The sequence below is a fragment of the Rhodococcus coprophilus NBRC 100603 genome, from assembly GCF_001895045.1.
GTDB lineage: Bacteria > Actinomycetota > Actinomycetes > Mycobacteriales > Mycobacteriaceae > Rhodococcus > Rhodococcus coprophilus.
The window spans coordinates 57672-114064 of sequence record NZ_BDAM01000001.1 but is presented as its reverse complement, the minus strand read 5'-3'; the positions used below and the strand labels follow the sequence as shown (position 1 = coordinate 114064).

58 protein-coding genes, 1 pseudogene and 1 riboswitch (2 of these 60 cut by a window edge) are annotated in these 56393 nt (G+C 67.3%); of the genes and pseudogenes, 29 read left to right on the top strand and 30 right to left on the bottom strand.

Annotated features, from left to right (window positions below):
* Both RDCOP1_RS00545 and RDCOP1_RS00540 read left to right on the top strand, forming a co-directional pair.
* A protein-coding gene (locus RDCOP1_RS00545; RefSeq protein ID WP_072698783.1) for an MBL fold metallo-hydrolase crosses the window boundary here: on the top strand, positions 1–238 show its end. It extends 704 nt beyond the left edge of the window; only the last 238 of its 942 coding nucleotides appear in the window; its start codon lies off the left edge, out of view; the stop codon is at positions 236–238.
* A gap of 23 nt (positions 239–261) precedes the next feature.
* The gene (locus RDCOP1_RS00540) at positions 262–1992 is read left to right on the top strand and encodes a CocE/NonD family hydrolase (RefSeq protein WP_072698144.1); all 1731 of its coding nucleotides are present in this window, start codon (positions 262–264) and stop codon (positions 1990–1992) included.
* A gap of 87 nt (positions 1993–2079) precedes the next feature.
* Here the strand turns inward: RDCOP1_RS00540 and RDCOP1_RS00535 are convergent, their stop codons facing one another.
* On the bottom strand, positions 2080–2412 hold the full coding sequence (locus RDCOP1_RS00535; RefSeq protein WP_072698782.1) for a VOC family protein: 333 nt from the start codon (positions 2410–2412) through the stop codon (positions 2080–2082).
* Between the two features lie 1258 nt (positions 2413–3670).
* On the opposite strand from RDCOP1_RS00535, the gene RDCOP1_RS00530 reads away from it, so the two are divergent.
* The 5 genes from RDCOP1_RS00530 to RDCOP1_RS00510 all read left to right on the top strand — a co-directional run bounded on the left by RDCOP1_RS00530 (position 3671) and on the right by RDCOP1_RS00510 (position 9190).
* The gene (locus RDCOP1_RS00530) at positions 3671–4312 is read left to right on the top strand and encodes a dihydrofolate reductase family protein (protein WP_072698143.1); all 642 of its coding nucleotides are present in this window, start codon (positions 3671–3673) and stop codon (positions 4310–4312) included.
* A 148-nt stretch (positions 4313–4460) separates the two neighbouring features.
* On the top strand, positions 4461–4910 hold the full coding sequence (soxR, locus tag RDCOP1_RS00525) for a redox-sensitive transcriptional activator SoxR (RefSeq protein WP_072698142.1): 450 nt from the start codon (positions 4461–4463) through the stop codon (positions 4908–4910).
* A gap of 189 nt (positions 4911–5099) precedes the next feature.
* Entirely contained in the window at positions 5100–6443 is a 1344-nt protein-coding gene (locus tag RDCOP1_RS00520) for a glycosyltransferase 87 family protein (RefSeq protein WP_072698141.1), read from the top strand.
* Between the two features lie 193 nt (positions 6444–6636).
* The gene (locus RDCOP1_RS00515) at positions 6637–7680 is read left to right on the top strand and encodes a tyrosine-type recombinase/integrase (protein WP_072698140.1); all 1044 of its coding nucleotides are present in this window, start codon (positions 6637–6639) and stop codon (positions 7678–7680) included.
* Between the two features lie 136 nt (positions 7681–7816).
* A complete protein-coding gene (locus tag RDCOP1_RS00510; protein ID WP_072698139.1) occupies positions 7817–9190 on the top strand; it encodes an NAD(P)/FAD-dependent oxidoreductase in 1374 nt (457 codons plus the stop codon).
* 42 nt (positions 9191–9232) lie between these two features.
* Here the strand turns inward: RDCOP1_RS00510 and RDCOP1_RS00505 are convergent, their stop codons facing one another.
* A complete protein-coding gene (locus tag RDCOP1_RS00505) occupies positions 9233–9922 on the bottom strand; it encodes a response regulator (RefSeq protein WP_072698138.1) in 690 nt (229 codons plus the stop codon).
* Complete coding sequence (locus tag RDCOP1_RS00500) at positions 9919–11187, bottom strand: sensor histidine kinase (protein WP_072698781.1); 1269 nt, start codon at positions 11185–11187, stop codon at positions 9919–9921. The genes RDCOP1_RS00505 and RDCOP1_RS00500 overlap by 4 nt, the downstream gene beginning before the upstream one ends.
* A gap of 259 nt (positions 11188–11446) precedes the next feature.
* Between RDCOP1_RS00500 and RDCOP1_RS00495 the strand changes: the two genes are divergently transcribed.
* Positions 11447–11857, top strand: a complete 411-nt coding sequence (locus RDCOP1_RS00495) for a DUF6223 family protein (RefSeq protein WP_072698137.1) — start codon at positions 11447–11449, stop codon at positions 11855–11857.
* A gap of 95 nt (positions 11858–11952) precedes the next feature.
* On the opposite strand, the gene RDCOP1_RS00490 is transcribed toward RDCOP1_RS00495, so the two are convergent.
* From RDCOP1_RS00490 to RDCOP1_RS00475, 4 genes are all read right to left on the bottom strand, one after another.
* Positions 11953–13629 carry an ABC transporter permease gene (locus RDCOP1_RS00490; protein WP_072698136.1) on the bottom strand — a complete coding sequence of 559 codons (1677 nt, stop codon included), beginning with the start codon at positions 13627–13629 and terminating at the stop codon, positions 11953–11955.
* A complete protein-coding gene (locus tag RDCOP1_RS00485) occupies positions 13626–14561 on the bottom strand; it encodes an ABC transporter ATP-binding protein (protein WP_072698780.1) in 936 nt (311 codons plus the stop codon). The genes RDCOP1_RS00490 and RDCOP1_RS00485 overlap by 4 nt, the downstream gene beginning before the upstream one ends.
* A gap of 78 nt (positions 14562–14639) precedes the next feature.
* A complete protein-coding gene (locus tag RDCOP1_RS00480; protein ID WP_072698779.1) occupies positions 14640–15092 on the bottom strand; it encodes a PaaI family thioesterase in 453 nt (150 codons plus the stop codon).
* A 283-nt stretch (positions 15093–15375) separates the two neighbouring features.
* Positions 15376–16083 carry a hypothetical protein gene (locus RDCOP1_RS00475; RefSeq protein WP_072698135.1) on the bottom strand — a complete coding sequence of 236 codons (708 nt, stop codon included), beginning with the start codon at positions 16081–16083 and terminating at the stop codon, positions 15376–15378.
* A 183-nt stretch (positions 16084–16266) separates the two neighbouring features.
* On the opposite strand from RDCOP1_RS00475, the gene RDCOP1_RS00470 reads away from it, so the two are divergent.
* The 7 genes from RDCOP1_RS00470 (at position 16267) to RDCOP1_RS00440 (ending at position 23604) form a co-directional block, all read left to right on the top strand.
* Positions 16267–17694 carry a FecCD family ABC transporter permease gene (locus RDCOP1_RS00470; RefSeq protein WP_072698134.1) on the top strand — a complete coding sequence of 476 codons (1428 nt, stop codon included), beginning with the start codon at positions 16267–16269 and terminating at the stop codon, positions 17692–17694.
* Positions 17695–17840: 146 nt separating this feature from the next.
* A complete protein-coding gene (locus RDCOP1_RS00465; protein WP_169848810.1) occupies positions 17841–18836 on the top strand; it encodes a FecCD family ABC transporter permease in 996 nt (331 codons plus the stop codon).
* A complete protein-coding gene (locus tag RDCOP1_RS00460; protein WP_072698133.1) occupies positions 18833–19738 on the top strand; it encodes an ABC transporter ATP-binding protein in 906 nt (301 codons plus the stop codon). The genes RDCOP1_RS00465 and RDCOP1_RS00460 overlap by 4 nt, the downstream gene beginning before the upstream one ends.
* 70 nt (positions 19739–19808) lie before the next feature.
* Positions 19809–20228 carry a BlaI/MecI/CopY family transcriptional regulator gene (locus RDCOP1_RS00455; protein ID WP_072698132.1) on the top strand — a complete coding sequence of 140 codons (420 nt, stop codon included), beginning with the start codon at positions 19809–19811 and terminating at the stop codon, positions 20226–20228.
* Positions 20229–20241: 13 nt separating this feature from the next.
* Complete coding sequence (locus tag RDCOP1_RS00450; protein WP_072698131.1) at positions 20242–21192, top strand: M56 family metallopeptidase; 951 nt, start codon at positions 20242–20244, stop codon at positions 21190–21192.
* Positions 21193–21239: 47 nt separating this feature from the next.
* Complete coding sequence (gene gnd, locus RDCOP1_RS00445; RefSeq protein ID WP_072698130.1) at positions 21240–22691, top strand: NADP-dependent phosphogluconate dehydrogenase; 1452 nt, start codon at positions 21240–21242, stop codon at positions 22689–22691.
* 7 nt (positions 22692–22698) lie between these two features.
* Positions 22699–23604 (top strand): DMT family transporter, encoded by a 906-nt coding sequence (locus tag RDCOP1_RS00440; RefSeq protein WP_072698129.1) that lies wholly within the window; start codon positions 22699–22701, stop codon positions 23602–23604.
* Here RDCOP1_RS00440 and RDCOP1_RS00435 read toward each other — a convergent pair.
* On the bottom strand, positions 23555–24184 hold the full coding sequence (locus RDCOP1_RS00435) for a class I SAM-dependent methyltransferase (protein WP_072698128.1): 630 nt from the start codon (positions 24182–24184) through the stop codon (positions 23555–23557). The genes RDCOP1_RS00440 and RDCOP1_RS00435 overlap by 50 nt on opposite strands.
* Positions 24185–24536: 352 nt before the next feature.
* Here RDCOP1_RS00435 and RDCOP1_RS00430 point away from each other — a divergent pair, with 352 nt between their 5' ends.
* The 6 genes from RDCOP1_RS00430 to RDCOP1_RS00405 all read left to right on the top strand — a co-directional run bounded on the left by RDCOP1_RS00430 (position 24537) and on the right by RDCOP1_RS00405 (position 33352).
* Positions 24537–25964 (top strand): hemolysin family protein, encoded by a 1428-nt coding sequence (locus RDCOP1_RS00430; protein WP_072698127.1) that lies wholly within the window; start codon positions 24537–24539, stop codon positions 25962–25964.
* Complete coding sequence (locus tag RDCOP1_RS00425; protein ID WP_072698126.1) at positions 25961–27052, top strand: hemolysin family protein; 1092 nt, start codon at positions 25961–25963, stop codon at positions 27050–27052. The genes RDCOP1_RS00430 and RDCOP1_RS00425 overlap by 4 nt, the downstream gene beginning before the upstream one ends.
* Positions 27049–28002, top strand: a complete 954-nt coding sequence (locus tag RDCOP1_RS00420; protein ID WP_072698125.1) for a 3-methyladenine DNA glycosylase — start codon at positions 27049–27051, stop codon at positions 28000–28002. The genes RDCOP1_RS00425 and RDCOP1_RS00420 overlap by 4 nt, the downstream gene beginning before the upstream one ends.
* 75 nt (positions 28003–28077) lie before the next feature.
* Complete coding sequence (locus RDCOP1_RS00415; protein ID WP_072698124.1) at positions 28078–30261, top strand: malate synthase G; 2184 nt, start codon at positions 28078–28080, stop codon at positions 30259–30261.
* Between the two features lie 188 nt (positions 30262–30449).
* Positions 30450–32186: a substrate-binding domain-containing protein gene (locus tag RDCOP1_RS00410; RefSeq protein WP_231922939.1), complete on the top strand. Its 1737-nt coding sequence runs from the start codon at positions 30450–30452 to the stop codon at positions 32184–32186.
* Between the two features lie 2 nt (positions 32187–32188).
* The gene (locus RDCOP1_RS00405; protein ID WP_072698123.1) at positions 32189–33352 is read left to right on the top strand and encodes a metallophosphoesterase; all 1164 of its coding nucleotides are present in this window, start codon (positions 32189–32191) and stop codon (positions 33350–33352) included.
* Positions 33353–33494: 142 nt separating this feature from the next.
* Here the strand turns inward: RDCOP1_RS00405 and gcvP are convergent, their stop codons facing one another.
* From gcvP to RDCOP1_RS00350, 11 genes are all read right to left on the bottom strand, one after another.
* Positions 33495–36350, bottom strand: a complete 2856-nt coding sequence (gene gcvP, locus RDCOP1_RS00400) for an aminomethyl-transferring glycine dehydrogenase (protein WP_072698122.1) — start codon at positions 36348–36350, stop codon at positions 33495–33497.
* Between the two features lie 166 nt (positions 36351–36516).
* A riboswitch (glycine riboswitch) is annotated at positions 36517–36611 on the bottom strand.
* Positions 36612–36686: 75 nt separating this feature from the next.
* Positions 36687–37310 carry a MerR family transcriptional regulator gene (locus tag RDCOP1_RS00395; protein WP_072698121.1) on the bottom strand — a complete coding sequence of 208 codons (624 nt, stop codon included), beginning with the start codon at positions 37308–37310 and terminating at the stop codon, positions 36687–36689.
* 251 nt (positions 37311–37561) lie between these two features.
* Positions 37562–38035: a bifunctional nuclease family protein gene (locus tag RDCOP1_RS00390; protein WP_072698776.1), complete on the bottom strand. Its 474-nt coding sequence runs from the start codon at positions 38033–38035 to the stop codon at positions 37562–37564.
* Between the two features lie 114 nt (positions 38036–38149).
* The gene (gene ftsR, locus RDCOP1_RS00385; RefSeq protein WP_072698120.1) at positions 38150–38887 is read right to left on the bottom strand and encodes a transcriptional regulator FtsR; all 738 of its coding nucleotides are present in this window, start codon (positions 38885–38887) and stop codon (positions 38150–38152) included.
* Positions 38887–39354, bottom strand: a complete 468-nt coding sequence (garA, locus tag RDCOP1_RS00380; RefSeq protein WP_072698119.1) for a glycogen accumulation regulator GarA — start codon at positions 39352–39354, stop codon at positions 38887–38889. The genes ftsR and garA overlap by 1 nt, the downstream gene beginning before the upstream one ends.
* Before the next feature lie 154 nt (positions 39355–39508).
* Positions 39509–39913 (bottom strand): glycine cleavage system protein GcvH, encoded by a 405-nt coding sequence (gene gcvH / locus RDCOP1_RS00375; RefSeq protein WP_072698118.1) that lies wholly within the window; start codon positions 39911–39913, stop codon positions 39509–39511.
* Between the two features lie 45 nt (positions 39914–39958).
* A complete protein-coding gene (locus RDCOP1_RS00370; protein ID WP_084722251.1) occupies positions 39959–40777 on the bottom strand; it encodes a DUF881 domain-containing protein in 819 nt (272 codons plus the stop codon).
* Positions 40778–40780: 3 nt separating this feature from the next.
* A complete protein-coding gene (locus RDCOP1_RS00365) occupies positions 40781–41140 on the bottom strand; it encodes a small basic family protein (RefSeq protein WP_072698117.1) in 360 nt (119 codons plus the stop codon).
* Positions 41137–42003, bottom strand: a complete 867-nt coding sequence (locus RDCOP1_RS00360) for a DUF881 domain-containing protein (protein WP_072698116.1) — start codon at positions 42001–42003, stop codon at positions 41137–41139. Before RDCOP1_RS00360 ends, RDCOP1_RS00365 begins: the two co-directional genes overlap by 4 nt.
* On the bottom strand, positions 42000–42611 hold the full coding sequence (locus RDCOP1_RS00355; RefSeq protein ID WP_072698115.1) for a CDP-alcohol phosphatidyltransferase family protein: 612 nt from the start codon (positions 42609–42611) through the stop codon (positions 42000–42002). The genes RDCOP1_RS00360 and RDCOP1_RS00355 overlap by 4 nt, the downstream gene beginning before the upstream one ends.
* Before the next feature lie 93 nt (positions 42612–42704).
* Positions 42705–43322: an NUDIX hydrolase gene (locus tag RDCOP1_RS00350; protein ID WP_072698114.1), complete on the bottom strand. Its 618-nt coding sequence runs from the start codon at positions 43320–43322 to the stop codon at positions 42705–42707.
* A 246-nt stretch (positions 43323–43568) separates the two neighbouring features.
* Between RDCOP1_RS00350 and RDCOP1_RS00345 the strand changes: the two genes are divergently transcribed.
* The 6 genes from RDCOP1_RS00345 to RDCOP1_RS00325 all read left to right on the top strand — a co-directional run bounded on the left by RDCOP1_RS00345 (position 43569) and on the right by RDCOP1_RS00325 (position 45507).
* Complete coding sequence (locus RDCOP1_RS00345) at positions 43569–43895, top strand: hypothetical protein (RefSeq protein ID WP_143152172.1); 327 nt, start codon at positions 43569–43571, stop codon at positions 43893–43895.
* Positions 43896–43930: 35 nt separating this feature from the next.
* On the top strand, positions 43931–44116 hold the full coding sequence (locus RDCOP1_RS21415) for a hypothetical protein (RefSeq protein ID WP_072698112.1): 186 nt from the start codon (positions 43931–43933) through the stop codon (positions 44114–44116).
* On the top strand, positions 44113–44370 hold the full coding sequence (locus RDCOP1_RS00335; RefSeq protein ID WP_072698111.1) for a DNA cytosine methyltransferase: 258 nt from the start codon (positions 44113–44115) through the stop codon (positions 44368–44370). Before RDCOP1_RS21415 ends, RDCOP1_RS00335 begins: the two co-directional genes overlap by 4 nt.
* Before the next feature lie 11 nt (positions 44371–44381).
* Positions 44382–44678 (top strand): hypothetical protein, encoded by a 297-nt coding sequence (locus tag RDCOP1_RS00330; RefSeq protein WP_072698110.1) that lies wholly within the window; start codon positions 44382–44384, stop codon positions 44676–44678.
* Positions 44678–44833 carry a helix-turn-helix domain-containing protein gene (locus RDCOP1_RS21410; protein ID WP_169848790.1) on the top strand — a complete coding sequence of 52 codons (156 nt, stop codon included), beginning with the start codon at positions 44678–44680 and terminating at the stop codon, positions 44831–44833. Before RDCOP1_RS00330 ends, RDCOP1_RS21410 begins: the two co-directional genes overlap by 1 nt.
* Before the next feature lie 413 nt (positions 44834–45246).
* Complete coding sequence (locus tag RDCOP1_RS00325; protein ID WP_072698109.1) at positions 45247–45507, top strand: hypothetical protein; 261 nt, start codon at positions 45247–45249, stop codon at positions 45505–45507.
* 199 nt (positions 45508–45706) lie between these two features.
* Here the strand turns inward: RDCOP1_RS00325 and RDCOP1_RS00320 are convergent, their stop codons facing one another.
* Positions 45707–46054 carry a hypothetical protein gene (locus tag RDCOP1_RS00320; RefSeq protein ID WP_143152171.1) on the bottom strand — a complete coding sequence of 116 codons (348 nt, stop codon included), beginning with the start codon at positions 46052–46054 and terminating at the stop codon, positions 45707–45709.
* Positions 46055–46368: 314 nt separating this feature from the next.
* On the opposite strand from RDCOP1_RS00320, the pseudogene RDCOP1_RS21970 reads away from it, so the two are divergent.
* Positions 46369–46536 (top strand): annotated as a pseudogene (locus RDCOP1_RS21970) (pentapeptide repeat-containing protein); the annotation flags it as partial.
* Positions 46537–47237: 701 nt separating this feature from the next.
* Here the strand turns inward: RDCOP1_RS21970 and RDCOP1_RS00300 are convergent.
* Positions 47238–47789 (bottom strand): recombinase family protein, encoded by a 552-nt coding sequence (locus RDCOP1_RS00300; RefSeq protein ID WP_072698774.1) that lies wholly within the window; start codon positions 47787–47789, stop codon positions 47238–47240.
* Between the two features lie 275 nt (positions 47790–48064).
* Between RDCOP1_RS00300 and RDCOP1_RS00295 the strand changes: the two genes are divergently transcribed.
* Entirely contained in the window at positions 48065–48331 is a 267-nt protein-coding gene (locus RDCOP1_RS00295; protein ID WP_072698105.1) for a hypothetical protein, read from the top strand.
* Between the two features lie 89 nt (positions 48332–48420).
* Here RDCOP1_RS00295 and RDCOP1_RS00290 read toward each other — a convergent pair whose 3' ends face one another.
* The 9 genes in view from RDCOP1_RS00290 to RDCOP1_RS00250 are tightly spaced (at most 56 nt apart) and all read right to left on the bottom strand, a layout consistent with a single transcriptional unit that may run on beyond the window.
* Positions 48421–48672: a hypothetical protein gene (locus RDCOP1_RS00290; protein WP_255311405.1), complete on the bottom strand. Its 252-nt coding sequence runs from the start codon at positions 48670–48672 to the stop codon at positions 48421–48423.
* Between the two features lie 56 nt (positions 48673–48728).
* Entirely contained in the window at positions 48729–49055 is a 327-nt protein-coding gene (locus tag RDCOP1_RS00285; protein ID WP_072698104.1) for an AzlD domain-containing protein, read from the bottom strand.
* Positions 49048–49755: an AzlC family ABC transporter permease gene (locus tag RDCOP1_RS00280; protein WP_072698103.1), complete on the bottom strand. Its 708-nt coding sequence runs from the start codon at positions 49753–49755 to the stop codon at positions 49048–49050. The genes RDCOP1_RS00285 and RDCOP1_RS00280 overlap by 8 nt, the downstream gene beginning before the upstream one ends.
* Before the next feature lie 20 nt (positions 49756–49775).
* Positions 49776–50309 carry a MaoC family dehydratase gene (locus RDCOP1_RS00275; RefSeq protein WP_169848788.1) on the bottom strand — a complete coding sequence of 178 codons (534 nt, stop codon included), beginning with the start codon at positions 50307–50309 and terminating at the stop codon, positions 49776–49778.
* Positions 50302–51138, bottom strand: coding sequence for a fumarylacetoacetate hydrolase family protein (locus RDCOP1_RS00270; RefSeq protein WP_072698101.1), 837 nt, complete (start codon positions 51136–51138; stop codon positions 50302–50304). Before RDCOP1_RS00270 ends, RDCOP1_RS00275 begins: the two co-directional genes overlap by 8 nt.
* Positions 51135–52853 (bottom strand): aminotransferase class IV, encoded by a 1719-nt coding sequence (locus RDCOP1_RS00265; protein WP_072698100.1) that lies wholly within the window; start codon positions 52851–52853, stop codon positions 51135–51137. Before RDCOP1_RS00265 ends, RDCOP1_RS00270 begins: the two co-directional genes overlap by 4 nt.
* Positions 52850–54217 carry an FAD-binding oxidoreductase gene (locus RDCOP1_RS00260; RefSeq protein WP_072698772.1) on the bottom strand — a complete coding sequence of 456 codons (1368 nt, stop codon included), beginning with the start codon at positions 54215–54217 and terminating at the stop codon, positions 52850–52852. The genes RDCOP1_RS00265 and RDCOP1_RS00260 overlap by 4 nt, the downstream gene beginning before the upstream one ends.
* A gap of 10 nt (positions 54218–54227) precedes the next feature.
* Complete coding sequence (locus RDCOP1_RS00255; protein WP_072698099.1) at positions 54228–54923, bottom strand: SDR family oxidoreductase; 696 nt, start codon at positions 54921–54923, stop codon at positions 54228–54230.
* Positions 54920–56393: the 3' portion of an acyl-CoA dehydrogenase family protein gene (locus RDCOP1_RS00250; protein WP_072698098.1), read on the bottom strand. 317 nt of this gene lie beyond the right edge of the window; only the last 1474 of its 1791 coding nucleotides appear in the window; its start codon lies beyond the right edge, outside the window; it ends in the stop codon at positions 54920–54922. Before RDCOP1_RS00250 ends, RDCOP1_RS00255 begins: the two co-directional genes overlap by 4 nt.

Sequence of the window (56393 nt, the reverse complement as noted above, 5' to 3'; positions counted from 1 at the left end):
CGAACTCGACCGTGATCAAGCCGCCGAAGCACTGCGCGAAAGCACCGACATCGAAAGCAGCGTCCACCACGCCGCGCACCGGTGCCTGTGTCAGGGGCTGGGGGAGACCGACTCGGTGTACTCGCCCTTCGCGTCCGTCGCCGATGAACTCGGCTACGACGCCGACCCCACCCTCGAACCGTCCCCGTTCTTCACGACGCTGCACGGCTACCGCACCCAGTTCACCCAGAAACCCTGACAGAGAAGAGGAGTCGTAGCCTCATGGCCGAATTCGAAACGTTCGACGCAGGTGGCCGCACCATCCACATCCGCAAGGATCTGCGGGTCCCGATGCGCGACGGCATCGAGTTGGCCGCCGACGCCTACCAGGGCGTCGACGACAAGCCCCGCCCGGCGCTCGTCGCGCTCAGCCCCTACGGCAAGGAACTGCAGGCTCTCGCCCTCACCACTCCGCCGCAGCGCCGGCCCAGCCCCATGTGGGACGGCTGCATCGAAGCCGGCGACATCGCCCGAGTCGTCGCCGAAGACTACGTCCACGTCATCGGCGACCTCCGCGGCTCGGGTGCCTCCGGGGGAGAGCACATCGGCAACTACAACGCCGGCGGGGTCTCGCTCGGACAGGACGCATACGACTTCATCGAGTGGGTCGCCGCCCAGCCGTGGTGCGACGGCAACGTCGGCATGATCGGCATCTCCTACTTCGGGTCGATGCAGGTCCTCGCCGCCGCGGAACGGCCCCCGCACCTCAAGGCGATCTTCGTCAGCGGCGGACACTACGACTTCTACGAGACCACCTATCACGGCGGCATCATGTGGTTCATGCCGCGCGCCGCCCGCGAAGGCCGCGGCGGCGACTCCGGGTGGGCCTTCACCGACGGCGTCAAATCCCGGATGCTCGAGACCTACTCTCCTGAGGAAATCGCCGAACGCGTCGCGCAGCGCCTGAAAGACCCCGATGTCGCCGCATGGCCGAACCTGGTCCACGTGCTGAACTACCCCAAGCACCACGAAGCCTGGTTCGACATCGTCATGAACGAACTCGACGGACAGTGGTACGAGGAACGCAACCCCATCACGCTCGCTCCGAACATCGACATCCCCGTCTACCTGCAGATCGACCAGGGGCGCGGATGGACGATGGACGGCACGATCGAACTGTTCGACGCGCTCCGCGGACCGAAGAAACTCGACATCGGCCCGTACCCGCCCATGCAGTCGCGGCCCTTCATCGAAGAGCACGACAAGATGTTCCGGTGGTACGACTACTGGATCAAGGGCATCGACAACGGCATCATGGACGAACCCGCGGTGCAGGTCTTCGTCGAGGGCTCCCGCGAACGGGTCGACGGTGATCAATGGCCCCCGAAGGACGTCGAGTACCGGTCGCTGTACCTGCGTCCACGCGGCAAGCTGTCCACCGAACCCGAGCCGATGGGCGTGCAGTACGCCGCACCGGACGGTTTCTACCAGGCACCGCTGACGGTCACCGACAAGGTCGAGATCCTGAAATGGGAAACCCCGGTATTCGAGGAACCCACGGAGATGATCGGTACCGGCGCGGCGCACATCTTCGCCGAACTCGACCAGCCGGACTCCAATTTCATTGTGCGACTGTGGGATTACGCTCCGAACGGCAAGCGTCAGCTGATCACCACGGGGTATCTGAAGGCGTCGCACCGGGAACTGGACGAGGAGCGCACCACGGAAGGCAACCCGTACCATCCGCACACGCGGGCGGTGCCGGTCGAGCCCGGCGCGATCGAGGAATACGTGCTGCGTCTGTATCCCTTCGCGAACACGTTCCTGCCGGGACACAAGCTGACGGTGGAACTGTCGAACGGGGAACCGCTCGCCGACGAGCACAACGCGCTGCTCCCGCCTGACGCCTTCCACCTTCCGGTCGGCCGCCCGGTGACCCACAAGATCTACCGGGATGCCGCGCACCACTCCCGGCTGGTGCTGCCGTTCACGGCACGCACGGCAGGGGAGTAGGAGCGGGAAGGAACCGCTGCGGCCGGGTGCTGCGAGGAGAACCCTCGAAGCACCCGGCCGTATCCCCCCCGGCGGGTCAACCCTTGATCAACGATTCAACGGGCTGTAGAAAACCAAGCCGTTGCCCTTGTTGTCGTACACCACCGCGCGCCGCTCGTGCGCGTCGTCGTACGGACCCTGCACGATGCCGCCGCCGGCTTCTTCTGTTGCGCGCGCCGCGGCGTCCACGTCGTCGGTCTTGATGCCTACGACGACCTGGCCGTGGATCGGATGATCAACCGAGGTTGCGAGTGCGAGCGTGATTGCACCACCGTCGAGCGCGGCAAAATGCGTGCCGTCACGGAACTTCAGTCCCATGCCCAGACCCTCGCTGTAGAACTTGATCGACTCGTCGAGATCATCTGTCGACAGAACGATCATCTTCACTTCGTGGCTCACAGATTCTCCTTGGATGATTGTTTCCTCAGCTTATGGCCGTCGCTCCGGGCACAAGGAGGGCCGATTGTCACTCGCTGCGCCGATAACTTCCCCTTTCCGAAGTTCGTCACATGACGCTTCTGCGGGTCGCCTAGGTGCGAACCGCCGGAGCCACGACGAGGGCATCCGGACGCAACCTACCGATCGGGCCACGGCGAGTCCGCGAAATCGACCACCAGGTGACGGAATCGAGACACCGGGAGGGCGGCCGCAAACCGTCACTGTGACGTTTTGGCAGGGTGCGGGCGGGCCTGAAGCGGGGAGGGATGCCCGAGTCCCAGTCGCGCACATACGCGACTCGGACCACGGCAGACGACGTCGAGAGGTCGGGGCCGGGACGGATCGTCAGAGTGATCCGATCCGCCGGGACGGTCGGCGATCTGCCGGGTCGGCAACCGTGGATGGCAGCGCACAAACGCGCCGAGGGCACTGCGACGGCACGAAAGCCGTGGCGCGATGCGCGTAGCGATACCCAACGCATGACCACCGACAGGACTTGCCGGAATCGGACCGTTTCCGCAGGTCGCAGATTTGCCGATAATCTACATTATGTCAAGTAGCGTCGATCTGGCCCGCCCCCGAGAGCGAACAGGCGGCCGGATCGACCATCTCCGGACCGCACACACTGCCTCGTAGCGGCCGGGCCCAGCGGGAACCGATCACCCTCCGCGGCCTCCTACCTCCGATCCGGGCCACTGCCACCTTGATTCACGGCGAGTACTCGCGGTGGCGACAGTCCGGCGTCGCACCTCGGATGCCGGCGCCACATCCGGTCCACACACCGTCGGCGCGGCGGCAATCGTTCACGGCGCCGACGAGGCGCCGGTCGCGCGCGCACACGGCACCCCTTCCCCCGCGAGCCGAGGTCGCCCCCGCCCGCTCGCACTACTGGTTCCATTTGATGGATAATCACCGTTATCCATTAATTGTACTGCCCCGCAGCATCTTTCATTCCGGGATGCACAAGCTCACCCCGGAGCATCTGCCTGATTCTCTGGGGCTGCCCTCGCACCTGAGACTGCGAATTCGCGGCCGGCCCGCCGCCGGCACCTTCCGCGACTCACGACTGCCCCCAGTCCCTGTCGTGTCCACTCCCCTCGCCCACCAGGGTCGGACCCAACGGGCATGTCCCCCCGATGAGTTCTGGCGCTCATCCCGGTCTGTACATCGAATCCGTCCGCCATGACGCAAGGAGAACGACGTGACCCAGCTACTCCGGGTACAGAACTTCACGGTCTCGAACGACGGGATCGCCGCGGGAGAGAATCAGACCCTCGACAATCCTTTCGGTCTCGACCACAGTGGCATGTTCGAGTGGGCCGTCGGCACCGCGGGTTGGCCCAATCGCACCGATCCCGGTGGCAGTCGCGGCATCGACGACTACTTCACCCGCGACTTCTCCCACAACATCGGCGCAGAGATCATGGGTCGTCACAAGTTCGCACCCAAGGGCGGTCCGTGGCCCAACGACGAATGGCAGGGATGGTGGGGCGACGAGCCTCCCTTCCACACCCCGGTGTTCGTTCTGACCCACCACCCCCGCCCCTCCCTCACACTGTCCGACACCACCTTTCACTTCCTCGGTGGCGAACCGGCCGACGTACTCGACCGCGCGCGCGACGCCGCGGACGGCAAGGACGTGCGCCTCGGCGGCGGGGTCACCACCATCCGGCAGTTCCTCGACGCCGACCTGGTCGACACCCTGCACATCGCGGTGACGCCGTTCGACTTCGGGTCCGGCCTGCACCTCTGGGAATCACCGGACGAACTGAACGACAGGTTCCATCACGACGTCGTTCCCAGCCCGAGCGGGGTAACCCACCACCTGTTCTGGCGTAAGTAGCCCCGCACGATCGCATCCCCCGCTCACCCGGACAGTCGGTACGGGTGAGCCGTCGTCGTATCTCCTGCGCGCTGCCGTCACACCTCGCATTTGGGTACTGTGCACCCAGATCGACGCGTGCAATCCCGATCGTCGGAAGGCTCTCACGATGTCTCCTGCCGTGTGGTTGACCCCCGGGGAGTTGGCCGCTCGGTCGGGTGTGGCCGTGTCGGCGCTGCACTACTACGAGTCGCGAGGGCTCATCGACAGTCGCCGGACGACCGGAAATCAGCGTCGGTACCGCCGCGACACGCTGCGGCGGGTGGCATTCATCCGGATCGCGCAGGGTGTCGGAGTGTCGCTCGACGAGATCAAGGCGGCCTTGGATTCGTTGCCGGACAGCCGGGTGCCGACCGCCGAGGACTGGGCACGGATGTCAGCGCTGTGGCACGGCGAACTGACCCGCCGCATCGACGCGTTGACCGAACTCCGGGACGATTTCGCAGGGTGCATCGGGTGTGGATGCCTGAGCCTGAAGATCTGTCCGCTGGCCAACCCTGGCGATGTGCTGGCCAGGGAAGGTCCGGGCCCACGGCGGTTGCCGGTCCGCGGCGACTGACCCATCGCCTGCACGTCGGAGACGGAACGGCCGAGAAGCCCCTACCCGGCCTCGGTGTCGCTGCGCCGCCGAGCGTGCCGCAAACTTCGGCTTCGCGCTGTGTCGGTGCGGCACCTGCACGTCTCCTCCCCCTAGGTTCGATCCATGGGGAGCCGAGACAGGAGTCGGATACACAAAGCAGGATCGAGAGTGCCGAGGTGGTGGCCGGTCGCGGCGGTGATCGGTGCCGGCGTCGCGTTCGTCGCCCACGACCGGCTGCTGGGGTTCACCGACTACTACGGCCTGTTCGGCAACGGGGTCGACGCGCTGGTGTACCGGCACGGCGGCCTGACCGCGCGTACCTCCGATCCGCTGTATTCCTTTTTCCTGTTCGAGACCTTGCCGTTCACGTATCCGCCGTTCGCTGCGCTGATGTTCGTGCCCTTGTCGCTGCTTTCCGTGGCGGGCACCGCCATCGCGGTGAACCTGGTGAATCTGGTGCTGTTGTACCTGGCGGTCCGGCTGAGCTGGCGAGCGCTCGGCTACGAGGATTCGGTCCGGATGCGGGTCGTGAGTGTCGCGTCGGCGGTGGCGCTCACCTGGATCGAACCGGTGCGGATGACCCTGTGGCTGGGGCAGATCAACCTGGTGTTGCTCGTCTTGGTGCTCTGGGATCTGTCCCGCCCGGAGCAGAGCCGCCTGCGTGGGATCGGCGTCGGCCTGGCCGCAGGCCTGAAACTGACCCCGGCGTTCTTCATCGCGTATCTCGTGGTGGTGCGACAGTGGCGCGCGGCTATGGTCGCGACCCTGACGTTTGCCGCGACGATCGCGGCGGGGTTCGTGATGATCTTCACCGATGCATGGCAGTTCTGGACTTCGGCGATCATTCGCTCCGACCGCATCGGGCTGATTTCCTCACCGGCGAACCAATCGGTGCGGGGCATCCTCGCGCGGGCGCTCCGCACGGAGGAACCTCCGATGTGGCTGTGGTTGCTGTGCGCCGGTGTAGTCGCTGTCGCCGGGCTGTGGGCCGCGCAGCTCGCCCACCGGCACGGCCGCCATCTGTTGAGCCTGACCGTGTGTGGGTTGACCGCGCCGATGGTCTCGCCGTTCTCGTGGGGTCATCACTGGGTGTGGGTGGTGCCGCTGCTGGTGCTGTGTCTGGACCAGGCGGTGCGGTGGGGCCGATGGTGGGGTTATCTGCTTCCCGTTGCTGCGGCGGTGCCGTTGTGCGCGTGGTACCGCTCCTACCCGGACGGTGTCGTCGCGATCGGAATCTTCATGACCCCGGGTGAGCCACTGGTGCGCACCCTGGTCCAATCCGCCTACCCCATCGTGTTCGCGGTGCTGGTCGCCGTCGTCCTGGTTGCCTACGGTCGTCGCACGCCGACACGCGCTGCCGTGCCCGACGCACAACAGGTACCGGACGCCGACCGGAGGCCGACGATGGTGATGGCGCCCGTGGTGATCACGCCATCCGTCGTCGACGACGAAATGACCACGGGCGGCACTGTTCGTGACGAAAGCAAGGATTCCCTCGCTCCGCGAGTGTGAGGCCTTCGAGTGTCGGTCGGAAAGTCCTGGCCGAGGCGTCGCAGCGCGGACGGAAGCCGGTCACGTCGGGGGTCTTCGGTCCCGCACCCCCAGGTGTGGTCCAGCGACACCACGTGCCCTTCGAGTCACGTCACACCCTCCTGCCACACTGGAATCGCACATGCGTACGACTGGCAGCAGGGAGGGTGCGGGAATGACGAGCCGGGACGAGCCGGGTCTGCTCGAGTGGGTCTCGTCGTATCTGGAGACACTGCAGACCGCGAAACGGTCCCCTCACACCCTCAAGGCGTATCGCCTGGACCTGCACGGGGTGTGCGCGCACCTCGCCGACGTGCATACACACCCCGTCGACGCATTGGCAGTCGGCGACATTTCGATCCGGGCGATGCGCTCGGCGTTCGCCGCGTTCGCGGCCGAGCGGCAACCCGCGTCGGTGCGGCGGGCTTGGTCGGTGTGGAACAACTTCTGCAATTTCCTGGTGTCCGAGGGGGTGTCGGAGGGCAACCCGATGGCGTCGATCACCCAACCGAAGAAACCGCAACACACCCCGAAGTCCTTCTCCCCCAATGCCATCAACCAACTCGTCGAAACCGTCACCGTCGAGGCGCAACGTCCGGCAGAGTCGGCGCGGGACTGGCCGCAGCGCGACCTGGCGCTGATCGCGACGTTGCTGCTCACCGGCATCCGGTCGGACGAGTTGATCCGGCTCGACGTCGGCAGCATCCTCGGCGGAGTCGAATCCCCGGTGCTGCGCGTGCTGGGCAAGGGCGCGATCGAGAGGGAGATCCCCCTCGAGGACAGCTGGACGGCGATCGTCTCGAGTTATCTCGAGGAACGCTATGCGCGGTTCCCGGCGCCGCGGCGGCAGGTGCGCGGCGAGCGCGACGATCCGGCCGTGTGGGAGCGGTATCCGGGTGCCGATCCGTTGTTCGTCGGCAGCGACGGGCTGCGCATCACGCGCGGCACCCTGCAGTACCGGGTGCGGCGTCTCTACCGGCGTGCCGGCATCGAATCCGAACGCAAACGTGGCGCGCTCGCGCATGCCCTGCGGCACACGTTCGCGACGAGTCTCGCCGACAGCGGCGCAACCATGGTGGAGTTGCAGCAGTTGCTCGGGCATCGGTCGTTGCAGACGGTGCAGATCTACACGTCGGCGACCGGGGATGCGGTCCGGCACGCGGCCCAGCACAACCCGGTGTACGGCCTGCTCGGCGACGCAGCGACCGGACCGCACTGACCCGCCGGGTCCGGGACGCGATCGTCCTGTGCTGCCGCGCGGCAACTGCGAGACTGGATGCTGTCCCACCCGCGTCGGCGGCCTGCCGTGGGGGTACCCACCACACTGGCCCTGCCGAAACAGTGAAGGAGCATGCATGAGTGTCCAGTCGGGTGAGTCTCGTCATCGTGTCGTCGTCATCGGATCCGGGTTCGGTGGGTTGTTCAGCACCCAGGCCCTCAAGAACGCCGACGTCGATGTCACGTTGATCGGACGAACCACCCATCATCTGTTCCAGCCGCTGCTCTACCAGGTGGCCACGGGCATCCTGTCAGTGGGCGACATCGCGCCGGCGACCCGGATGGTGTTGCGGAAGCAGAAGAACGCGCGGGTCCTGCTCGGTGAAGTCGAAACCATCGACCTCGAGAACAAGACGGTGACCTCGAATCTCCTCGAGCGGCGCACCGTGACCCCGTTCGACAGCCTCATCGTGGCGGCGGGTGCCGGCCAGTCGTACTTCGGCAACGACCATTTCGCCGAGTTCGCTCCGGGTATGAAGACGATCGACGACGCGCTCGAATTGCGGGGCAGGATCCTCGGGGCGTTCGAGCAGGCCGAATTGTCCGACGACCCGGACGAACGGACCCGGTTGCTCACGTTCGTGGTGGTCGGCGCGGGACCGACCGGGGTGGAACTGGCCGGGCAGATCGCCGAACTGTCGCGGCGCACCCTCCGGGACGCCTTCCGGCACATCGACTCCACCGAAGCGCGGGTCGTGTTGCTCGACGGCGCCCCGGACGTGCTTCCGGTGTACGGCGGCAAACTCAGCCGCAAGACCCGCCAGACTCTCGAACGCCTGGGCGTGCAGATCCAGCTCAACGCGATGGTGACCGATGTCGACGCGGATGGGTTGACCGTCAAGGAGAAGGACGGCACCGAGCGGCGCATCGAGTCGCAGTGCAAGGTGTGGTCGGCGGGTGTCGCCGCGAGTCCTCTGGGCAAGCAGCTCGCCGAGCAGTCCGGGGCGGAGATCGACCGGGCGGGCCGGGTGGAGGTGCTGCCCGACCTCACGTTGCCCGGTTATCCGAATGTGTTCGTCATCGGCGACATGATGTCGCTCGACAAGCTGCCCGGCTTGGCGCAGGTGGCGATGCAAGGCGGCAAGTATGCGGCGAAGCAGGTCATCGCCTCGGTGGAGGGGCAGGATCCGGCGCAGCGTCCGCCGTTCCGGTACTTCGACAAGGGCAGCATGGCGACCATCTCGCGGTTCAGTGCAGTCGCGAAGGTCGGCAAACTCGAGATCACCGGGTTCCTCGGCTGGATCGCGTGGTTGTTCGTGCATCTGCTGTATCTGGTCGGGTTCTCATCGAAGGTGTCGACACTGCTGTCGTGGGCGCAGGCGTTCTTCTCGACCGGCCGCAATCAGATGGCGGCGACCGAACAGCAAGTGTTCGCGCGGATCGCGCTCGAACGGGTACGCGCCGCCGAAGCCGAGCAGCCGCAGCCGCAGCCGCAGCGAGAAGTGGGATGACCGAGGCAGTCGCATCGACAGCCTCCGCCGTGACACCGGTTCCTACGGAGTGACGAGTCCCGTCCGGTAGGCGAGCACGACCAGTTGGGCGCGGTCGCGGGCACCGAGCTTGGTCATGGCGTGGCTGACGTGGGTGCGAGCGGTGGCCGGGCTCAGGAACAGCGACGCCCCGATCTCGTGGTTGCTCATGCCCTGCCCGACCAGCGCGAGAACTTCACGCTCGCGGTCGGTGAGCGCGTCGAGCTGATCCGCAGCTGCCCTGTCGGCCGGTCGGCGGGTGGTGAACTGCCCGATGAGGCGGCGGGTGATGCGCGGCGCGAGCAGCGCGTCCCCCGCCGCGATCACGCGAATGGCGTGCAGGAGCTCGGCCGGGCCGGCGTCCTTGAGCAAAAACCCGCTCGCGCCCGCCTCCAGGGCCTCGAAGACGTAGGTGTCGGTATCGTAGGTGGTCAGGATGAGGACCCGCACATCGGTGAGGCCGGGCGTGCCGGCGATCTGCCGGGTGGCCTCGATTCCGTCCAGGTGCGGCATCCGGATGTCCATCAGGACGACGTCCGGGCGCAGGGCGCGGGTTTTCGTCACCGCGTCGGAACCGGTGGCGGCCTCCCCGACCACGGTGATGCCGTCCTCGGTGTCGAGCAGCAGCCGGAACCCGGATCGGACGAGTTGTTCGTCGTCGGCGAGCAGCACCTTGATCTCGGCGCCGTCCGGTGTCTCCGTCTCCCCGCTCATACCGTCGTCGCTTCGGTCGGGGTGACGGGGAGCCGGGCGGTGACTGCGAAGCCGCCGTGTGGGAGCGGGCCGGCATCGAGGCGACCGCCGAGCAGTCGGCAGCGCTCCCGCATCCCCGTGAGACCGTGACCTGGTCCCTTCGGCTGTTCTTGCCGCTCGGTCCGCGGATCGGTGGTGAGTGTCGGCCGTCCCTCGTCGGAGACCCGCACCTCGACGGTGTCGGGGCTGTACTGCAACGAGATCGTCACGCGGGTCGTTCCGACGTGGCGGATCACGTTGGTGATCGCCTCCTGCACGATGCGGTACACCGCGCTGCCGACCGCGGCGGGTAGCGGCTGCGGAGGTGGGGGCGCGTCGATGGTCACCTCGAGGCCCGCCTCGCGTGCCCTCGCGGTGAGGTCGTCGAGTTGCGCCACTCCGGCGCGCGGAGCACGTGGCTCGAGGTCGTCTGCTCCCCCGCCGTCCGTCACGTCGTCGCTCGAACTCTCGGCCCGCAGCACGTCGAGGATCGCTCGCATCTCGGCGAGGGCGCGCGCACTGGTCTGTTCGATCACTTCGAGGCTTTCCCGGACGCGTTCGGGCCGTTTGTCGAGAACGTGTGCGGTGACACCGGATTGGATGTTGATGACGGCAATGGCATGTGCCACGGTGTCGTGCACTTCCCGGGCGATCCTGAGCCGTTCCGCGTCGACCCGGGCGCGAGCTTCCTCGTCCCGGGCGCGTTCGGCGAGCGCGGCCCGCTCGAGCGCCTGCGTTGCCAGGTGTTTCCTCGCCCGCACGCTCTCTCCGAGCGCGGCGCTCATCACGGAAGCGCCGATGCGGAAGTAGACCCAGCCGACCGCGGCCGGGGGCTCGACGTCGGCGGCGGCGATCAGCCACACCACAGCCAGGGCGACGATGCCCCCGCCGGCCAGTTGCAGCGTGCGGTGCCCGTCGCCGTACGCGGTGAAGGTGTAGAGCGCGACGAACAGCGCGAGCCATCCGGGTCCGTCGGGGAAATCGAGACCGTAGTAGACGACGCTGGTCAGCGCGGTCACGGCGAACACTGCGGCCGGATGACGGCGGCGCACCGCCAAGGCGGCACCGGAGACGATCAGCAGCAGATAACCGAGATTGCCGAGATCGGACAGGGGACGCAGCACGACGTCGGGTTGGCCGCTGTTGCGCACCACCGTGCCCTGGACCTGCATCACCGTGACGAACAGCGCCAACAGCAGGTCCTGGATACGGGCAGGCAAGCGGAACGACGCAACGCGATCCTGCATGCAGTGATCATAGGATTCCCACGCCCGGTACACGTGGGGTCGGCAGCGTAAAGCGGCTACGTCGACGGTTGCGGATCGGTGCGCGTGGTGTACGGCGGAGGTCGTAGTGGTCGGCGCGCGCCGGCCGATGACGCGCCGGGTCCCCGGGCGCGACGATCGAAGGTGTCCGATCAGCACGGATACCGGAATGCATAGGACAGGAACGGAACAGTTCCTGCGGACTGCGCGCCGGTGGCCGTCATCGACCGAAAGGATCGTCATGTCTGTCTTCGAGGTCTCCGCCCCACTGCTCGAGCCCACGTTCCTGCTCGAGCCCACGTCCGTCGCTGCCGGGTACGAACTCGGTGTCGGCCGGACGGTACCCAGCGCCGCGGCAGTGCTCGCGCTGCTCGGCGTCGTCGCCGGCGCAGTGGCTCTGAGGCGTACCCGCCGCTCCGGTACGCACCCCAACCTCTCGTGGATCGTCGCGGCGTTGGCGACCGGAGCGATCGGTGTGATTGTCGGCGGGATGCACGGCGCGAACGCCGCCGGCGGTCCCAACACCGGCAACGGAGTCGTCGGCGCCCTGTTCGCCGTGGTGCTGGGAGCGGTCGCCGTGGTCCTCGGCGGCCTGAGTCTGGCTCGTTACCGCCGCACCGAGCGCGTCACCGGAGCGCTGTCCGACTCGTGACGATGCGGGGACGTTCAGAGCGCCGCTCGGCGGCACATCCGGGTCCCTTTCGCGAAACACTCACCGTCCGGAAAGTCTCACATCCCCAAAGGTTTTCACGACATGGTGAGGTCCCGGCGCCGGAACGCCATCACCCCGGCCGCACACAACGCCACCGCGATCACCGCGAGGACGACCAGCGGCCCGGCCGTGATCGCAGCGGCCGGGACGGCGGGGATGTGGGTGAACGGTGAGACGTTGCGGACCGTCTCGGGAATCCCGAGCAGCGGTCCGAACAGCCCGATGACCAAGCAGATTGCCAGCACACCCCAGGACAGTGCGATCGACCATGCAGGCAGCGCTCCGATGAAGAGCACCACCGCGCCCGCGACGACCAGGATCGCGGGCGCGAACACCAGGGCGGCGCCGGTCAGGCGTCCGACGTGGCCCGGCGCATCACCGACGATCAGCCCGTGCCCCAGACCCATCGCCGCGCCGGTGAGCGCCTGCAGCGCCACGATGCCGACGGTGACCAAACCGACGTGAGCGAGCATCCACCGGGGCCGGCTCAGGGCGGTGGCGAGGACCGGTTCGAGCCGGCCGGCGGTTTCTTCCCCGCGCATCCGTAACAGCGCCTGCACCGCGTATCCCGCAACCGCGACCGCCATCATTGCGAAGATTGCCGCGAAGTAGGCGTCGATCAGGTCGGAGACGCCGCCCCCACCGAGGTCGGCGAGAAGTTCGTCGCCTTGGTCCCCGTCGCCGAGGAAGTCGTCGATCTGATCGGCCACCGCCCCGTATACCAGCGCCAGCACGACGATCCCGAACGCCCACCAGAACCAGATCGTGCGCTGGATCCGCCACGCCGACCCGGTCGCGGTGGCCAGTCCGCGGGGTGCACGGGCGGGTCCGGGCCGGGTCGGGACGAGTCCGGACCCGATGTCGCGGCGGCCGGTGAGTACAACGGCGACGGCCCCAGCAGCCACGGAGAACACCAACGGCAGCAGCAGAACCCACCAGGCGTTGTCGTCGTAGGGCCGTATCTGTTCGGCCCACCCGATCGGAGAGAGCCAGCTGAGCCATCCGGCCACCACCCGGGTGCCGTCACCGGTGACCGTCCCGGTCATGTCGCCGACCGCCCGCAACAGAAACGCCACACCGAGTGCGGCGCCGGCGAGACCGTTCGCGGTGCGGGCACCGTCGGTGATCTGGGCAGCGACCGCGGCCACCGCCGCGAACGCGAGACCGGCGCCCGCGACCGCCGCGCCCAGCGCCACCGATCCGCTCACCGGAAATCCCTGCACCACCAGCACGAAGCCACCGACGGCGCCGAGAATCACGTTGGTGGCAACGGCGACGGTCAACGCGGCGGTGAGCAGCGCCTGCCGGCCGACGACCGCGGAACCGATCAGTTCGGCGGAGCCCGTTTCTTCGTTCTGGCGGGTGTGCCGGACCACCAGCAGGATGGTCATCAACCCTGCGGCGAGCGCCAGCGGCATGACGATCTGACTGGCCAGCACCGCACCGGTGGTGTAGCCGGACACCAGGCCGTTGGTGGCCAGCGCCACCGGAGACGCCGCCGACGCGACCGCGACCGTGCGCAGTTCGGCGGCGGTGGGGTACAACCCGGCCACACTCGAGGCGGAGAAGGCGAGGATCGCGGTGAGGGCGACCAGCCACACCGGGAGCCGGATCCGGTCGCGGCGCACCGCGAGCCGCACCAGTCGGCCGGTGCCGGCGAAGCGTTCGGCACGCATGGTTGCCGGTGGTGCCGGGGCGGCTGCGGTGGTCATCGCGGGGCCGCACCGGATTCGGCGCGGCGGTGGCGGTCGGTTTCCCGCACCCGTTCGTCGCCGTAGTGGCGCAGGAACAGTTCTTCGAGGGTCGGCGGGGTGGACGTCAGCGAGACGATTCCGAAGGTCAGCAGGTGTCGCAGCACCGTGTCGAGTGCGGTGGTGTCGGCCTCGCAGCGGGTGTGCACACCGTCGAGGCGGACATCGTGCACTCCGTCCAGTTCGGTCAGTCCGGTGACGGGACGGGCAGTTTCGACGGTGATCGAAGTGCGGGTGAGGTGCCGTAGCTGGGTGAGCGTGCCGGTCTCGACGGTGCGACCCTCCCGGATGATGCTGACCCGATCGCAGACCGCTTCGACCTCTGCGAGCAGGTGGCTCGACAACAGCACCGTCTTCCCGGCGGCGGACATCTCACCGAGGCAGTCCTGGAATACCGACTCCATCAGCGGGTCGAGTCCGGAGGTGGGCTCGTCGAGGATGTAGAACTCGACGTCCGACGCGAACGCGGCCACGAGCGCGACCTTCTGACGGTTGCCCTTCGAGTAGGTGCGGGCTTTCTTCGTCGGGTCGAGTTCGAAGCGGTCGAGAAGGTCGGCGCGGCGGGTTTCGTCCAGCCCGCCCCGCAACCCGGCGAGCAGATCGATCGCCTCTCCGCCGGTGAGGGTGGGCCACAAGTTCACGTCGCCGGGCACGTAGGCGAGGCGCCGGTGCAGCGACACCGAGTCACGCCACGGATCACCGCCCAGCAACCGGACCTGTCCCGAATCGGCGCGCAACAGACCGAGCAGCACGCGAATGGCCGTCGATTTACCGGAACCGTTGGGGCCGAGAAATCCGTGAATCTCGCCCGCTTCGACGGTCAGGTCGAGGCCGTCGAGGGCACGCGTCGGACCGAACGTCTTGACCAAGTGCTCGACCGCGACCACCGTCATGGTCGGCATGCTACGCCCGTCGGGGTGCCGCGGCGCACCTTCGGCGCCACCCGGTGGGACTGCCGGACGGCGGACCGGTCAGTTGCCGAGATGCGCGGCGTCGGCGATGTTCGCGAGTCGCACCTGGCCCTGGGCGACGAGGCGGTCCTGCTCGTCGGTGATGGTCACCTTCCAGAGCTGCTGGGTGCGGCCGCGATGCACGGGGGTGCCGATCGCGGTGAGGACGCCCTCACGGGTGGCACGGAGAAAATCGGTGTTGTTGTTGACCCCGACGACGGTGCCGCGGTCGGCGAACCACGCGGAGCCACCCACACTCGCGAGCGTCTCGATCACCGCGCAGTACACGCCACCGTGCACAATTCCGAACGGCTGGTGCTGGTTCGGGGTCACCGTCCAGCGCGCCCCCACTCGATCAGGTCCGATCTCGAGGAACTCGAGACCGAGGGCGGTGCCGAACCCGTTGGCGTTGAGCGCCGTGGCGGCAGCCGGGTCGTGCAGCGACGTGGGGTCGAGCCGGGGCTGATCGGTCATGCGGTCTCTCCGTTGCGTGCGGGGCCGCGTCCGGTGGATCCGGGCGCCGGTGGCCACCGAACGATGGTAGGGCATCGCGGTTTTCGGTCACGTCGCGTGCTTCGGTTGCGCGGTGTGTTCACCGGCACCCGCTCCCGATAGACACAGGCGGGATACGCAGACGGCGGGTCCCACGATTTGTCGTGGAACCCGCCGTCCGGATGGACCCGGGAATCACTGCAGCCCTCAGGACTCCGGCGCGGTCCGTTATTCGCGAACATCCCCACTATAGGGAAGGCTGCCCTTATTTCACAAGGCCTCGGACCGGAAACCCTGCTGCGAGCAGCGCGTCGAGAAGAATCTGCCCGCGGCGCGCGGCTACCCGCCGGGATCCGCCGCCGAGGATCGGAAGTTGTGCCGCACCGGTCACCACAGACCGCCCCACCATGGCCCAGAATCGCGGGCCGTCGAGGGGTGCGCAGCGATCGACGCCGGCGTGGACCTCGGTCAGCGCGGTGACGGCGCGGTGCGCGGTCCACACCGCCATCGCCTCCTCGCACGGCAGCACCACCACCTCGCGGGCACCGGCGGCGCGGTCGTCGGGCAGCACGCGCAGGGTGTCGTCGGCGACACCCGCCCAGTCGATGCACCCGTCGCTGTCCTGGTGCAGCCACAGGTTGTCCAGCCCGGGATCCCACACCCTGCCCTCGAGGACGTAGGGGGCGAGCACCCGCCCGATCACCGCGTGGACGAGCGCGGCAGCGACCTGCTCCGCGGCGATCCGGGGATCGTCGACGTCGGCGAGTGCACGCGCACAGAGCAATTGGATGCGGTGGGTGCGTTCCGGACCGCCGAGGTGCCACCAGCGCCGGCGCGGTTCCTCCTCGACACACGCCACCGCATACACACGCGGCGCTCCCACGGTGAGTGCTTCCAGCCGCCGGCGCGTGTCGTCGAACGCGCGGACGGGGGTGGGAGCGGCCGTGGGTGACGGCAGCAGCAGAGTCGTCATCCGACCTCCTGATCGACTGGCCCATTAATTAGGTAAGCCTAACCATTTCACTCCGGGGCTGAAGCGCGCAACCCCGACGTTCCCGTTCCCGGGCGCCCCTCCCGCCGTCACATAGGATTCCGTAACCTAACTCCTAGATCCGCAGTCCCACTCGCGATCACTCCCGAGGAGCACCCCGCGCACGTGACCACCACCCCCCACCGCGACGCCGCACCACCGGCGCCCACCCCGACCGCCCCACCCACCACTGGGCGTCGCGTCGCCGCCGAACTCCTCGACCTCGCACTGGCCGCCCTCCCCCTCGCCATCGGCGCCCTGGTGGTCGACACCCTCGGCGACGCACGCGGCGGCGGGCAAGCCGACCGCATCGTCTTCGGCACCGCCGCCGTCCTCGTCGCCGCAGCAGTGCTGTGGTGGAATCGCGGACTCCGCGAAGGCCGCACCGGACAGAGCTTCGGCAAACAGTGGCTGGGTCTGGTCACCCGCGACACCGTCACCACCGCACCGGTCGGCGCCCGGGCCGCACTCCTGCGGCGCGGCACCGAAACCGTCACCGTCAAGGCCGCCGTCCACGACGGCTTCGCGCCCCGACCGGCCGACACCAGCCTCTCCGCGATGCGCCGCCGACGGCTCCTCGGTCTCGCCGTCCTGGCGGTCCTCCTCGTGCTCGTGCTGCTCGCCAGCATCGCCGTCGGCGCCCGGCCGATGTCCTTCGCCGAGGTCTACCACGCGCTGGCCGTCAACGACGGCGCCGAAACCGACCTGATCGTGCACTCGCTGCGCATCCCCCGCACCCTGCTCGCCCTGGTCGTCGGGATCGCGCTCGGCGTCGCCGGTGCCCTCATCCAGGGCCACACCCGCAATCCCCTCGCCGACGCCGGACTGCTCGGCATCAACGCCGGCGCCGCCTTCATGGTCGTGCTCGCCATCTATCTGTTCGGCGTGACCACCCCCGCCCAATACCTGTGGTTCGCCTTCGCCGGCGCGATGCTCTCGAGCGTCGTCGTGTTCGGGTTCGCCTCGATCGGCAACGGCCGCTCGAGCCCCCTGAGCCTGGCCCTTGCCGGTGCCGCCGTCGCCTTCTTCCTGCAGGCGATGATCCAGACCATCGTGCTGCTCGACCAGACCAGCCTCGACGGCTACCGGTTCTGGGTGGTCGGGTCGGTCGCCGGCCGCGGCATGGACGTGTTCTGGCAGGTTCTGCCGTTCCTGATCTTCGGGCTCGTCGTCGCCATCGCGGGGACACCGTCGCTCAATGTGCTCAGCCTCGGCGACGACGTCGCCCGCTCCCTCGGCACCAACGTCGTCCTCACCCGTGTCGTGGGCATCGCCGCCATCACCATCCTCACGGGCGCCGCCACCGCGGCCTGCGGACCGATCGCCTTCGTCGGGCTGATCGTCCCGCACATCGCCCGCGCGATCACCGGCCCCGACTACCGCTGGCTGCTGCCCTACGCCGGGTTGCTCGGAGGCGTCCTGCTCGTACTCGCCGACGTGATCGGGCGCATCGTGGTGCGCCCCGGCGAACTGCAGGTCGGGATCGTGCTCGCACTCGTCGGCGCCCCGTTCTTCATCGCCCTGGTGCGACGCCGGAAGCTGGTGGCACTGTGACCACCACCCCCGGCACCGAAACCCCCGCACCCCCCGCACCCCCGGCCGACGGCGCGCGGCGCCGCTCCCCGATCCATATCTCCACCGCCGTCCCCGGGCGGCACGCCTTCCGCATCGGACCGTTCTCCGTGGTCTGGCGCGGCCGCATGGTGCTGGTGTGCGCGCTGATCGCCGCCGCCACCTTCCTGCTCACCTGCGTCTCCCTCGGGCGCGGCGACTACCCGATGTCGGTACCCCAGGTCATCGAGGTGCTCTTCGGCGGCGGTGGCCGCCTCGACCGGTTCATCGTCTTCGACCTGAGACTCCCCCGAGCGGTCGGCGCGATCGTCGTCGGCGCCGCGCTCGCCGTCGCCGGTGCGATCACCCAGTCGCTGTCCCGCAACGCGCTGGCCAGCCCCGACATCCTCGGTATCACCGCCGGTGCCGGCGCCGCCGCGGTCGCCCTGATCGTCCTCACCGGTGGCGGCTCCGTCGTCGGCATCCTCGCCGCGCTCGGTTTGCCGCTCGCGGCACTGGCCGGGGCCCTGCTCACCGCCGCAATCATCTACCTGCTCGCCTGGCGCAACGGTGTCGAAGGATTCCGGCTCGTCCTCATCGGCATCGGCATCAACGCGATGCTGCTCGCCCTCACCAACTGGATGCTGGTCTCCGCCGACATCAACGACGTCTCCCGCGCCCAGGTGTGGCTCACCGGATCCCTCAACGGCATCTCCTGGAACCAGGTCGTGCCGGCCGCCCTCGTCCTGCTCGTCCTCGGCGCGTGGGCCACGGTCTCCTCGTTCACCGTCGGGGCGTTGCGCCTCGGCGACGACACCGCCCGCTCCCTCGGGGTGCCGCTGCAAACACAGCAGGCCTTGCTGCTGGTCATCGCCTGCACCCTCGCCGCAGTCGCCACCGCCGCAGCCGGACCCGTCGGCTTCGTCGCCCTCGCCGCCCCCCAGATCGCGGTGCGGCTGGTCAAATCCGCGGGACCTCCGATCATCGCGTCCGCACTGACCGGCGCACTGCTCGTCGTCGGGGCCGATCTGATCGCCCGTACGATCCTGCCGGTGCCCCTGCCCGTCGGTCTCGTCACCTCTGCGCTCGGCGGCCCGTTCCTGCTGTACTTGCTCGTGCGCTCCAACCGGAAGGTCTCCGCGTGACCGACACCCACACCCCCGCCGCCCCGGACACCGAACACCCCGGGGCCACCCCGGCGACCCGCCTGGTCGCCGAACACCTCGCGCTCGGCTACGGGGATCGGCTGATCATCGACGACCTCGACCTGGAGATCCCCACCGGCGTCATCACCACCATCATCGGACCCAACGGCTGCGGCAAATCGACTCTGCTGCGGTCGCTGAGCCGGCTGCTCAAACCTCGCACCGGGCAGATCCTGCTCGACGGCCGCAGCATCACCACGATGCGCACCCGCGACGTCGCCCGCGTCCTCGGGATGCTGCCGCAAGCGCCCCTCGCACCCGAAGGACTGACCGTCGCCGACCTCGTCGCCCGCGGCCGGCACCCCCACCAATCGTGGCTGCGGCAATGGTCCTCCGACGACGAAGGGGAAGTCGCCACCGCCCTCGCCCGCACCGGCATCGCCGACCTCGCCGACCGGCCCGTCGACGAACTGTCCGGCGGTCAGCGCCAACGCGCCTGGATCTCCATGGCGCTGGCCCAGGGCACCGACATCCTGCTACTCGACGAACCGACCACCTATCTCGACCTCGCACATTCGGTGGAAGTGCTCGACCTCGTCGACCGGTTGCACAGCGAACTCGGCCGCACCGTCGTGATGGTCCTGCACGACCTCAACCTCGCCATCCGCTACAGCGACCACCTGGTGGTGATGAAGGACGGCCGCATCGTGCGCTCCGGTCCGCCCTCGGAGGTGATCTCCGCCGAACTGCTCGCGGAGGTGTTCGACCTCGACGCGTCGGTGATCGAGGATCCGGTGTCCGGCCGGCCACTGATCGTCCCCATCGGCACCCGGCACGTCTACGGCGCAGTCGGGGGTCCTGTGGCCCCGGGCCACACCCCCGGAGCAGCGGAAACTCCCTGATCACAGCCCTGCCGAGGCTACGACCCGGGGTAGTACGCACAGACGTCGGAGCAATCCGTAGAATCGGATCATGGCAGCACTAGGCGAACTCGAACGAGCAGTGATGGACCACCTGTGGTCCGCCACCGAACCCCAGACGGTCCGGCAGGTCCACGAGGCCCTGGCCACCCGCCGCAGCCTGGCGTACACCACCGTCATGACCGTGCTGCAACGCCTCGCGAAGAAGAACCTGGTCGTCCAGCAGCGCGACGACCGCGCTCACCGCTACGTGCCCGTCCACGGCCGCGACGAACTCGTCGCGAGCCTCATGGTCGACGCCCTCGACCAGGCCGACGAAACCGCCGGCCGTGCCGCCGCCCTCGTCCACTTCGTCGGCCGGGTCGGCGCCGACGAAGCCGAAGCCCTGCGCGCCGCGCTCGCCGAACTCGAATCCCAGCAGGCGGGAAACGGCTCCACCCTGGGCGAACACGGCGCCGGACGCGCGAGCTGACACACTCGGTGTCGTGAACGCCCTTACCGCGCTGTTCTTCGGAATACTCGCGCTCCTCCTCGCGGGCCCGGTGCCCGGGCTGCTCTCCCGCGCCGCCTGGCCGCACCGCAACCCGCGGGCGGCGCTCGTGCTGTGGCAGGCGATCGCGCTGGCCGCCGTCCTGTCCGCGTTCAGCTCCGGTCTGGCCATCGCCAGCCGGCTGCTCGTCCCCGGAGTCGACGGCCGGCCCACCACCGAGCCGCTCCGCGAAATCGAAGCCCTCGGCTTGCCGCTGTGGCTGACCTACGTCGTGGTGCTGGCCCTGACCCTGCTCATCGGCGCGCGGCTGATCTACTCGATACTGCGTGTCGCGGTTCGCACCCGCCGTCGCCGGTCCCGGCACCGGATGCTCGTCGACCTCCTCGACAACCGCGACACCCGCGACGTCGTCCGCCGCCACCCGCACGTGCGGATCCTCGCGTCCGCCGACCCGATCGCGTACTGCCTGCCCGGACTGCGTCACCGGGTGGTGCTCAGCGACGGCACGCTCGACAACCTCAGCGACACCGAACTGCGCGCCGTCCTCTGCCACGAACACTCCCACCTGCGGGCCCGCCACGACCTCGTCCTCGAGGCGTTCACCGCCGTGTACGAGGCGTTCCCCCGCTGGGTGCGATCCGGCTCAGCCCTCGGATCCGTGCAGACACTCGTGGAAATGCTCGCCGACGACTCCGCCGTCCGGGTCACCGGCCCGACCCCCCTCGCGCGGGCCCTGGTGGCCTGCGCCGGCACCACCACCCCCAAGGGAGCTCTCGCCGCGGGGGGACCGAGCACCGTGCTCAGGGTGCGGCGTCTCGCCGATCCGGGACCCGACCTGCGCATCTCCGCCGCCGCGTACATCGCCGCCGCCGCGATCCTCGTGGTCCCCACCGTCGCGGTCGCCGTGCCGTGGCTGACCGAGCTGAACCGGCTCTTCGCCCACTGACCTCCCTCCGATTTCGATCCCACCCCGTTTCGGGGGAAGCTGTAACCATGACCGTCGAACACACCGCGACAGCCCAAGCCCAGATCGGCGTGACCGGCCTGGCCGTCATGGGGTCGAACATCGCCCGCAACTTCGCCCGCCACGGGTACACCGTCGCCCTGCACAACCGCAGCATCGGCAAGACCGACGCGCTGCTCGCCGAGCACGGCACGGACGGCAACTTCGTGCGCACCGAAACCATCGAAGAATTCGTCGCCGCCCTCGAAAAGCCTCGCCGCGTCCTGATCATGGTCAAGGCCGGCGACGCCACCGACGCGGTCATCGAAGAACTCGCCTCCGCGATGGAACCGGGCGACATCATCATCGACGGCGGCAACGCCCTCTACACCGACACCATCCGCCGCGAAGCCGCCCTCCGCGACCGCGGTCTGCACTTCATCGGCGCCGGCATCTCCGGTGGTGAAGAAGGCGCCCTCAACGGCCCGTCGATCATGCCCGGCGGCCCCGCCGAGTCCTACAGCGCCGTCGGCCCGCTCCTCGAAACCGTCGCCGCCCACGTCGACGGCACCCCCTGCTGCACCCACATCGGCCCCGACGGCGCCGGCCACTTCGTGAAGATGGTGCACAACGGCATCGAATACGCCGACATGCAGCTCATCGGCGAGGCCTACCAGCTGCTGCGCGACGCGCTCGGCCACGACGCCGCCGCGATCGCCGACGTGTTCTCCGAGTGGAACACCGGCACCCTCGAGTCGTACCTCATCGAGATCACCGCCGAGGTGCTGCGCCAAACCGACGCCGAGACCGGCAAGCCGCTCGTCGACGTCATCGTCGACGCCGCCGAGCAGAAGGGCACCGGCCGCTGGACCGTCAAGTCCGCCCTCGACCTCGGCGTCCCCGTCACCGGCATCGCCGAAGCAGTCTTCGCGCGGGCACTGTCCGGCTCCCGCGACCAGCGCGCCGCCGCCCGCGGCCTGACCGGCGGCACCCTCGGCGCCGCCCCCACCGACGCCGCCCAGTTCACCGAGGACATCCGCGCGGCGCTGTACGCGTCGAAGATCGTCGCCTACGCGCAGGGATTCGACCAGATCGCGGCGGGCAGCGCCGAATACGGCTGGAACGTCGACCGCGCCGCGCTCGCCACCATCTGGCGCGGCGGCTGCATCATCCGCGCTCAGTTCCTCAACCGCATCAAAGAGGCCTACGACGCCGACCCCGACCTGCCCAGCCTGATCCTCGCCCCCTACTTCCGGGACGCGATCGAAGCCGGCATCGACAGCTGGCGCCGGGTGGTGGTCACCGCGACCACCCTGGGCATCCCGATCCCCGCGTTCGCGTCGTCGCTGTCGTACTACGACGGGCTGCGCGCCGAACGGCTCCCCGCCGCCCTGACGCAGGGCCAGCGCGACTACTTCGGGGCGCACACCTACGAGCGGATCGACAAGCCGGGCAAGTATCACACCCTGTGGAGCGGCGACCACAGCGAAGTCAGCGCCTGACTTCGCTGTGACCGGCCTCGAGGCAGCATCCGTAGCGTGCGCGCTCGCCGCCGCGGTGCTGTTCGCGATCGCCGGAGTCACCCAGCAGCAAACCGCCGCCGCCGTCCCCGAAGGCGGCAACCTCGTCACCAGGCTGCTGCGCAATCCGCGCTGGTGGGGCGGCACCGTCAGCGACACCGCCGGGTACGGGCTGCAGATCGCGGCGCTCGCCCTCGGCTCCGTGCTCATCGTGCAACCCCTGCTGGTGAGCTCGCTGCTGTTCGCGCTGCCCCTCGCCGCCTACTTCGGGGGGTACCGCCTCACCCGCGGCACCTGGATGCTCGCCGCCGCGCTCTGCGTGTCCCTCGCGATCTTCCTGCTCGTCGGGAACCCCGCGGCGGGCACCGTCGACGCGGCCGCGACCCGCTGGGCGGTGCCCCTCGGCGCAGTCCTCGCCGTCACCGCGGTGGCCGTGGCGCTCGGCTCCACGCCCCGGCTCACCGCCGGTGTGCGCGCGGCGCTGCTCGGCGCCGCGGGTGGGCTCCTGTACGGCGTCGTGGCGGCCTTCACCAAACACGTCACCGACCTGTTCGAGGACGGGTTCGGCGCGGTCCTCACCTCCTGGCAGGTCTGGGTGCTGGCCGCCGCCGGAATCGGCGGTTACTACATCCAGCAACGCGCCTTCCAGGTCGGGCCGCTGTCCGCCTCCCTACCCGCGCTGACGATCGGGGAACCGCTCGGCGCGGTGTTCCTCGGGATGGTCGTGCTCGGCGAACGACTCCAGGTCGGCGGCGCCGGGCTGATCCTCGTCGGCGCCGCCGTGCTCGTCATGCTCACCACCACCGTCGCACTGTCCCGCGTCGAGGCCCCGGCCACGCAGACCGTCACGACGCCCGCGACAGCACCGCCACCAGAAAATCCGCACCGTCGGTGAACGGACGCAGATCCCACGTCGACAGCGTCAGATCCACCGCCAGACCGGCGCGTTCGGCGTCGGCGAAGAACTCTTCGAACTCGTAGTCGCGACCGGCACCGAACCCGACCACCACCCGCCCGGACGGTGCGAGATGGCGGGCGAACCCGGCCAGGACCGCCTCCCGCGTCACCGGTGCCACGAACGTCATCACGTTGCCGGCGCACACGATCACATCGAACTCGCCCGTCACTCCCCGCGTCGGCAGGTCCAGTTCGGCGAGATCACCGACCAGCCATTGCGGTCCCGGATGATCTTCTTCGGCCGCGGCGATCAGCACCGGATCCACGTCCACCCCGACCACCTCGTGTCCGGCGCGATGCAGGTAGCCGCCCACCCGGCCCGGACCACATCCGGCGTCGAGCACCCGCGACCCGCGCTCGAGCATCGCGTCGACGAGCCGTGCCTCACCGGCGGTGTCGCGCCCCTGGGCAGCGAGGTCGCGGAACCGTTGCACGTACCACGCCGAATGCGACGGATCCGCCGCGGTGATCTCCTCCCATTTGCTCGGAATACGCCCACCCGGGGTGCCTGCGGTCATCGTCGATGCTCCTTCGTCCGATGGGGCCGGTACGGATCCGTTCCGGGGTCCCGCCCACACCGTAAGCCGAAGCTCCCCCGACCTGCGCACCCACCACCACACCGCTCCCGCTTCGGCGCCGCAGCGACAACACCGCGCCCCTCTCAGTAGAATGAGGACTTTCACACGACGTCCGGGCCACCAGGATCTCTCCACGCTCCGGACCAGACGAAAGGAACCCGGTGCCCGCGGCACCCACTTCCCGCAGGTCAGCAGCAGAAACCACAGCGGAGCCCGACTCCGCCGGTCCGGAGGGCTCCCCTACCGAGCCGGGTGACCACCCCGGCGCAACCCCCCACCCACGGGAGCGGATGTGACATCCGTGATCCTGTCCGTCCTCAGCCTGGTCGGCTTCGTTGCCTTGACCGCCGGGACCGCCCTGTTCGTCGCGGCCGAATTCTCCCTCACCGCGCTCGAACGCAGCACCGTCGACGCCGAAGCCCGAGGCGGCGACCTGCGCGCCCGCCAGGTGCAGCACGCACACCGCACCCTGTCGTTCCAGCTCTCCGGCGCACAACTCGGGATCACAATCACCACCTTGATCACCGGGTACCTCGCCGAACCCGTCCTCGCCCGGTTCCTGAATCCGCTCATGGAAGCGATCGGGCTGAACGACTCGGCCGCCGGGACCGTCTCGCTGATCCTCGCGCTGATCATCGCCACCTCGTTCTCGATGATCTTCGGCGAACTCGTCCCCAAGAACCTCGCGATCGCCCGCCCCCTGGCCACCGCCCGCGCCACCGCCGGCCTGCAAGCCGGGTTCTCCCTCGTCTTCAAATGGGCGATCAACGGGCTCAACGGCAGCGCGAACCGCATCGTGCGGCGCCTGGGCATCGAACCCGCCGACGAACTGCGCTCGGCGCGTTCCCCGCAGGAACTGGGTTCGCTCGTCCGCGCCTCCGCGGTCAGCGGCGCGCTCGACGAGAGCACCGCCCAACTCGTCGACCGGTCGTTGGAGTTCGGTGAGCGCACCGCCGAGGATCTGATGACTCCGCGTGTGACCATCGAGTCGCTCGACCTCGACGCCACCGTCCTGGACCTGATCGAGCTGTCCGATCGCACCGGATACTCCCGGTTCCCGGTGGTCGACGGCGACCTCGACGACACCGTCGGAGTCGTTCACGTCAAACACGCCTTCACCGTCCCGGCGGCGGCGCGCCCCACCACCGCGGTGCGCACCCTTGCCCGCAAGGTTCCCGTCGTCCCGTCCACGCTCGACGGCGACGCGGTGATGGAGCGGGTCCGCTCCGACGGTATGCAGGTCGCGCTGGTCGTCGACGAATACGGCGGCACCGCCGGGCTGATCACCATGGAGGACCTCATCGAAGAAATCGTCGGCGACGTCCGGGACGAACACGACGAGCCGGAACTCGACGCGCATCTGTACGGCGACGGCTGGTCGTGCGCGGGTCTGCTCCGTACCGACGAACTCGCCCGGCTGACCGGCTATCAGGCACCCGAGGGGGACTACGAAACGTTGGCCGGACTGTTCCTCACCGAACTGGGCCGGATCCCGGACGTCGGCGACGAGATCGTCCTGCCTGCCCGCCCCGGGGAAGAGCACCGGCCCTGGTACGCGCGGATCCTCGACATGGACGGCCATCGCATCGACCGGGTCCTTCTGGTGCCCGGCGAATTGGACGAGGACGCCGAACACGACCCGGACGACACCGGCGGGGACAGCGGCAACACCGAGACCGCGGACCACGACCGGGCGACACCGGACGGAGAGACACGATGAACGACTGGTTCGCCGTGATCCTCACCGTGGCCCTGCTCGCCGGCAACGCTTTTTTCGTCGGCGCGGAGTTCTCCCTCATCAGCGCCCGACGAGACCGGCTCGAAACGCTCGTCGCACAAGGCAAGAGACGAGCCCAGACCGTCGTCGACGCGGGCGAACACCTGTCGTTGATGCTCGCCGGGTCCCAGCTCGGCATCACCATCTGCTCGATCCTGCTCGGCCGCATCGGCGAACCGGCGATCGCGCACCTGATCGAAGCGCCCCTGCACCTCGTCGGGATCCCCGACGGCTGGTTGCACCCCATCTCCTTCACCCTCGCGCTGAGCCTGGTGGTGGTTCTGCACATCCTGCTCGGCGAGATGGTGCCCAAGAACATCGCCATCGCCGGACCGGAACGCACGGCCATGCTGCTCGTCCCCGTCCACCTGATGTTCATGCGACCCGCCCGGTTGCTCATCGCCTTCTACAACCTGTGCGCCAACGGCGCGCTGCGGCTGATGCGCGTCGAACCCAAGGACGAACTCGAAGTCACCGTCACCGCACTCGAACTGTCCGAGATGATCGGCGAGTCCCGCTCCGAGGGCCTGCTCGACGAGGAACAGCACCGCCGCCTCACCCGCGCCCTGAGCACGAGCAACCGCACCGTCGCCGACGTGATGATCCCGCTCGCCGCCGTACGCACCGTGCCGGTCACAGCGAACGGCACCACTACGCTCGGCGAGATCGAGCAGGCGGTCAGTGCCACCGGGTTCTCCCGCTATCCCGCGCGGACCCCGAGCGGCAAGATCAACGGCTACGTCCACATCAAGGACGTGCTCGATCTCGTCGGGGATCCGAACGCCGGTCCGGACGCCGTCATCACCGCCACCACCATCCGGCCGCTGCCGTCGATCCGGCCGCGTGTCGCACTCGACGAAGCACTGTCGGTGCTCCGCCGTACCAGTTCCCACCTCGGGAGGGTCGTCGACGCCGCGGGCACGGTGATCGGGATCGTGGCTCTCGAAGATCTCGTCGAAGAGTTCGTCGGCACCGTCCGCGACGCCACCCATCGCGTCGCGGACCCGTCTCCGGAGCGCCGCACCCCATGAGCTGTGTCCCCTCGGAGGCGCCCGCCCCGATTCTCACGGAGGCGCCCGCCTCGATTCTCACGGAGGCGGAGTGGACGGCCCGCCGCGACCGGCACCACGCCGCGGTGGACGACCTGCTCGCCGATCATCTGCGACGGCGCGCGGCGAACGAGTCTCATCCGGTGCACGACTTCCTGTTCACCTACTACAACTACCGGCCCGGCAAATTGCGGTTCTGGCATCCCGGGTACGGGACGGTCCTGCTCGGCGCCGCCACCCGCGACTACCGCGACCATCCCGGGTACGAACGCATCGTGATGGACGGTGAGCCGGCGGTGCGGGTGACCGATGCGGTCCTCGCGCAGCGCTCCGGCACCGTCGGCTTCGTCCACGGTCTGCTCGCGGCCACCGCGTCCCGCCCGGCGCAACTGGGGTGCTTCGGCCTGCACGAATGGGCGATGGTGTACCGCACCGGCGACGAGGGCGTGCGGCATTCGGTGCCGTTGCGGCTCGGTCACGAGGGCACGGATCAGCTGGTGGAATCAATGCAGTTGCGATGCACTCATTACGACGCGTTCCGGTTCTTCACTCCCGACGCGGCGCCCCGCAACGCCTCTTCCCTCACCCCGGACAGCCGGTTCGCCCGGGAACAACCCGGTTGTCTCCACGCCGGGATGGACCTCTACAAGTGGTGCTTCAAGCTCTCCCCGCTCGTCGATTCCGACCTGCTGCTCGAGTGCTTCCGGCTGGCCTCGGCGGCGCGTGAACTGGACATGCGGGCCAGCCCGTATGATCTGAGCGACTACGGCTACACGCCCGTCGCCATCGAGACTGCCGCCGGACGCGCACAGTACGTCCGCGAGCAGTCGGCGCTCACCACCCGCGCCGCGGCTCTCCGAGAGGAACTGCTGAATCGATGCACCGCCCTGCGCGCGTGTCGACCCGACACCCCATTTGCTACCGGCGGGTAACATGACTGGAGTTTTTCGTGCAAGCATCCCGGCGCTGCCGCCGCGGACGCACCGCAACCGGAAAGAGTGAGGCTAATGACAGAACGCGTGCAAATCGGTGGACTCCACATCGCCAAGGTGCTCTACGACTTCGTGAACGACGAAGCGATCCCGGGCACGGGGATAGATGCAGCCGCGTTCTGGGACGGCGCAGACAAGATCGTCCACGACCTGGCGCCCAAGAACCGCGAACTCCTCGCCAAGCGTGACGAGCTCCAGAGCCGCATCGACAGCTGGCACCGCGACCGCGCCGGACAGCCCCACGACGCCGCCGCGTACAAGGCGTTCCTCGAGGAGATCGGGTACCTCGTCCCCGCCCCCGAGCCCTTCCAGATCACCACGGCGAACATCGACAGCGAGATCGCCACCACGGCCGGACCGCAGCTCGTCGTCCCCGTGCTCAACGCCCGCTTCGCCCTCAACGCCTCCAACGCCCGGTGGGGTTCGCTGTACGACGCGCTGTACGGCACCGACGCCATCCCCGAGGACGACGGCGCCGAGAAGGGCACCGGATACAACAAGGTGCGCGGCGACAAGGTCATCGCCTGGGCCCGCGACTTCCTCGACAAGGCCGTCCCCCTCGCCACCGGATCCCACACCGGCTCCACCGCCTACGTCATCGACGGCGACGCCCTGAAGGTCACCCTCGCCGACGGAACCGTCACCGAACTCGCACAGCCCGAGAAGCTCGTCGGCTACCTCGGCGACAAGGCTGCCCCCACCTCCGTGCTGCTGCGCAACAACGGCCTCCACATCGAGATCCAGATCGACCCCGAGTCGCCGATCGGCAGCACCGACGCCGCCGGCGTCAAGGACGTCGTCCTCGAGTCCGCCGTCACCACCATCATGGACTTCGAGGACTCCGTCGCCGCCGTCGACGCCGAAGACAAGGTCATCGGCTACCGCAACTGGCTCGGCCTCAACCGCGGCGACCTGTCCGAAGCGTTCGAGAAGGGCGGCAAGACCCTCACCCGCACGCTGAACCCCAACCGCGTCTACACCGCGCTCGACGGCAGCGACCTCGAACTGCACGGCCGTTCCCTGCTGTTCGTCCGCAACGTCGGTCACCTCATGACCAACCCCGCGATCCTCGACCGCGACGGCAACGAAGTGCCCGAAGGCATCCTCGACGCACTCGTCACCAGCCTGTGCGCCACCCACGGCCTCCACGGAGACGACGAGCACGGCCCGCTGCTCAACAGCCGCACCGGCTCGATCTACATCGTCAAGCCCAAGCAGCACGGCCCCGAAGAGTCCGCCTTCACCACCAAACTGTTCGGCCGCGTCGAAGACCTCCTCGGGCTGCCCACCAACACGCTCAAGGTCGGCATCATGGACGAGGAGCGCCGCACCACGGTCAACCTCGCCGCCTGCATCCAGGCCGCATCCGAGCGTGTCGCCTTCATCAACACCGGCTTCCTCGACCGCACCGGCGACGAGATCCACACCTCCATGGAGGCAGGCCCCGTCGTCCGCAAGGCCGCGATGAAGCAGCAGAAGTGGATCGCCGCGTACGAGGACTGGAACGTCGACACCGGTCTCGCTGCCGGCCTGCAGGGCAAAGCACAGATCGGCAAGGGCATGTGGGCCATGACCGACCTCATGCACGACATGCTCGTGCAGAAGATCGGCCAGCCCAAGGCCGGCGCCAACACCGCGTGGGTGCCCTCACCCACCGGGGCCACCCTGCACGCCACCCACTACCACGAGGTCGACGTCTTCGCGGTCCAGGACGAGCTCGAGGGCAAGACCCGGGCCACCCTCGACGACATCCTCACCATCCCGCTCGCCGAGAACCCGAACTGGTCCGACGCCGAGAAGCGCGAGGAACTCGACAACAACTGCCAGTCGATCCTCGGATACGTGGTGCGCTGGATCGACCACGGAGTCGGATGCTCCAAGGTCCCCGACATCCACGACGTGGCACTGATGGAGGACCGCGCCACCCTGCGCATCTCCAGCCAGCTGCTCGCCAACTGGATCCGCCACGGTGTCGTCACCGAAGCCGACGTCATCGCCTCCCTCGAGCGCATGGCCCCGGTCGTCGACCGCCAGAACGAGGGCGACGCAACCTACCGGCCGATGGGCCCGGACTTCGACAGCAACATCGCGTTCCAGGCCGCCAAGGAACTCATCCTCGAAGGCACCACGCAGCCCAGCGGCTACACCGAGCCGATCCTGCATCGCCGCCGCCGGGAGTACAAGGCCAAGTTCGCCTGATCGAACGCCGACGTTCGCCGGAGCACCGACTCCGGCGCACTACGTGCACGCAGGGCCCCGATCCGACCCGGACCGGGGCCCTGCCCCGTACAGGCCGCGGCGCGTACGACGCCGAATCGGCCGACACTACACTGGTGTAGAAGGTCCGAAAAGACCGGATCCATGACGAAAACGAGGCGGACCCAGACGTGAGCGGCAGACATCGCGGCGGCGGCGCGCGCGGCATCAGCAGAAGCTTGATCGTGATGGTCGTGGCAATCGTCCTGGTCGTCGTCGCCGTCTTCGGCTGGTTCCGCCTCCGCGACCGAATAGACCGGCAAGGCGCCGACGCCGCGGCCACATGCGTCGAAGGCGACGCCGTACTGAACATCGCCGCCGACCCGCGCATCGCACCGAGCCTGACCACACTCGCCGACCGGTGGACCAGCGACGTCGCACCCGTCATCCGAGACCACTGCCTCAGCGTGAAGGTCGAACCCACCGACTCCGCTCCGGCCGCCGCAGCGCTCGGCTCCGGCGAGTGGAACACCGCGCTCGGGCCCGAACCCGCATTGTGGGTGCCCCTCGACTCCCGCGCCACCGAAAGCGCGGCGACAGCCGTCGCCGGACAAGCACGCTCCCTGGCCACCTCCCCCGTCGTCCTCGCGGTACCCGACGACCTCGGCCGCGCTCTGACGAGCTCGGCGGTGGGATGGGACGACTTACCTGGCCTCCAACGCGACCCCGCCGCCATGCGCGCAGTCGGCCTCGAGGCCTGGGGCCGGCTGGGGCTCGCGCTGCCCACCGGCGAACACACCGACGCGACGACCCTCACCCTCGAGGCCGTGGCCACCGCGGTCACCGGTTCCGGTGCCGGGCCACTCACCGTCGAACAGGCCGATTCACCCGCCTCCGTCACTGCGGTCACCGAACTCGCGCTCGGCGCCAACGCGCTCGGACCGACCGCCGGACCGACCACCACCGACACCCTCACCGCGCTCGGCGCCCAGCCCGACATCGCGGCGCCGGTGCACGCGGTGCCCGTCGTCGAACAACAGCTGTACGCCGCGCTCGACGACGGGGAGCTCAGCGGCTTGTCGGGTTACCTGCCGTTCGGTGCCGCCCCGGTCACCGATTACCCCGCTGCGATCGTGGATGCGCCGTGGGTCGACGAGACGCTCGCGCGGGCGGCCGCCGAGTTCGTCGACTACGTGCGCAAACCGGAACAGATGCAAGTACTCGTCGAGAACGGCTTCCGGGTCGGCGCCGAGGTACCCGCACCGGTCGGCGACATCCGTCTCCCCCGGGTCGACTCGACCCTCGTCCCCGCTCCCCGCCCGGTGACCGAGGCACTGCTCCGCACCCGCCTCGAGCCGGTACCCCCCAGCAAGATCACGATGGTCGTCGACACGTCGCAGTCGATGTCCACGCCGGACGGCGACGGCACACGGCTCACCCACACCGCCGAGGCTCTCGACCAGCTCGTCCGGCGCTCCCCCGACACGTCGGTGCTCGGCATGTACGTGTTCTCCGACACCGCGCCGGGATACCGGATCGCCGTGGAACGCGACGGGCTGACCGCCGCGAAGCGAGCAGCGCTGGGCAGTGCCCTCGACACCGTCACCCTCACCGACGACGAACCGGTGGGCGCGACCCTCACCGCCGCCTACCGCGACGCGGTCGACAAGTACGACCCCAATCGGCCGAACTCCGTCCTCGCGGTGATCGACAGCGACGACACCGATGTGGCGCAGTTGCTGGCGACCATCGACGAACTCTCCACCCCCGGTAAACCCGTCCGGATCGACCTCGTCGTCCTGGGCGACGCCGCCACCGACGTCACCACGTTGCAGACCGTCGCCGATCGCACCGGTGGCACCCTCCAGACCGTCCCCTCCACGCAGGGCGACGCCCTCGTCGACATCATCCGGAAGCTGGCGTCCTGACCGTGCTCAGACTGCTTGTCATGGCGATCTTCTTCGCCCTCCTCACCTACTGGCTGCATCGCCGGCTCGTCCGGGCCCCGGGCCTGACCGGTCGCGCCGCATGGGCCGCCGACGCGGCTCTCGTCACCCTCGCACTTCTCGCCGTCGCCGCGAGTTCGGTGGGCACGACCCTCGATCCGTCTTGGGCCCGGCCCATCGGATTCCTCGGCTGGACCTGGCTGGCCGTCGTCCTGTACCTCGGGCTCGGCATCCTGCTGATCGGTCTCTTCGCCCTCGGCGCGCGGCTCGTCCGGTGGATGCGCAGGCGCTCTGTCACGGGCTCCGACGAACCGGCCGACCCGTCCAAGCGCCGAGTCCTGCGGGTCGCCACCGCGACACTCGTCGTTGCGGCCGTGGGCGCGGTCGCGTACGGCACCGTCGAGGCGGCGCGTCCCCGCGTGGTCGACGTGCGGGTCCCGCTCAGACGGCTACCCGCGGGATTCGAGGGAACGCGCGTCGCACTGGTGACCGACCTGCATGTCGGGCCTGCGCGAGGGGTGGACTTCGTGCGTCGCGTCGTCGACCTGGTCAATGCGCAGCAGCCCGATCTGGTCGTTCTCGGTGGCGATCTGGTCGACGGCACCGTGGCACTGGCCGGCCGCGACCTCGAACCCCTGCGTGATCTGCGTGCGCCCCTCGGCGTGTTCGGTGTCAGCGGGAACCACGAGTACTACGCGGACGACGCGATGTCGTGGCTCGATCACTGGGAGACCCTCGGCGTGCGCACCCTGCGCAACGAACACGTCGTACTCACCCGCGGCGGTGACACGATCGCACTCGCCGGAGTCCACGACTACACGGCGCCGGAACCGCACACTCCAGACATGGCCGCCGCCGTCGCCGGGATCGATCCGGAGACCGTCGTGCTGCTCGCAGCACACCAGCCCAAACACGTTCTGGAAGCGCGCGACCACGGGGTCGATCTGCAACTTTCGGGGCACACGCACGGCGGTCAGATGTGGCCGCTCCGCCCCTTCGTCTCCCTCGCCAATCCCACGGTGACCGGACTCGACCGGTTCGGAGACACCCTCGTCTACACCTCGCAGGGCACCGGAGCGTGGGGGCCGCCGGTCCGGGTGGGCACTCCCCCGGAGATCACCCTGCTGCAGCTGACCTCGGACGCCTGACGACAGAATCTCGCCCTGCCTTCTAGGTAGGGCGAGATTTGTGGCGAAAGAGGGTTATTCGGTTTAACCCGCTTTTCCGTCCCTTCCAGAATATTCACCGACGAGTGCGGGCCGGTGGGTACCATCCCACCGGCCCGACTGCTCAGCTGCTGTACGCCTCCAACGGCGGGCACGAGCAGACCAGATTCCGATCACCGTGCGCACCGTCGATGCGACGTACCGCGGGCCACACCTTCGCGCGGGCCTTCCCCATCGGGAACACCGCGGTCGCACGGGAATACGGGTGATTCCACTCTCCTACCAGGCATTCCGCGGTGTGCGGCGCTCCTCGCAACGGGTTGTCCTCGGCGGGCCACTCCCCTGCCCCGACCCGATCGATCTCCTGGCGGATCGAGATCATCGCATCGATGAACGCGTCGAGTTCGGCGATGTCCTCGCTCTCGGTGGGCTCGACCATCAAGGTGCCCGCGACCGGGAAACTCATGGTCGGCGCGTGGAACCCGTAGTCCGCCAGTCGCTTGGCGACGTCGTCGACCGTCACACCGGTGGCTTTGGTGATCCCCCGCAGATCGAGAATGCACTCGTGCGCCACCATGCCGTTCTCACCCGTGTACAGAACCGGGAAGTACTCGTCGAGGCGACGCGCGATGTAGTTCGCCGAGGCGATCGCTGTCAAAGATGCCCGACGCAGACCCTCCGCGCCCATCAGCTTGATGTAGGTCCAGGTGATCGGCAGGATCGACGCGGACCCGAAGGGAGCCGCCGACACCGGTCCGCCACCGCCCAGACCCGGCTCGGCCGGGTGTCCCGGAAGATACGGCGCCAGATGGGCACGCACACCGATCGGTCCCACACCCGGGCCTCCCCCGCCGTGCGGGATGCAGAACGTCTTGTGCAGGTTGAGATGGCTGACGTCGCCACCGAACTTGCCGGGCCGGGCGAGCCCGACCAGCGCATTGAGGTTCGCGCCGTCGATGTACACCTGGCCGCCGGCGTCGTGGACCGCGCCGCAGATTTCGGCGATGTCCTCCTCGTACACCCCGTGGGTCGACGGGTACGTGATCATGATCGCGGCGAGACGCTCCGCGTGATCGGCGATCTTGGCGCGCAGGTCGTCGAGGTCGACGTCGCCGTTCGACCGGCACGCCACGACCTCGACCCGCATCCCGGCCATGACCGCCGACGCGGCATTCGTGCCGTGGGCGCTGGACGGAATCAGGCAGGTGTCGCGCTGGATGTCGCCCCGGTCCAGGTGGTACTGACGGATCGCGAGCAGACCCGCGTACTCACCCTGGCTGCCGGCGTTCGGCTGCAGACTCACCGCGTCGTATCCGGTGACCGCTGCCAGCCAGCCCTCCAGGTCCGCGACGAGTTCACGGATCCCGGTCGTCTGCTCCGTCGGCGCGAACGGGTGCAGGCCGGCGAACTCGGGCCAGGTGATCGCTTCCATCTCGGCGGCCGCGTTCAGCTTCATGGTGCACGAACCCAACGGAATCATGGTGCGGTCGAGCGCCAGGTCCTTGTCGGACAACCTGCGCAGGTAGCGCATCATCGCGGTCTCGGTGCGGTACCGGGTGAAGGCCTCGTGCCGAAGGAAGTCGCTGGTGCGCGCCGGTGCCGCCGCCAGCGCACTCCCCTCGGTTGCCGACGGCTCGCCGGAGACTCCGAATGCGTCCAGCACGGCGGTGATGTGTGCCGCAGTAGTCGCCTCGTCGCACGACACCGAGACGTGGTCGGCGTCGACCCGGTACAGGTTGATACCGGCGGCCGCCGCTGCGGCGACCACCTCGTCGGCGCGACCGGGAACCCGGGCGAGGACGGTGTCGAAGAAGGTGTCGTGGACGACCTCCACACCGCCCGCGCGCAGCCCCGACGCGAGGTGGCCGGCGTAACCGGCGACGCGGCGCGCGATCGCGGTCAGCCCCTCCGCACCGTGGTACGACGCGTACATCGCTGCCAGCACGGCCAGCAGCACCTGCGCGGTGCAGATGTTGCTGGTCGCCTTCTCCCGGCGGATGTGCTGTTCGCGGGTCTGCAGCGCGAGTCGGTAGGCGGGGTCGCCGTCCGCGTCCACCGACAACCCGACGAGCCGGCCCGGGAGGGTGCGGGTGTTCCCGGCATTGACGGCCAGGTAACCCGCGTGCGGGCCACCGAACCCCATCGGGACACCGAAACGCTGGGTGGTGCCGAAACATGCGTCCGCGCCCTGCTCACCCGGTGGCGTGATCAAGGTCAGCGCCAGCAGGTCGGCCCCGACCGCGACGAGTGCGCCGCGCTCGTGGGCGGCGTCGATGAGTGGGGCTGCGTCGTAGACACGCCCCGATGCTCCGGGGATCTGCAGGACGACCCCGAAGAAGTCGCCCTCGGGAAGACCGTCGTCCACGAGGTTCGCGGTGACGATCTCGATGCCGAGGGGTTCCGCGCGGGTCGCCAGGACGGCGGCGGTCTGGGGGAAGAGATCGGCGTCGACGGCGATCCGGGGGCTCTTCGACTTGCGGTTCGCGCGGCGCAGGAGCGTCATCGCCTCGGCTGCGGCAGTGGCTTCGTCGAGCATCGACGAGTTGGCGACCTCCATGCCGGTGAGGTCCGCGACCATGGTCTGGAAGTTCAGCAGGGCTTCGAGACGTCCCTGGCTGATTTCGGGCTGATACGGCGTGTACGCGGTGTACCAGGCGGGATTCTCGATGATGTTGCGGAGCAGAACGGGCGGCGTGAGGGTGTCGTAGTATCCCTGGCCGATCATCGAGGTGGCCACGGTGTTCTTCCGCGCGAGCGCCGTCAGTTCGGCGAGGACCTCGTGTTCGGACTTGGGGGCGTCGAGCACGTCCAGCCCGTCCGACACGCCGCCGTCACGCCCGTCGAGGATGGTCGCGGGGACTGCTTTCGTGGCGAGTTCGTCGAGCGATCCGACTCCGATCACCTCGAGCAAGCGGTTCAGGCCCGCGGGATCGGGACCGATGTGGCGGTCGGCGAAGTTCGAGGTGACATCTACTGACATCGCAGCTCCCAGGCTGATCGGAGAGGCCCACTACCGCGCGTGGTCGCGCGGAGTGTTTCCTCCCCCTCTGTCGTGAGCTCGCGGTGCGAGCGCCTGAGAGATTCGGCCCTGCGATGGGCGTTTCCCCGTGGGCGGGTGGGTGCTCCCACCGCTTTCCAGAGACGTCGTAGCTCGCACGGTCCTGTATGCCTGAGAGATTGACGGGGAGGTGCTGCTCCTTCGGCGCCCGGATCAGGTCCGGAACTCTCCCGCACGACGGCGACGCGAGACCAAGTCTAGAACACGCCGGTGCTCCGACAGCGACGCCGCGGCACGACCCCCGGCCGTGATCTTCGTCTAGCCGATGCGACGGTTGATGCGGCTGCGGCGCCGGGACGCCAGTTCGTCTTCCGGGCGCTCTTCGACGTCTCCGCCGTCGGCGCGTTCGGCGGGGAAGTCGGCGATGCTTCCGGTGAGTTCACGCATCGCGCCGCTGACCGCGATCCCGAAGACACCCTGTCCACCTTGGAGAAGATCGACGACCTCCTCGGGCGAGGTGCATTCGTAGACGGTGGTGCCGTCGGAGAACAACGTGATCTTGGCGAGATCGCGAACGCCGCGGCTGCGCAGATGGTCGACGGCGACCCGGATGTTCTGGAGGGACACGCCGGTGTCGAGCAGTCGCTTGACGATCTTGAGAACCAGGATGTCCTTGAACGAATAGAGCCGCTGGCTTCCCGATCCCGCGGCGCCTCGGATCGAGGGGACCACAAGATTGGTGCGCGCCCAGTAATCGAGTTGGCGGTAGCTGATTCCCGCGATCTGGCACGCGATGGGCACCCGGTAGCCGACAAGTTCGTCGGGCACCGAATCGTCGGGGAACAGCCCGGGCTGGATCTCGTCGTCGTGCGGTGTGGGTGACGAACTCGCGCGGTCGCCGGCGTCAACGTTGAAATGCTGTCCCTGCGGCCGATCTCGCACTGTGTGACTTCCTCTCGCGCGCCCTGTTGTACCTCGCAACGACCGACTGGCGGATCCCCCACCACATCCAATCGTCGAGCGCTCTCAGGCTCACCAAGTAATCCGTATTCGGATTTACCCAGCGTACGCTCCGGCGTGGGGCGCGGGGCAGCAACACGCCCACCGGAAAGGCAACGTTCGACACTACTCGCGCCGGACTGTGCTGCTGCTCGAGGCTGCAACGCGTCCGTCGCCGGTCGACGAACGACCGCTCAGCCGTCCGTCGCCTTGAAGTCGTCCGGAGAGATGTTGTCGAGGAATTCCTTGAACTTCTCGACCTCGTCTTCACGCTCGTCCGGCATGACCAGTCCTGCTTCGGTGAGCACAGCTTCGTCGACGAAGACCGGCGCACCGATGCGCAAGGCTACAGCGACGGCATCGGACGGACGGCACGACACGCGCATGTCGCCGTCGAAAACAAGATCGGCAAAGAAGGTGCCTTCCTGGAGGTCGACGATGCGGACTTCCAGGAGTGCGTGGCCGAATGCGTCCAGGAGATTCTTGATCAGATCGTGCGTGAGGGGGCGGGCGGGTTCCACACCTTGCTGCTCGAGCGCGATCGCGGTCGCCTCGTTCTGACCGATCCAGATGGGCAGGTACCGCTCCCCGTCGACCTCGCGGAGCAGTAGGACGGGCTGGTTCTGGGGTTGCTCTACTCGGATCCCCACCACTCGCATCTCGCTCATCGCGGCGCCTCCGTCCCGCTGCTCGTCAGTGGCGTACCACCCGAATCGATATTGCCTGAATTCTAGTGCGCTCCCGAACATCCGTCAGGTGCCGGTCGGCGCATCTCGGAGCGATCAGCGGTCGAGGGCGCCCTGGACGGCAGCCTTCACCAGGCAGGTGTGGAGCGTCAACGACAGCGCGGCGAGTTCGCGCACCATCTCTTCCGCTCTCTGCCGTGCACCGGCATCGCGCCCCTTCGCGACAGGACCGGCGATCTGGGCGACGAGTCCGGCCTCGCGGTCGGCAGCGAGCTTGAACGCGCGCAGATGCCGTACCTCGAGGCCGAACTCGGCCATTGCCTTCGCGGTGCGCGCGAGCAGCACCGCGTCGTCGTCGAAAAATCCGGCGGGACCCGGCGTGACCAGGCCCGCCCCCACCAGTTCGGTCAGGAACGCGACATCCACACCGGCCCGCTCGCACAGGTCGTCGCGGCTGACGCGGATCTCCCGGTCGGTGCGCAGATCCTCCGGTGAGACCTCACCGCGGGCAACTGCCAGCGGCCGGGGCCGCTTGGGCCGGGTCTCGACCGATCCCACCGTGGCAGCGCCGCGGTCGATCGCCTCGAGCTGTTCCTTGATCACCTTCAACGGAAGGTACTGATCCCGTTGTGCGGTGAGCACATAGCGCAGCCGTTCGCAGTCCGCGATGGAGAACCGGCGATAGCCCGACGGAGTGCGCTCCGGGCTGATCAGCCCCTCGGCCTCGAGGAATCTGATCTTCGAGATCGTGACGTCCGGGAACTCGGGCCGCAGTCGATCGAGTACGGACCCGATCGACATGCCGGCCGGCGCCGACTGGTGGGCTGCGGTCATCAGCTACTCGCGCCCTGCGAACCGCGAGGACCGGTCAGGAACACCAACCGGAACTTGCCGATCTGGACCTCGTCGCCGTTGGCGAGTACCGCGGAGTCGACCGGTTCCCGGTTCACGTAGGTGCCGTTGAGGCTTCCGACGTCGACCACCTGGAAGTCGCCCTCGTCCTGACGGAACTCGGCGTGCCGGCGGCTGACGGTCACATCGTCGAGGAAGATGTCGCTGTCGGGATGCCGCCCCGCCGACGTCGTCGGCTGGTCCAGCAGAAAGCGCGAACCCGCATTGGGTCCACGCTTGACGACGAGCAGCGCTGATCCGGCAGGGAGCCCTTCGACACCTGAGACGGGCGCGTCGGTCGTAGGCGTTCCGGCCCCGGCGCTTTCCACTTCGTTCAGGAAGTCGGCGCGAAACACCGAAGTCGTCTCCGCAGGAGTCTCCTCGTAGCCCGCGTTGCCGTTCTCGCTCACCGTTTCTCCTTATCCGTTCGATCGCCCGGGAACTCCCGGGCGATCGTTGAGTCGTTCGCCCCGATCAAATCGACACGGCACACGCCATATCTGACCGTACCCTGTGCGGGGGCACTGGTGCAGGTAGTCGCGGCCACGTTACATGCCGGGTCCGTCAGCTTTCCGTGATGCCGCGGTAGCCGTCCGCATCCATCGTTTTTCCGAGGGCGCCGTCGAGGTCACCTTCGGTGTCCACCTCCACCTCGACCAGCCATCCAGCTCCGTAGGGAGCGCTGTTGACCAGTTCCGGGTTGGTCTCCAGGTCGGTGTTGACTGTGGTGACCTTCGCGCTGAAGGGCGCGTACACATCCGAGACGCTCTTGGTCGATTCGACCTCACCGAAGGAGTCGCCTCCGGTCACGTCGGCACCCGGCTCGGGCAACTGCACGAAAACGACGTCGCCGAGTTGAGACTGTGCGTAGTCCGTGATCCCGATCCGCGCGGTTGTCGCTCCGGTCCTCTGCACCCATTCGTGCTCCGCCGTGTAGCGCAACTCGCCGGGCGTTTCGAACTCACTCAAGGTAGATCCTTTCGGGGGCGACGTTCCGGGCGAACGTCGGATTCACTATCCGGGCTGAGAGTATTGGCGCGGCTTGATCTCCCGCAAGGCGGGCACGTCGACCTGCGGAAACTGTTCGACGGTGAGGCTGCCGCCCGCTCGGGCCACGGCGTCGACGACACCTCCCGGGATGTTCAGTGCTGCCGCGAGGGTCGGTCCGTCACCGATGGCGGTGACCGTGTAGGGCGCACGGAGCGGCGTGTCGTCGACCGTGATCGCGCCCGGCGAGCCCGTCACCCACGAATCCACCCCGATGCGTACGGTCTCGCCGCCCGCACCGGCGATCTGCATCGTGTCGGCACCCGCCGCGCGCAGTTCCTGGATCATGTCGAGCACGACCTCGGCACCGACGCCGCCACGCGGATCGTTCACCGTGAGAACGACTCCGGGGCCGGACGCCGGAGCAGTGCCGAGCTGGATCGACAGGTCGTCGAGGCGCTCACGTGCCTCGGCGAGTGCGGCGTCCGAGCCGTCCCGCTCGAGACTCGAGAGTGTGCGCTCGAGTGCCGTGATCTCCTGCCGCAGCGCGGCCTCTCTGCGGTTGAGGTTGTCGAGCAGGACCAGGAGATCGGCCGGGCGCGCCGAATCGAGGGTGTCGCCCGTACCGGTGTTCCTGACCTGTGTGGCAATCGCCGTGCCGAGCAGGAAGACGAGGAGTGCGGCGAGTACCGCGAAGACCGGCGCGGTCCGTTTCAGCCCCGGCTTCGCCCCCGCCGAGTCCCGGTCGTCCGAATCCCGACCCGGTTCGACAGCGTCCGGTTCGGGGCCGTCCCGTTCGGGACCGCCGCGTGGTTCGTGTTCGCCGCCGCGTGTGTCGTCGGACATGGGTCACGCACCGAACAATCTGCGGCGCAGTGCCGAGGCGTTGCCGAAGATCCGGATACCCAGAACCACGATGACCGCGGTGGAGAGCTGCGTGCCGACGCCGAGCTGGTCGCCGAGCCACACGATGAGTGCGGCGACGAGGACGTTGAACACGAACGACACCACGAACACCTTTGCGTCGAAGATGTCGTCGAGATAGGCGCGCAGACCCCCGAACACCGTGTCGAGGGCGGCAACCACCGCGATGGGCAGGTACGGCTGCACGATATCGGGAACCTGGGGGCTGAACACGATGCCGGCTGCGATCCCGATCGCGAGCGCCAGCGCCGCATACAGCGCCTGAGCATGATTGACCCGATTCACCGATTCCCCACTTCCCCTGCTGATCCGATTTTTCGCGCCGGCGCGGCCGGGAGTTCGAGTTCGTCCTCGTCGGCAAGGGTGAAACCTACCCCGTAGAGTTGCGCGATTCCCGCAATCCTCAGGTAGGCGTCGCTCACGACGAACGAGGTTTGCAGCCGGCCCGGAGATCCCACCGCGGAGACGGCGTACGGAGAGAAGACCGGCTGGTTGTCCACGAGCATCGCTCCCCCGGCTTGGCGGACGGTCACGCCCGGACCCACCCGGACACCGCCGACCGACACCGCCTCGGCACCCGCCGCCCACAGTGCGTTCACCACTGCCTGCAGGTCCCGGTCGAAGACCGCCGCGGTGGGGCGGCCTTCTGTCTGCTGGGACGAGTCGGACAGGTTCGGGCGGGCCGCGGGATCGGTGAGGGTGACCGTCAGTCCCGGACCCCGGACGGGCAGCGCCGCGGCGGCATCCTCGGCCGCGCGCAGTTGATCGAGCACGGTTCCGCCTTCGGTGTCGTCGGCGAAGAGAGCATCGCGACGGTCCTGGATCGTCCGGGTCAGCTCGTCGCGACGCACGACCAGCGCGGCGTTCCTCTCGTCGCTCGCGCGCAGAGACGCGAGGATCTCGGCGCGCGCCTGGTCGGTCCCGGCTTCTCCCGCGTTGTTCTGGGCGTACGCGGTTCCCAGTACGAGACCGGCGAGCACGACCCCGACGACGAGCCATACCCGGGCGGTGGCGCGCGAGGTCGGTCGTCGTCCGGCGCGCCGGTCGGCGGCCGCCGCGGCGTAACCGGGGTCGAGATGGTCCTCGAGGAGAGATTTGAGCAGCGACGGCACCGGGTTGCGGCGCACGCGTTCCCACTTGCGGCTCATCCGGGCCGGCCCGTCACCGGGACCGTCCGCGCGATGGTGACGGCCTGAGCGAGATACAGAATTGCGGTCCACACATAGAGCACGGTGCCCCAGATCAGCGCCGCCCAGCCGAGCGGGCCCGTGATGGGTTCCGAGCCGGGTACGGCCACCGTGGCGAGTAGCAGCGGTAACGCGAACATCAGCAGGAAGGTGGCGCCCTTACCGAGGTAGAGCACTTCCGGCGGGGGCAGTCCCCTGCGTCGGTAGACGGCGAGGGTGGGTGCGAGGACGACTTCGCGCCCGATGAGGACGGCGGCGATCCACCACGGCATGATGTCGCGGGCAACGAGGGCGACGAGGGTGGTCACGACGTAGAGGCGATCGACCATCGGGTCCAGGATCGCGCCGAGGCGTGAGGTCTGGTCGAGCAACCGGGCGAGCTTGCCGTCCGCCCAGTCGGTCAGGCTGCTGACGATGAGCAGGATCAGCGCCCAGGCGTCGGCGTGGACGACGAGCACCAGATATAGGAACAACGGGACCCCGAGCAGCCTGAGAAAGCTGAGGGCGTTGGGAACGGTGAGGATGCGGTCTGCGCTGCCCGTACCGGCGCCCGTGGTCGCATCGGTCATCGTCGCGCCATCCCTTGTTCTTCGCAGTTTTCTCGGCTTCACCGTCGGTCTCTCATACCCTTCCACATTCGTCCCGGGTCTCCGTCCGGGGCGTCAGCGCCAGGCGAAGACGGGCTGCTCGAGTCCTTCGATGCGGGTGTGCCGGCCGTGCAGTGCCACTTCCCGGAACTGGTACACCACCGCTGCCGTGGGGGCGTGGATGAGATGTCCGCGGAAGGGCCATTGGATCACGGGCTTGTCGGACTCGGGGATCGCGACGAAGCGTGGCGCGACGTCGAGTTCGGATGTGGTGACCGCGTAGAGGATGTCCACCTCGTCCGGGCTCGGGACGAGGTCGGCCATGGCGGCGTCGGACCAGACCACGAACGGCGACATGACATATCCGGATCGGGTGACGTAGTCGTCGAGGCGGCCGATGATCGCGTCGGGATCGAGGGCGAGGCCGAGTTCTTCGTGCAGTTCGCGAAGCGCGGCGTCCTCGGGGGTCTCGCCGTCGTCGAGACGCCCGCCCGGGAGCGCGAACTGTCCTGGGTGCGCGCGGAGTCGTGCGGGTCGTTTGGTCAGCGGCATCACGGGATTCCCGGTGCCGTCGTCGAGGACGGCGACGACCACGGCGGCATGGCGCCTGCCCTCGAGGGGCAACCGGCGTGACTCGAACGCGGCAAGTGCCGCGGTGAGGTGGTTGCGATCGAGAGGATGTGGGGCGCTCATGCGATGACAGTAGTAGGTGGGTCGGCTGAGTCGCGCCACAGCGTGGCGGGATGTCGAGGGGACTCCGACGAGAGCAAGATCAGCGCCGCCAACGTGGTCGGCGATCGGTGGACGCACGCAAAGAACTGTTGTGTGCACGCTGCTGTGGGCTCCGCGATCCGATGCACACAAGGTGACCGGCGTGCTGCGCGGCGAGGACTTCTACACCCGATCTACCGCGGGCTGTTCGAGGTGATCGCTGCCTTGGTGGCCGAAGGCGTCCCGCACGAGACCCCGATGGTCGCCGCCCGACTCGAACGCGACGGCCGTCTCGCCGGCCACACCGGTCAGCGCCTCAGCCGCGCCCTCGTCACCGCGGCCACCGCTGGAGCAGATCGCACCGGCCTCGGCCACTACGCCCGCGCCGTGGCCGCAGCCGCCTACCGGCGCAGCTTCCGCGACGCCGGACTCGCCATCGCCGACGCCGCCGAATCCCTGCCCGAATCCGACCTGTTCGAGCACATGGTCACCCTCGGCCGTCGCCAGCGCGCCGCCACCGAACGCCTCGCCGCGCTCCAGGCCGCGGGCCTGTAGACCCCACGACTTTCCAGACCGGAAGGAACACCGACATGCCCGAAACCCGAATCCCCGACACCGAGTACGACCAGCAACACCGCATCACCGAGCAGGTCTACGACCGGATGTTCACCGGGACCGGACCTGAGTTCCGCACCGGAGTGTGGTCCCTGCACGACGGGACGATTCAGATCCCCACCACAAACGGATCCGTGCACATCACCGCTGTTGCACGGTGACCATCTGCGAGCTCGACGAGCCCGCGCACACAATCACCGGCAAGGGCACGGCCGCATGGGTCGCCGAGCCCGACAACAGCGAACCGATCTCGCGCCGCGTCACCGTCGACGAGGCCGCGATCCTCCAATCCTTCCCACCTGCCTACCCTTGGCAGAGGAGCAGGACCGCGCAGTACCGACAAGTCGGCGACGTCGTACCGCCCCGCCTCGCGCAAGCGGTCCTCGCCCCGATCCTCGCCCTCACGACACGATAGGAACAAGCCGCATGATCTCCACCGAAACTCTCGCCGCCCACATCCGCGCCGTCGACGGCGACCACTCCCTCAGCGCCGCCGAGCTCGCCGAGGCGATCCTCGCCCGGTACGCCGTCGTCGAACTACCCGAGCGCGCTGAACCCGACGACAACGGGCTCGCGTACTACCCTGCCGCCGAGCTCCGCGTCGACTACCGAGGTACACACGGCCCCGCCGTCCGCGACGACTACCACACCGTCACGCCCGAACAGCTGCGCATCACCGCCGCCGAGTACCTCGCCGCGGCCCGCGACACCGAGGATCGGTAATGGCGCGCCGACCCGGAGGCCCCCGCGCCCTGACCGACGAGCAAGTCCGCGCGATAGCTCGAGCCCGCGAGAACGGCGTCACCCACACGACGATCTGCCGCTACCTCGGCGACCGAGGCCCACGCCCCGGCGCCCGCGCCGCCGCTGCTATCTAAGACAGGAGACCCGCCAGTGCGCGCGATCGGCGACCACCACCTACACCCACCACCACGGCGACCACACGGAAGTGCTGTTGGATATGCCCACCAACTTCGGCGACCCCGAGGCGATGGGCCGCGACGGACGTCTCGGTCTGGTACTGCTGACGCAGCGCTGAACCGCACCCGTAGGGTCGAATACGCACACCGCCGCCTGTCCATGCCTGACCCGAGGAACACTCGATGACCGACTAACGCCTGACGATCGCCCGCGCCGACGCGGACGACAAGGCATGGACCGTGACCGTGCACGACCGGCCCGAGTGGACGTTCCGGGAAAAAGACTTCACCGCGATCGACACCCGCGTGCACACACTCGCCCACGACCGCGACGGCACCGACTCCGAGAACGTCACGATCCCCGGCATCTCGTGCGGATCGGCGACGTCGAGGTCACCGGCCAACTCGACCACCTCGACGACCTTCGCCGCCAGGCCCGGGAGATTACCGAGCGGATCGACGTTGCCACCGACGAAGTGATCGCCGCCCTGCGCAAGAGTGCAGGCCTGTCCACCCGCGAAACGGCCGCGATCATCGGCCTGTCCCACGCCCGTATCAGCCAACGCGAACGTGACGCCGAAGCAGTGAAGACCGGCGCCAACGCTCATCAGGGGGCCGGAATCGCCCAGTGACATGGGGCAAGCCGCCGCGCAGCGGTGGCGCGGCAGCACCGATTGTTCGGTCGACGACACGGACGGTCAGCTCCGAGCCCCTTCGGAATTTGGTGTTGCTATCCGTATAGATTCTGGCTGTGTCGCATCCGAATTCGTCTGCCCCCCGCGCGGAGACAACGTGCCTGTGCCACGGGCGCAGCATGTTTCGCCTTGGCGCTTAGTCAGTTACGGGGTCGGTACGTTGCTTCTGGTCAGTCTCCTGACCTGGATCCTCGCCGAACTCGCTACGCCGGACGGCGTCAAAGTGGTGACCGCCGATAATCTGACTGATTTGGGACGGACGATCGGGTTGATCGCCGCGGCCGCCGTGGGAGTTCCCGCAGCAGTCCTTGCCTATCACCGGCAGCGAGCACTCGACACCGCGAGCCGGACCGCTGCCGCCCAACAGGAAACGGCTGCCAGGCAACACGAACACAAAGTCCGCGCCGATGACCGTGAGCATCACACCGGCGTCGAGCGGAACCTGCGTGAGAGGTACACAACCTGTGCAGAGCAACTCAGCCACGACAGCTCTGCTATCCGTCTCGCCGGCGCCTATGCGATTGCGTCCTTGGCAGACGATTGGCACGCGTTCGGCAATTTCTCAGAACGGCAGGTCTGCATCGACCTGCTGTGTAGCTACCTGTGTCTGCCCTACGAGCCCAGTGGACGCGAACAGACGCATACCAAGACGATCATCCGGTACGCACCGTCGGATCGGGTCGTTGAGGAACACCACGAGCATCGGACCGAAGACAGTCAGGTCCGGCAGAGCATCCTGCGCATCATCGCAGCGCACCTCCAACCCGACGCCGAACAAGCTGGAGCGAGTCCGACTTCGACTTCACCGGCGCCTACCTCGAAAACGCCGAGTTCGACGGCTGTGTCTTTCGCGGAAGAGTGCAGTTCATTCGCGCACGGTTCCACGGCCAACTGGCTTCTTTTCAAAAAGCGAAGTTCCACAGCGAGCGGACCTCGTTTGAGAAGGCACAGTTCCACAGCGAGTAGACCTTGTTCGACGACGCGCAGTTCCATAGCAAGTCGACCTCGTTCGAGGAGGCGCAGTTCCACAGCGAGGCGACAACCTCGTTCGACGGGGTGCAGTTCGACGGCGGGCGGGGCGGGCGGACCTCGTTCCTGGCGGCGCAGTTCGATAGCGGACAAACCACGTTTACGAAGGCTCAGTTCCGCGGCTGGCGGACACGTTCGGATGGGCGCAGTTCCACGGCGGGCGGACCTCGTTCGTCAAGACGGAGTTCCACGCCAGGGCCCTGTTCAGAGCTGCGCAGTTCCGTAGCCGGCAGACCTTGTTCGACATGGCGCAGTTCCACGGCGGGGAGGCCGCGTTCGACAGGGCGCAGTTCCACGGCACACAGAATTCGTTCGTGAGGGCGGTGTTCTACAGCCCGGTTTCGTTCGCGAGTCATACTTCGGCGGCCAGACCTCGTTCGGGAAGGCGCAGTTCCACGGGTCGGTTGATTTTTCACGTCCGCAGTCCTGGAACAACGTCATTGTGGACTGGCAGTGGCCGTTGGCGGATGGTTTGGAGGGCCCTGCTCGTCTTCCGCGACCAGCTGGTCTACTGCCCACGGAGTGGCCACCCGTTCCGAGCAGATACACAGGTGGCGTCACTCCCTTTTTCACTGTGAGGAATGGCAGGAGAGCGCGCTTGAGGGTCTAAAACGTTCGCGGAACCGCGATTACTGCGCTCACTTCAGGTGTCGATACAGCGTGGTGCGTCCGACGCCGAGGATCTCCGCGATCTCGGTCTGGCTCATCCCGTTGTCGCGCATCAGCTTCGCCTGCTTGATCTTCTTGGTCGTCATCTTCGGTGGCCGTCCGCCGATCCGGCCCCTGGCGCGGGCAGCGGTGAGGCCGGCCGAGGTGCGTTCACGGATGAGGTTGCGTTCGAACTCGGCGAGCGCGCCGAAGATGGAGAAGATCAGCTTGCCGCCGGCGGTGGTGGTGGTGTCGATGGACTCGGTCACCGACCGGAAGCCGATGCCGCGGTCTTCGAGGTCGGTGACCACTTGAAGTAGATGGGGCAGGGAGCGCCCGAGGCGGTCGAGGCGCCACACCACCAGAGTGTCGCCGGCCTGGAGGTGAGAGAACAGGTCGTCGAGTTGCGGCCGGGCGGTGGTGGCACCGCTGGCGGTCTCGGTCCAGATCCGCGAACACCCGGCGGCGCTCGGGGCGTCGCTCTGCAGATCGAGGGTTTGGTCGGTCGTCGAGACCCTGGCGTAGCCCAAAAGTTCGCTCACGAGCTCGCAGTGTTCCATAACTCACCGACAACGCTTATTTCGAAACACTGGTTTTGGACACGAGTTTCGGAACATAGGTCGCGCCTGGTCGCCCGATTCGTCCGGCCGTGTTCCATAAACGAACGTTTACGGAACATCGCGTCTTGCGCGTGGATGCGTTTCCGTCACTTGCAGTGTGGCGTGTCGATCTGGACTCCATTCCTGAAAGCTTGATACTTTATTCCAAACCTGGCAGTCTCAGTCAAAGCAACGTTTCTTACTGAAAGCTGGCATATATGGCCAGCAACCGTCGACTCCGTCTGACATTCGAGTTCGTCGTTCCGGATGGGACCGGCAAGAACATCCAGGACCGCCACCTGGAACGAGGCGTCGACATGATCGAGGCCGCAGTACGCACGATGGCGACCGAAGCGTTCCCCTACGCCTCCGCGATCGACGTAACGCGAGAGTGGAACTACGCGTGGTGGGCTGACACCGACTACGCCCAGAAGACGTATGACTTGCCGGCCAACGAATTCAATACACCGAAGAAGTCCAAGTAGCCGAATGACGCCGATGCGGCACGTGTCGCCTTTCGGTCGGCGATGCTGCTGGCGCGCCAATGGTTTTCGGTACGGTGCGAGCTTGGTCGTCACGCCGCGGTGAGGCCGGTTTTCTCCGCGGTCGCTCTTCTCCCGGAATGCCGTCCCTCCAGAGTCGAGAGCAGCACGAACTTCGTTCGCATGAGGTTCGAGGCCGTCTCGGCGTCACCCACAACGAGGAATGCCTGTTCGCGAGCGTGCAGCGCCGCGATCGCCGTCTCCAATTCATCGTTCGTCATTGCATCGGCTGCGGCTGCGGGAGTGTGCTCCACTTCGTGCATGAGCAGACCATATCGACTCATCTGGGAATCTTGAGAGTCACGATGCTACGGCATCTCAGTCGGCTCGCCGACCGCGGTTACATAAGACCGAACGTCGCGCGCGCCAACGCAGTCACCACAGCGGCGGCAATGATCACCACCAGCATCGGAGCCCGAAACCAGGCCAGCACCCCGGCAGCCCCTACCCCAAGCACCCGAGCCCAGCCGGCAAACCCTTGGTCTTGCAACAGTGCGGTCGTCGCCATGACACCTGTCAGCAGAAGGATCGCCGAATCATCGATGAGTTGTTTGGCACGTGGTGATTCGGTCAAGCTGGCAGGCAGCGCGGGCCCCACCCAGCGCAGGACATACGTTCCCGCGGCGAGAAAAGCAGCTGCAGCGCAGATTACCCACAGATCACGCATCCTCGGCCTCGGCTCGCTCCGCGTCGACGGCGGGATCGATGGGTCGGGGGCGCATCAGAGGGAGGGCTAGAACAGCCAGCACCGGGGCGATGCCTTCGGGAAGGACGAGGGCGGCACCGACCGCGATCACCGCGGCTGCAAGACAGCCGTAGCGAGTACGAGGATCGCGTATCCCCGACATGATCAAGGCAAGTATCACAGCGGGGAACATGGCATCGAGACCGATGATTGCGACGTCGAACATGCGGCCGATGACCGATCCGAGCAGGGCGCCTACGGGCCAAGTGATCAGAATACCGAGCCCGGACCAGGTGTAAGCAAGGCGACGCGCGGCAGGGGTCTGCTGGGCGGCGGCGAACGCTACGGTTTCGTCATTCACTAGATGAATTCGCGCGTACCGCTTCCAGCCGGTGCCGAGTACATCGGTCGCGGCGAGGCCGTAGGGCAGGTGACGAGAATTCACGGCCAGGGCTGCGGCAGCAGCGATCCATGAATTCGCGCCGCCGGCGAGCAGGCCTACGAACAACATTTCCGAGGAAGCAGCGAGAACGAAGAATCCGACCACGGGAGCAAACCAGGTCGGCAGGCCGGCGTTCACCGACATCGCGCCGTACGCCACGCCGACGACAAAGACGGCGCTGGCGACCACCGCTGCTTCGTACAGCAGGCGACGCCGAGAATCGGCGATCGACTCTGGCACTCAGACTCCTTTCGGTGGCGTCATCCGATATCCGCGCCCGTGCGGTTGCTGCGCTTCGAGCGAACAATAAGAGTCTGCATCGCGCGGAGGCATACGCGGTCCTGCGGCCCGAGGGACGCTTTATCGCTGACAGCCATGGTGAGGTTCAACTCTGCGGTAGTGAGCAATTTACGAGGGTAAACCGCGTGCAATTCTGCGCTGAGCTGCACGAACGTGCCGACAGTGACGGCAGCGTCGAACGAAACCTCGCGGAGTTTGGAATTCAGCATGAGATCCATGTCATGGATCTCGATGATCTCCGAAAGCATCATCGGCACCAGCGACAAGAGTAGAAACCCGTGGGCAATGGGGGCACCGAACGGACCGTTAGCGGCTTTGACGGAATCAGTATGAATCCATTGCCGGTCTCCGGTCACCTCGGCGAACTGATCGACCATCGGCTGAACTACCTGTAGCCATCCGCTCACACCAAGATGTTCGCCTTCCGCGGTTACAAAATCGGCGGCGCTGTTGAATGTCCGTAATTTCACTTTCCTTCTTTCGTAATCAGACAATGCGAGTGCAGTGTGTGCCCACATTCGAAATATCTACCTCGACCACGTCACCCACCTGTAGATAGTTTTGGGTGGCTAGAGCGGTGCCGCCTGGTGTGCCGCAATTAATAACATCCCCCGGCATGAGGCAGAGGAATTGGCTCACATACCACACCAGATATGGCGGCGTATACCGCATATCTGAAAGCTGTGCCATTTGTACCACAGCGCCGTTCACCCGAGTGGTGAGGAGGGATTCGGGCGGGGGGTGACGTTTGCGCCCAACCCGCAGCCAGCGGCCGATCGGATTGAAATCGGGAAATGCCTTGCCCTTCACCCACTGCCCACCACGATGCAGGACCCAGTCATAATCACCCATGTCGTTTGATGTGGTGTAGCCCGCGACGGCCGAGAGTGCATCGGACGGATTGAGAAGCCGATGTGCGGCCCGACCGACCACCACCGCGAGTTCCCCTTCCCAGCTCATGGTCCTGCAGCCCTCGGGCATGGGGGTCATGCCTGAAGTGGAGAGGGTATACACCGGTTTGAGGTAGCAAAGCGGATCCTCCGACCACATAGTTACCTGTACCTCCGCCGCGTGGTCGTGGAAATTCTGGCCGATGCACACCAGATGTGCGCTGCCGCTGAACGGCACCTCGACCTGTGAGGAATCTTGGATCGAAGGGAAACCCATAACCTGGTCCTCGATGTCGCAGAGATTGTCCGGATCCAGTGCCGAACCCGCCCAATCGGAAACTGCGCCTCGCGCATCCCGGACCACACCGTCGGACATACGCGCACAGGGCACAACAGTCTTACCGATGCGAACCCGCCCAATCTCGAAACTCATCCGCGCCGTACCAGTCCGCGCACATGTGGTCGTCCATTGCCGATGCTGCTCATGGCGAACACCAGACCGGACGCGGATTCGGTGGAGGAAACGGTCAGTTCGGTGACATTGATATCGGTCGGTAGCTCGTACTCCATGACAATCTCGTCGCCCTCGCCGCTCAAGTGATCGATGAAGTCGAAGTAAATCGCGTTGTTCACGTGGCCTAACGCATCGAAATCGGCATGTCGGAGGCCGACGGTCCTCTGTGGCGGCGACTCAAGAGAAGCATCCTTGAACAAACGCTTCAGCGCCGAGCGCCACATCAATTCGGTGGGTATTCCTGTGGTCGCGCACCGCTGTACCAGGACGTCAGGAAGCGACAGGGGGCGCTGGGTTTCCGCATCGAGCTGCACCCAGAACGCCCGCACGGTGCCGTCAAGTTTGCGTCCATCGGCAAAGAATTCAGTGAGCGACTCTAGCCAGCAGCTGCCGATGCCGACAATCGTGCGCACGGCAGTAACGTGGGTAACGCACGGAGTGGTACGCCAGTTGCGGACCACATTCCGGCGGACCACCCAGCTCCGAGAGCCATGATCGAGCCCTGTGCCGGTCGCTGCAATCAGCCCGTCGGCGGCCGCCTGCTGGGCTAAACGCACCAGAACCGAGGGGCGCAAGTACTGGTATGGCGAGTGTGCGTAACCGTACACCGTGTAGTCTGCGCGGAATTCGACCGTCCCTGTTAATGCCGAATTGGGCAGGAGTGTGATCCAGCCGTACGTATCGGCGGCGCGACCGGCCTGAATTTCCGTGAGCAGCCCAGCCAACTGCTTAGCCAGGGCGGTTGAGCCGGCAGCAGGATAGGCGTCGTCTCCGTCGCACAGCGCGGCAATCGGCACCACGCCGCTGGCCGTTCCGGTGGCGAACATCTCGCTCACTCGTCCCTCCGTCAAATCCGCGAGCAACTCCTCGATCGGCAACTCCTTGTTGACCACTGATATGCCCAGGTCCTCGGCGAGCGTAATGACGCTGTCACGGGTGATGCCCGAGAGCACCAGATCATCTGCCTCTGGGACAACTAGCTGACCATCCCGCACTGCGAAAAAATTCATCGACGACAATTCGGTCACGGTGCCCGATGGCGACAACCACAGCGCGTCGTCGCAGCCCACTACCTGCGCCCGAGCCTGGCCGCTGCGCGCGAGCCCATAATTGCCCGCACATTTCGCGGTGCCACCCCCACCCGGCCATGCCCTCCGCAGTTCCCGTTCGACATGAATTGTCAAGCCGTCGCCGTCCGTGCCCATATGGTTGAAATTCACCAGCCCGGTCACCACCAGCACGGCGTCGGTGATCGGCGCGGTGATACCCAATGTTTCCGTAGTAGCGAGCAATACCGGACGAAGATACAGAGAATCACCGGACTTGGTCAGTGCCGCGCGGTGCGCGTCGACGAACAGGCACACCGCAGCGAAGAAGACCTCCCACGGCGGCTCAGGCAATGCCATCCGCCGCGCGGAGGCACACAGCCTCCGATGATGGTCGTAGAGGCGGAATGCACCGACCTCGCCCACATCGTGGAAATACACCCGCAGACCTTCAAAGACAGCTTGGCCGTAATGAACGAACGAGGTTTGCGCTCGGACATCGAGTTCGTCAGTGGTCAATTCCGCGATGCCCCAGCCCCGCGCCACTTCCCAGCGCACTTGCGCGGTGCCGATACTGTCACCGGTCATATCAAGGCCTCCTGTGGCATCGCACGGACCGCGATTTTGCCGGGATTCATAATGTGGTTTGGGTCGAACACGGACTTCACCTGGCTGTTCAGCTCCACCACGGCGTCACCGAGCTGGCCGATCGCTGCGTCTCGTTTGAGTAAGCCGACACCGTGCTCCCCTGTCACGGTTCCGCCGGCAGCGACTGCCACCGCCAGAATCGCGTCGAACACTGCGCGCACAGTCGCCTGAGACAACGAACCGTCGTCAATCAGCATCGGATGGAGATTTCCGTCACCGACATGTGCCACGGTCGCGATGGGAACACCATGCGTCGTTGCAATAGATTCGATTTCAGTGAGCACCGGCCCAACCTGTCCCACGGGCACACAAACGTCCTCGGTAGTCACCGTGCCCAGCCGGCTGACCGCTTCGAACGCCCGCCGGCGAGCCTCGATCAGTAGAGCGCTCTCCTGCGGGGATTCGCTGCGATGCGCCCACAGCGCGCCAGCCGCTTCCAGCGCAGCAACCGCCTGAGCTGCAGCCGCCTCCTCCGTGACCTGCAGCAGCACCAGGCTGGCGACCTCGTCGGGCAGTTCGAGCGGCATCAGGGCGTCGACAGCGGTGAACGTGGCTTCGTCCATCAGTTCGCAGATCTCCACGTTCACGCCGTCTGCGCGCATGGTCGCGACAGCAGCGGACGCGGCCATGGCTGTGGACTCGAACGCGCCAATAATCGTGGTCAGCGGTGGTTGACCCTGGCGTAGCCGCAAAGTGATCTCGGTGACGACGCCGAGAGTGCCTTCTGAACCTACGAACAGTCCGGTGAGGTGGTAGCCCACCGCGTTCTTCGCTGTTCGACTCCCAAGTCGTAACACTTGTCCGGCGCCGGTCACAACCTCAAGTGCCAGCACGTAGTCACGGGTAACGCCGTAGCGGACACAGCACAAACCGCCGGCATTAGTGGCCACGTTTCCGCCGAGTGAGCACATTTCGCGACTGGAGGGATCCGGGGGGTACCACAGCCCAACCTCGGCTGCAGCAGCCCGCAATTGCTCGTTGAGTACGCCCGGCTGCACGACGGCAAGCCGCTCAACGGGGTCGATCTCAAGAATCCGGTTCATCTGCTCAACGCACAGGACGACCGAGCCGGGCACGGCGTTAGCGCCGCCGCTGAGTCCGGTTCCCGCACCCCTCGGAACAACGGGGGTTCCGGTGGCATTGGCCCAAGCGATGGCGACGGCAACTTCGTCTGTGTTGATTGGTCGGACCAGAGCCGCAGGTTCCGACCATGGCGCGTGTTCTTGGTCATGTTGGTAGGCAACGAGAATCGCCGGGTCGCGCACCACTCGTCCGGGGGGGAGAACGTCCTCCAGCGACGGCATCGTCGTCACGTCAGTACCCCATCCCGTATCCGCCGTCGACTGTCAGCACCGATCCGGTGATGTAGCCGCTGGCATCGTCGATGAGAAATTTAATGGCCGAGGCGATTTCCTCCGGACGACCCAACCGGTTCGTCGGAATCTGGCGGAGCACGTCGGACCGCCGCTTGTCGGACAGTTCAGCTGCCATCCCTGCATCGATGAACCCGGGCGAAATCACATTGCAGGTAATGCCGCGCTTTGCGTATTCCAACGTCACGGAGCGGGCGAGGCCGATCAACCCGGCTTTGCTCGCCGCGTAGTTCGCCTGTCCTGGGCTGCCGCGCATGCCGCTCGCCGAACCGACCAGCACGATCCGACCGTACCGGTGCTCAATGAAATGCGGCAGCAGTGCCTGAACGGCAAGCATCGAACCGAGCAGGTTGACGCGGATCACCTCGTCGAGTGCGGCCGGGTCAGCCGAGATCAGCAGACCGTCGCGCATTGTGCCCGCCATTACCACCAGTGCCTTCACCTGACCCAGTTCGTCGATCGCGCATCGTGCGCACGCGGCGAGACTTGCCGGATTCGACATTTCACAGGCGAGTTCACGGTCGTCACCGCCAGTGGGCGAGCGCGACGTATAGCGCAGAGGAACCCCTTCTTTTGTGAGGGAGTTCACCACCGAGGCGCCCAGGCCGCCGCGGCCGCCGAGAACGAGGACGCTCATCGTGTGAACGCAGTGGTCGCTGTGCCGACACAGTGGTTCAGGAAGGCTGTCGCATAGTCGGCTTCGGCGATCGGGGCGCGCAGCAGTTCGGGTGTGAAGCCGAACGCCCCAATCAGCTGGTCGATTTCGGGGTCGAGGTGGTCGCACAATTGGAAAATCCGGTCGCGCCACTGCGCGGGGACGTCGGGTTGTACGGCACCGTCGGCCATCAGATCAAGCGGATCACGCACCAGCTCGGACACCGCCACAAGTTCGGCGATTCTGAGTATCACGTCTTGGGCATGTGCGTCGGCGAGTGAAGCGGCCCGGTCTAAAAGCGTTTCGATGGACCTCTCCAGGATCCAGAATCGGCCGAAATCGAGCGCGATGGGAGCGGCCTGATTAATGCCGTCGAACGCTGTCGTCGCGGCGTCCTCGGAGGCCCGGGTCTCATGGTAGCGTTTGGCTGCAAGATCCGTACGTCGAGCCAGCAACTCAAGCACCGGCAGCCGCACGGGGTGCGCACTCGGATCGATCTGTTCGTGATCACTTGCCAGCTGCTGACCGGCGGCCGTGGCGAGCAGCACCTGGCTGTCGCCCTCGGCAGTCACTAGGCCCTGTACCAGCGAGATATAGTCGATAATCCGGTTGACAGCGAATATTCCTTGTGCGCCACACCGTTCGCGACAGGTCATCACGATGTCCTGCACCACCAAGGTAATTACGGCTTTGGTTGCCGAGATCTCGGTCTGCAACGCGAGATCGGTGGGGTTCACCTCGTATCGAGCCTTGAGCGCGTTGAGCTGGGCGGTGAGCGCGTAGGTGATGGCCACAGCCGGGTACAGCTGCGCGCGGTAAGGCAGGTGTGCTCGGACCGCGCGGGGCTTGGACCCCGGTGCGCTGGTAAGTCGTGCGCTGGAGAAGCGCAGCGCAATGTAGAGCGCAGCCTTGGAGGCGCCGAGCGCGGCACTGCTCACACACAACCGACCCGGGAAAATGCGTGACATCGAGGCGAGGAATCGCCGTCGCGGGTTGGCCATTTCAGCCACGAACTCGCCGTCGGCCGAAAGGGTAGCCAGTCCACGCGAGAGCCACGCTTGCTCCGGCACGCGGTGCTCCTCGAATTGGGTGATGCCGTTGTCCAAGCCCTGCACAGGCTTCTCTGGGCAAGCTGCGGTGCGAATGCCAGCCACGGCGCCTTCGGTGGTGGTAAGTCGCACCAGAAATGGGAAGACACCATGGTCGCGGCCACCCACTATCGTGCGCGCCAGCACCACCGCGATCTTCGGAATGTCAGAGAATCCGCTGTAAGACATGTGCTTCGATGCCAGCGTGCCCGGCGTGTGCAGGACGAACTCGCGAGTCTCGGCGTCATATGTGGCGGTGGTTTGCAGGTTTGCGACGTTGTTGCCATAACCAAGTTCGGTGGCTAGGTACGGACCGAACGATTTAAATTCGTCGAGTTCGGCAAGCATCGGCGTCACATACTCG

What these genes read in the sequence shown, in the direction of transcription:
- RDCOP1_RS00535 (WP_072698782.1), bottom strand. Translation starts at nt 2,412, where the DNA reads ATGATCGTTCTGTCGACAGATGATCTCGACGAGTCGATCAAGTTCTAC.
- RDCOP1_RS00255 (WP_072698099.1), bottom strand. Translation starts at nt 54,923, where the DNA reads ATGAGCGTCCTCGTTCTCGGCGGCCGCGGCGGCCTGGGCGCCTCGGTG.
- RDCOP1_RS00540 (WP_072698144.1), top strand. Translation starts at nt 262, where the DNA reads ATGGCCGAATTCGAAACGTTCGACGCAGGTGGCCGCACCATCCACATC.
- RDCOP1_RS00360 (WP_072698116.1), bottom strand. Translation starts at nt 42,003, where the DNA reads ATGAGCCGCAAGTGGGAACGCGTGCGCCGCAACCCGGTGCCGTCGCTG.
- RDCOP1_RS21410 (WP_169848790.1), top strand. Translation starts at nt 44,678, where the DNA reads ATGGCGCGCCGACCCGGAGGCCCCCGCGCCCTGACCGACGAGCAAGTC.
- RDCOP1_RS00500 (WP_072698781.1), bottom strand. Translation starts at nt 11,187, where the DNA reads ATGCAGGATCGCGTTGCGTCGTTCCGCTTGCCTGCCCGTATCCAGGAC.
- RDCOP1_RS00355 (WP_072698115.1), bottom strand. Translation starts at nt 42,611, where the DNA reads ATGACCGATGCGACCACGGGCGCCGGTACGGGCAGCGCAGACCGCATC.
- RDCOP1_RS00435 (WP_072698128.1), bottom strand. Translation starts at nt 24,184, where the DNA reads ATGACCGCAGGCACCCCGGGTGGGCGTATTCCGAGCAAATGGGAGGAG.
- RDCOP1_RS00420 (WP_072698125.1), top strand. Translation starts at nt 27,049, where the DNA reads ATGAGCTGTGTCCCCTCGGAGGCGCCCGCCCCGATTCTCACGGAGGCG.
- ftsR (WP_072698120.1), bottom strand. Translation starts at nt 38,887, where the DNA reads ATGACCGCAGCCCACCAGTCGGCGCCGGCCGGCATGTCGATCGGGTCC.
- RDCOP1_RS00455 (WP_072698132.1), top strand. Translation starts at nt 19,809, where the DNA reads ATGGCAGCACTAGGCGAACTCGAACGAGCAGTGATGGACCACCTGTGG.
- RDCOP1_RS00260 (WP_072698772.1), bottom strand. Translation starts at nt 54,217, where the DNA reads ATGCCGTCGCTGGAGGACGTTCTCCCCCCCGGACGAGTGGTGCGCGAC.
- RDCOP1_RS00515 (WP_072698140.1), top strand. Translation starts at nt 6,637, where the DNA reads ATGACGAGCCGGGACGAGCCGGGTCTGCTCGAGTGGGTCTCGTCGTAT.
- RDCOP1_RS00480 (WP_072698779.1), bottom strand. Translation starts at nt 15,092, where the DNA reads ATGACCGATCAGCCCCGGCTCGACCCCACGTCGCTGCACGACCCGGCT.
- RDCOP1_RS00505 (WP_072698138.1), bottom strand. Translation starts at nt 9,922, where the DNA reads ATGAGCGGGGAGACGGAGACACCGGACGGCGCCGAGATCAAGGTGCTG.
- soxR (WP_072698142.1), top strand. Translation starts at nt 4,461, where the DNA reads ATGTCTCCTGCCGTGTGGTTGACCCCCGGGGAGTTGGCCGCTCGGTCG.
- gnd (WP_072698130.1), top strand. Translation starts at nt 21,240, where the DNA reads ATGACCGTCGAACACACCGCGACAGCCCAAGCCCAGATCGGCGTGACC.
- RDCOP1_RS00485 (WP_072698780.1), bottom strand. Translation starts at nt 14,561, where the DNA reads ATGACGGTGGTCGCGGTCGAGCACTTGGTCAAGACGTTCGGTCCGACG.
- RDCOP1_RS00265 (WP_072698100.1), bottom strand. Translation starts at nt 52,853, where the DNA reads ATGACCGGTGACAGTATCGGCACCGCGCAAGTGCGCTGGGAAGTGGCG.
- RDCOP1_RS00330 (WP_072698110.1), top strand. Translation starts at nt 44,382, where the DNA reads ATGATCTCCACCGAAACTCTCGCCGCCCACATCCGCGCCGTCGACGGC.
- RDCOP1_RS00270 (WP_072698101.1), bottom strand. Translation starts at nt 51,138, where the DNA reads ATGAGTTTCGAGATTGGGCGGGTTCGCATCGGTAAGACTGTTGTGCCC.
- RDCOP1_RS00465 (WP_169848810.1), top strand. Translation starts at nt 17,841, where the DNA reads ATGGTGCTGGTGTGCGCGCTGATCGCCGCCGCCACCTTCCTGCTCACC.
- gcvP (WP_072698122.1), bottom strand. Translation starts at nt 36,350, where the DNA reads ATGTCAGTAGATGTCACCTCGAACTTCGCCGACCGCCACATCGGTCCC.
- RDCOP1_RS00490 (WP_072698136.1), bottom strand. Translation starts at nt 13,629, where the DNA reads ATGACCACCGCAGCCGCCCCGGCACCACCGGCAACCATGCGTGCCGAA.
- RDCOP1_RS00495 (WP_072698137.1), top strand. Translation starts at nt 11,447, where the DNA reads ATGTCTGTCTTCGAGGTCTCCGCCCCACTGCTCGAGCCCACGTTCCTG.
- RDCOP1_RS00390 (WP_072698776.1), bottom strand. Translation starts at nt 38,035, where the DNA reads ATGAGCGAGATGCGAGTGGTGGGGATCCGAGTAGAGCAACCCCAGAAC.
- RDCOP1_RS00290 (WP_255311405.1), bottom strand. Translation starts at nt 48,672, where the DNA reads ATGAGTCGATATGGTCTGCTCATGCACGAAGTGGAGCACACTCCCGCA.
- RDCOP1_RS00415 (WP_072698124.1), top strand. Translation starts at nt 28,078, where the DNA reads ATGACAGAACGCGTGCAAATCGGTGGACTCCACATCGCCAAGGTGCTC.
- RDCOP1_RS00370 (WP_084722251.1), bottom strand. Translation starts at nt 40,777, where the DNA reads ATGTCCGACGACACACGCGGCGGCGAACACGAACCACGCGGCGGTCCC.
- RDCOP1_RS00475 (WP_072698135.1), bottom strand. Translation starts at nt 16,083, where the DNA reads ATGACGACTCTGCTGCTGCCGTCACCCACGGCCGCTCCCACCCCCGTC.
- RDCOP1_RS00295 (WP_072698105.1), top strand. Translation starts at nt 48,065, where the DNA reads ATGGCCAGCAACCGTCGACTCCGTCTGACATTCGAGTTCGTCGTTCCG.
- RDCOP1_RS00350 (WP_072698114.1), bottom strand. Translation starts at nt 43,322, where the DNA reads ATGAGCGCCCCACATCCTCTCGATCGCAACCACCTCACCGCGGCACTT.
- RDCOP1_RS00510 (WP_072698139.1), top strand. Translation starts at nt 7,817, where the DNA reads ATGAGTGTCCAGTCGGGTGAGTCTCGTCATCGTGTCGTCGTCATCGGA.
- RDCOP1_RS00285 (WP_072698104.1), bottom strand. Translation starts at nt 49,055, where the DNA reads ATGCGTGATCTGTGGGTAATCTGCGCTGCAGCTGCTTTTCTCGCCGCG.
- RDCOP1_RS00425 (WP_072698126.1), top strand. Translation starts at nt 25,961, where the DNA reads ATGAACGACTGGTTCGCCGTGATCCTCACCGTGGCCCTGCTCGCCGGC.
- RDCOP1_RS21415 (WP_072698112.1), top strand. Translation starts at nt 43,931, where the DNA reads ATGCCCGAAACCCGAATCCCCGACACCGAGTACGACCAGCAACACCGC.